Below are 55,417 nucleotides of genomic sequence, written 5' to 3' on the forward strand. Positions count from 1 at the left end.
CTGAGCGGCGGTCTTATGGCAACCTTAGTCTCCGGTCCGCCTGCTTAGGGCGAGCTACCTATCGAAAGACCTTGAGGGTGGTTCTGCAAGAGTGATGCGGTTTCCGTCAGGATCCACCAATTGGGCGATCTTTCCATAGTTGCCTTGCGATTCACCCCTGAGCTTTGCGCCAACGTCTTCGAGCGATTTGCGAGCTTCATCCATTTTCGGCACCACCATGGTTAGTCTGCCATGCCCCGCATTCTCTTTGTCGTGGAAGATTTGAATGTTCGCGCCTGCGACATTGCGCCATTGGATCAAGCCATCCATCGGACGATCGTCAGGTTCTCGCTCGAAAAGTTGAGTATAGAACGCCTCCGCCTTCTCCATGCTTGCCGTCGCGAGCGCGGCGTAAATTCCTTGGATTTGCATTCTCCGCCTCCCTGCTTAAAAGGTTTCCACCGGTAAATGAAAAGGGGGCGGTTCCGTTCCAAAATCGCGCGTGATGGCGCCAGCGGCTATGTCCACTCGGCGCGCGCGGCTACCGTGGCGCAGTACGTCTTGCGGCAATTGTACGGGGCTTCTAATCGCCGGAATCAAAAACGGCGCCGAAAGGCGCCGTCTTGAGGCAGTCTGCTCAGTCCGTTCCTATTAACGGAAAGAACGAGCAGCGATGTTGCGGATTTCGTAACGGCTGACGCCGATGTCCGAAAGGGTCTGGCTGGAGAGGTTGCCAAGTTCGTTCAGAGTGCGGCGGTAGCTGATCCAGTTCTTTGCAATGCGAATCGGGTTCATGATCTTTTCCTCAGTATCTTGTTTGCGGGCGGTACGATTACCGCCTCAGCGCTTGCACTCTATATAGGCGCGAAGAGACTGATTGTGCAGTGCAAAGAAGAGGCGTCTGCCATGCATTTGTGCAATATGACGCCCAAAAAGCAGCCGATGCTCAAAATTTGTGTGCTTTGCAAATGGGGAATAGCTCGCAGCGGAATCGATTATGCTGCGTCTGCTCAGTCGATAGGCAAAAAAGAACGCCCGCCGCGGAGGTCCGCAACGGGCGTTGAGAAGGCTTTCGCTATTGGGCGAAGCCTATCCGGCTATTAACGGCCGGTGGCTTCGCGGGCAACGCGATGGATGTCGGCGCGGTCGATGCCGAGGTCGTGCAGTTCACGCGAGCTCATGCGGCCGAGTTCGTTGACGGTCTGACGATACTTGCGCCAGTTGTTGAAAGAGCGGGTCAGGTTCATTGTAGTCCCTTTCGAGGATCAAGGATCGAGCAGTTCCGTGATTGGTTCCGTCGTCGATCTAATGGATTTAAATATATGCTGCGCCGCGAAAACTAAAAGCGCGAAAGCTTCATGCCACCTATGCGCCAAATGCAAGCCTTATGGGTGATTTGCCTAAGATGGTGGCTGCTTTGTATGCATATCGCGGCCAACCGGGTTCGCCGCTGGAACTCAATTTCGAGCAAATGTCGGGTATTCCGAAGCGTTTGCAGCCGGCGGCCCGCTTTTAGCCGTGTTTTCGCCGGCCTTGCTGTTTTGGAGGGCTCGAATCTGCTGCGAACTGCCATGCGGCCTTTCGATTGCAGTCCGCTGACCAATATGCGCATCTGCGCAGCATAAACCGATTTAGGGGAGGTAAAAAATAACGCCCACCGCGGGAGGGGATGCGGTGGGCGTCATTTATGGTGATCGACGACTGGGAGGAGGAGTGTCGTCAATCGATCGGAGCGCATTGGGAGGAGGAGTATGCAGCTCCGAATATTGTGTCGGGATATCCATCCCCAGGCTTGCTCCGATCTGCATCGGCCCGGCGCGCCACCGCCGTTTTGTTGTCTGATAAATAGTATGACTTTTCGAATTTGTGCAGCGCAATAATTTCATGGGAGGCATGAGCTGTGCGCATATCTGCAGTCGGTATCTATTTACCAGCCTCGAAGATACTGCATGATCCCTTAATTCCGTATTAATATGGCACATATTCCTGTGAGCCGATGCTTCTGCCAGAACCGCTCGGCTCGCATCGATTGTGCGGCGATTTGTGCTAACTCTGTCGCAAGCAGAATCGCAGCGAGGGGGGCCGGGCATGTACAGGGGCAGGCTGGAGCGGGATCTGAAGATCTGGACCGACAAGGGCCTGGTTGATGCGGGGACGGCGAGAGCCATCCTCGGCGAGTATGATGGCCGCCAGACGAGTTTCAGCGCCGGCCGGGTATTGACCATCATCGCCGCCGTGCTTCTCGGCCTTGCGATCTTGCTGTTCATATCTGCAAACTGGGAGACCATTCCGAGAATTGCCCGTCTGCTGGGGCTGGTCACGATGATATGGGCCTTCTATCTCGCGGCTGCATATTTGTTAGGCCAAGGTCGCTCTATCATCGCCGCTGCATTGTTGATTCTCGGCACCTTGAGTTTCGGTGGCGCCATGGCACTGGTCGGCCAGATGTACAATCTGTCCGGCGATGAACTGAGAATGATGCTCGTCTGGTTCGCTGCGGCCTGCATCGTGGCGGCCCTGTTCCGTTCCTCGGCTCAGGTCGGGCTCGCCGGTTTTCTGGCCTGGGCATTTTGCGGCGTCTATCTCTGGGGGCATTTCGACGAATGGTATGGAATCATGCCCTGGATGCCGCCTCTGATGGCTGCCGTCCTGATTGCGCTTGTCCGCTATGCCGACGCGCCCATGGCTCGGCATTTGGCTTATCTCATGCTCGTCGGCTGGCTGACATGGCTGTTTGGCCGCCATGAGGGATTGAATACCGCGATCCTGTTTGCCGCTCTCGGCATGGCAGCGTTTCTCGTCGTCAGCGTTCCCGCTTCGCCGCTCCTGCCCTTCGCCCGCACGGCCGGCGCCGCGCCGGCTTTCTACACCTTTCTGATCGCATCGATCGGCTTTCTCCTGGTTCATGCCGAAATCAGCAACGGTTCCTTTGAAAATAATGTCTGGGTCGAGGATAAATTGCCGCTTGTCATCGTGGCGGCGGCGACGTTGGCGAGCTCCGTGATCGCCATCGCGCTCAGTGGCCGCGACAATGGCGCGGTGCGTTATCTCGCTTATTTCGTCTTTGCCTGCGAAATTCTTTATCTTGCAGGCGAGACGATAGGCTCGATCATCGGCACAGCGGGGTTCTTCCTCGTTGCCGGCTTGCTTGTGGCCATTGCCGCCTGGCTGGTCATCCAGCTGGAACGGCGCTTTTCCGGCAATAGCGGTCAGGGGACACGGGCATGACCGATATCGCTGAAAAGAGCCCGACCATTAGTTCCCGCCGCCTTTGGATTGTTGCCATCGTCATTGCCGCTTTGCAGACGGCAGTTCTTGGCTACATGGTCGGCGAGCGAGCTTGGGGCCTGCGGAGCGGCGTCGAGATTCTCTTGAAGACGGCACCGGTCGATCCACGCGATCTTCTGCGCGGCGACTACGTTACCTTGAACTACGACATCTCACGGGTTCCGTTCTCGACGATGGTCGAGGGACCGCCGAAAATGAGCCGAAGTGCCGCGATATTGTCCGTTCGCCTTAAGAGACAGGATGACGGTTACTGGGGCATCATCGAATCATCCTTTGGAAAGCTCGATCCGAAACCTGATACGGTCGTGCTCAAAAGCCTGCCTGTCGACTATGTTTTCTATGGCGATGTCACCGATCCCCAGCAGGCGATTGTCGGGGTCACCTATGGCATCGAACGCTATTACGTGCCCGAGGGGCAAGGCCGCGATATCGAGAGCGCCCGCAACGACAATCGCGTCGCCATTGCGGCGCGCGTGTCTTCTGACGGTGTTGCCCATATCAGAAGCCTGCTTCTCGATGGCAAATCGGTCTATGAGGAGCCGCTTTACTGACGATATCTGCACGAAGAGCTCCGATAAGCTTTAAGCGTCGTCGCGGAACCGTCATTTTTCCTTTGCGTGGTTTGAAACGGGTGATATAGAGACGCCGCGCTCCGGAAGGCCCCATGGGCAGGCATCGCCATGCGGTTTTGGGAACGCGGGTATGGTGAAATTGGTAGACACGCCAGATTTAGGTTCTGGTGCCGCAAGGCGTGGGAGTTCAAGTCTCTCTACCCGCACCAACACTGTCTTGTGGACGGGGGGAGGCTGACCAAGCCTGTCTTCCAAATGCCGCAGGACGCGCCATCTTGCCCAAAGCATCCCGCTTTCGATGAGGAAGTGGACAAGATGTTTTGGCTCGTGACGGGATAGAGCTGCCTTTTGCGCGTTTGTTTGAATGCGCGGCGCTCTTGCAAGGTGAAATAGAATTGCATCCAAGCCACGCTCGGGATTTTCCGGCGTCGTGCTCATCGAAACGAACGGCAGGCTGGGCACGGCCGCCATGAATGAAGGTAGGACAATGCAGGTTATCGAAACGCTCGCTGAAGGGCTGAAGCGCGAAATCAAGGTGGTCATCCCGGCCAAGGACATGGAAGTGCGCATGAACGAGCGCCTGGCCGAGGTCAAGGACAAGGTCCGCATCAACGGCTTCCGTCCGGGCAAGGTTCCGGTCTCGCACCTGAAGAAGGTCTACGGCAAGTCGATCATGGCCGATCTCGTCAACGAAATCGTTCGCGACCAGCCGCCGGCGATCCTGACCGAGCGCGGCGAAAAGTCGGCCACCCAGCCGGAAATCGCGATGACGGAAGACCAGGACGAGGCAGAAAAGATCCTCTCCGCCGAGGCCGATTTCGAATTCACACTGTCTTACGAAGTCATCCCGGCGATCGAATTGAAGCCGGTCAGCGGCATCAAGGTTACCCGCGAAGTCGCCGAGATCGGCGAAGACGAAGTGACCGAGCAGATCCTCAAGATCGCCGAAAGCGCCCGCAGCTACGAGACCAAGAAGGGCAAGGCCGCCAACGGCGACCGCGTCACCATCGATTACCTCGGCAAGGTCGATGGCGTTGCCTTCGACGGCGGCAAGGACGAAGACGCGCAGCTCGTTCTCGGCTCCAACCGCTTCATCCCGGGCTTCGAAGAGCAGCTCGTCGGCCTCAAGGCTGGCGATGAGAAGGTCATCACCGTAACCTTCCCGGCCGATTATCCGGCCAAGAACCTCGCCGGCAAGGAAGCTACCTTCGACATCAATGTCAAGGAAGTTGCAGCTCCTGGCGAAGTCGAAATCAACGACGAACTCGCTTCCAAGCTCGGCCTCGAATCGGCTGACCGTCTGAAGGAGATCGTTCGCGGCCAGATCGAAAGCCAGTACGGTTCGGTTACCCGCCAGAAGGTCAAGCGTCAGATCCTCGATCAGCTCGACGAAATGTACCAGTTCGACACGCCGCAGAAGCTCGTCGACGCTGAATTCGCCAGCATCTGGCGCCAGATCGAAACCGACCTCAGCGAATCCGGCAAGACCTTCGAAGACGAAGACACCACGGAGGAAAAGGCTCGCGAAGAATACCGCAAGCTCGCTGAGCGTCGCGTTCGCCTTGGCCTCGTTCTCTCCGAAATCGGCGAGAAGGCCGGTGTCGAAGTCAGCGAAGACGAACTGCAGCGTGCTCTCTACGCACAGCTTCAGCAGTTCCCGGGCCAGGAAAAGGAAATCCTGGAATTCTTCCGCAAGACGCCGGGCGCTTCCGCTAACCTGCGCGCCCCGATCTTTGAAGAAAAGGTCATCGACCATCTGCTGACCGAGGTTAACGTCACCGACAAGACCGTTTCCAAGGAAGCGCTGCTGGCTGACGACGAAGAAGAAGACAAGCCAGCTGCCAAGAAGGCAGCTCCGAAGAAGAAGGCTGCGGCCAAGGCTGAAGCGACTGAAGCTGCGGCCGAAGGGGAAGAAGCTGCCGCTCCGAAGAAGAAGGCCGCTCCGAAGAAGAAGGCTGCTGAAGACAGCGCCGAATAATCGGTTCTCTTTCCGACTGAAATTGAAGCCCTGCCGTTCGCGGCGGGGCTTTTTTGTTGTGCCGATATCATTGAAGCTTTCTGACACCATCGGCTTAGTCGATATTGCCTAGTCCGGCTCCATATCGCCTTTGCGGTTCAGGCAGCGCTTGCAGCCTAACTCGATCGTTTGCAATGGACACTTCTCATTAGAGCCTTAGTCTCTACCCGAAGCCTAGCACGGTGAACGGCGAAGGAGGCCGAACTTGATTGAAGCGGCAATGTTTGACCTGGACGAAACCCTTATCGATCGACGCGCCGCCCTGATGGCATTCTTGCCGGATCAATTCAAACGGCTTGAAGATCAACTGAAGGGCGTCACTTTTCAGAATTTTCAGGCGACGTTCTTTGCCTTGGAGAAGGAAGGTCTCGTCGACAAACAAAAGCTTTATCCGCGGTTAGCGGCTGCTCTCGGTGTGAGCGATGATTGCGGAGTTCTCTTGCTCTCTGATTTTCAAAGGCGCTACCCACATTTCGCACGGTCCTCGATAGGCGCCTTTGAAATGCTTGCCGCGCTGCGCAGGCACGGCTTGAAGACGGCCATCATCAGCAATGGCCATAGCGACGTTCAATCCGCAAAAATTGAGATCACCGGACTGAGAGATGCCGTGGATCTCGTGGTCATTTCAGAGGATGTCGGCCTGCGGAAGCCGGACGCGAGAATTTTTCAGCTTGCCGCTGAACGGTTGGGCGTGGCCCCGGCAAGCTGCATTTTTGTTGGTGACAATCCAGAGGCCGATGTCAGGGGCGCGGAGGCGGCGGGAATACGAGGTGTATTCTACGCTGCTGGCACTTCTTGGCCAGACACGCTTCCATCCCCGAAATACAGCATCTGTTCCTTCGCCGAAGTCCTGCCCCTGATCGAAGCCCTTGCGTGAGACCTATCGGCCTCACTTAGGGTGAGGTTTCACGGACGCGCTCAAATCTCCGACTTGATGTCGCCCATGCGGTTCCAGGCGTCGAGGCCGGCGATCTTGTAGGCTTCCGCGAGCGTCGGATAGTTGAAGGTGTTTTCGACGAAATATTCGACGGTGCCTTTGAGGTTCAGCACGGCCTGGCCGATGTGCACGAGTTCGGTGGCGCCTTCGCCGACGATGTGGACGCCGAGCAGGCGGCGTGTCTTCAACGAGAAGATCATCTTCAAGAGGCCGGTATCGAGGCCCATGATATGGCCGCGCGACGTCTCGCGGAAGCGGGCGATACCGCATTCATAGGGAATGTGCCGGTCCTTGACCTCTTCCTCCGAGAGACCGCAGGTGGAAATCTCCGGCACGGCATAGATGCCGTAGGGAAAGTATTTCGGCGGCTCCTTGGCGATCGCACCGACGGCGACGCGGGCGGCGATGCGGCCCTGTTCCATCGACGTGGAGGCAAGGCTCGGGAAGCCGACGACATCGCCTGCAGCGAAGATATGCGGAACCTTGGTGGCGAAAGTCTCCGGATTGACGTTCAGGCGGCCGCGCGCATCGGCCTCGAGGCCGGCAGCGGCAAGATTGAGGGTATCCGTGGCACCCATGCGGCCGGCAGCGAAGAGAACCATGTCGGTGGTGATATGGCGGCCATTGTCGAGCGTCAGTTCGACTTTGCCGTTCGCCAGGCGCTCCACTTTCTCGGCCTTCTGGCCGAGCAGCAGCTTCATGTTGCGATCACGCAGCTGATAGATGAAATCCTCGACGATCTCCTTGTCGATGAAATCGAGCATGGTGGATTTCGGATCGATCAGCGTCACCTGCGTGTCGAGCGCGCTGAAGATTGTGGCGTATTCGATGCCGATGACGCCGGCGCCGATGACGACCATCGATCGCGGCAGATCCTGGATATCGAGGAGTTCGTCGCTGTCGAGAACCGTCTTACCGTCGAACGGCATGTAATCCGGACGGAAAGGTTTGGTGCCGACTGCAAGCAGAATGCTGGCGGCGGACACGGTGACGACTTCGCCATCATCCTTGACGATCTGCATCGTCTGCGGATCGACGAAGCTTGCCTTGCCCCGAATATGCTGGACGCGATTACGGGCGAACTGATGCTCAAGCACCTCGACCTCGTGGTCGAGAGTGATCAGCAGGCGGCGGCGCAAATCTTCGGCGCTGATTTCCTGTTTGACGCGGTAGGCGCGGCCGTAGAAGCCGCGTTCTCGCCAACCCGAAAGGTTGAGCGCCGTTTCGCGCAATGTCTTCGAAGGGATGGTGCCGGTGTGGACCGAAACGCCGCCGACCCGTTTGCCTTGCTCGACGACGAGCACCTTCTTGCCGAGTTTGGCGGCCTGGATAGCGCCTCTGCGGCCGGCAGGGCCGCTACCCACGACTAGGAGATCGAATTGGTCCATCGGGAAGCCTCGGATGACTGGACTAGGGAATCAATGTCGCAATGCAACATGCACTCCGTCAACCGGTAGCGGCTCAATGTTACAGATTATCTAACGGGAAGTTTGGCGCTCAGGACGCTGAAAGGCCAAGCCAGGGTTCCAGCTTCTCGAAGGTACGGTCCATGGCATAGGCACGGGTGAAGGAGAACGGCAGGTGACCATAGATGATCGACATCTGGCCCTCTGCGGTAGCCTCATTCGTCTTGGCAATGGCGGCGAGGTAAAGTGCCGAGGCTAGGCCGGTTCTGTCGGCCCCGGCCTGGCAATGAATGAGGATCGGCTTCGGCGCATTCCGCATGATCTCGACAAGCTGCGCCGCCTGTTCCTGTGTCAGCTCGCGGCCCGAAGACATGTGGAAATCGATATGGTCGATGTTGAGCGCTTTCGCCTGAGCAACTTCGGTATCATACCAATGGTGCCCGCTATTGTCGCCGCGCAGGTTGATAATGGTCTTGATACCGTATTGCTTCTGAAACTCGGCGATGTTGCTGGCCGATGGCTGTGAAGAGCGGTAGAGCTCGCCGGCGATGACCGGATGGAAATTCGTCGTCCAGAGCATGTGAGCATAGAAGCCGCCAGCGATTGCCGCGAAACCGATCGAGGCAACGAACGCGCCACGGCCAAAACGGCAAAGGCGAGAGGCAAGTGTCGGCGATGTCTTCTGCATGCGATCTCCGGATCGGGTCGACCACTGAGGCGGATTGGTTAAATCAAAACAGCAACTTCCGCCGGCAGGCTTGCCGTTGCGATAGCCGCGATCCTTCTGCCAGATGATCCTGACGCTGAACTGAAAAATGGTAACTGACGGGGATTGGCGAGTCACAGCCACTTCGAAAAATCGGAAGTGTCGGCTGCTTTAAAAAATATAAATATATCAAAAGTGTGAGCTGTATTTTTAACTAAAAATCTTAGGAATCGTTCGGTGATTTCAGATCAATCGCAATGCCCGGAAGCTGACGTGGCCGTTTTTTCCAATGATAACATGGTCGTGAACAGTGATTCCCAAGGGCTTGGCGGTATCGATGATGGTCTTTGTCATGTCGATATCGGCGCGGGATGGGGTTGGGTCTCCCGACGGGTGGTTGTGGACCAGAATCACCGCCGAGGCGGAGAGTTCGAGTGCGCGTTTGACGACCTCGCGCGGATAGACCGGCGTATGATCGATGGTGCCGAAGCCCTGTACCTCGTCGGCGATTAGGGCATTGCGCTTGTCGAGAAACAGTAGGCGGAATTGCTCGCGGGCTTCGTGCGCCATGGCGGCATGACAATAATCGATAAGCGCTTTCCAGGAGGAGAGCACCGGCTTGCCCGTCAATTCGCTCTTCAGCATACGCTGTGCGACGCTCGCGACCAGCTTCAGGTCGAGCGCGACCGCATCGCCGACGCCACTGACCTCGGTCAACAGGCCGACCGGCGCACCGAACACGCCTCCAAGCGTGCCAAAGCGGGTGAGCAAGGCCTTGGCGATGGGTTTCGTGTCGCGACGCGGGATCAGCCGAAAGAGCAGCAGCTCGAGGATTTCATAATCGGCCAACGCCGCGTCGCCACCGTCGCGATAGCGATTGCGCAACCGTTCGCGGTGACCATGATAATGGGCTTCGCCATTGGCTGGCGCGGATTTGGCCATCGGGGCGGATTTGGTGGTCTGCGAGGCCGGCTTGACAGTCTGTTGGGGGAAGAACAGCCGCTCGTCGAGCAGCGGAGCCTCTTCTAAAGTCTCCGGCTTCCCGCCTCTTTCGAGGGGCATGTCACCATGTCCATTGGAAGAAGCGGGACGTTTCGCCATGAATTATCCCTGCAGCGGCGGCAAGCCGGGGCGGTCGAGGCCGCCGGGCGACAGGGTGAAGATCTCACAGCCCGTCGCAGTGACGCCGACCGTATGCTCGTACTGCGCCGAGAGCGAACGGTCGCGAGTGACGGCGGTCCAGCCATCGCCGAGCACTTTCACATGCGGCTTGCCGAGATTGATCATCGGCTCGATGGTGAAGATCATGCCTTCGCGCAGTTCCGGGCCGTCATTGACGCGGCCGTAGTGCAGGATGTTCGGCGAGTCGTGGAAGAGGCTGCCGACGCCGTGGCCGCAGAAGTCACGCACGACCGAGCAGCGTTCACCCTCGGCATAGGTCTGGATCGCTTCGCCGATGGCGCCCGTGCGGGCACCCGGACGAACGGCGGCGATGCCGCGCATCAGAGATTCATAGGTGACTTCAAGAAGCCGTTCGGCCGATCGCTTGATTTCGCCAACCGGATACATGCGGCTGGAATCACCGTGCCAGCCGTCGAGCACATAGGTCACGTCGATATTGACGATATCGCCCTCGCGCAGCGGCTTGTCATTGGGAATGCCGTGACAGACGACGTGGTTGATCGACGTGCAGGAGGATTTCATGTAGCCGCGGTAGTTCAGCGTCGCCGGATAGGCGCCGTGATCCATGCCGAATTCGAAGACGAAACGGTCGATGACGTCGGTGGGCACGCCGGGCTTGGCGATCGCGGTGAGTTCATCGAGGCAGCGCGCGGTCAGCTGGCAAGCCTTGCGCATTCCGGCAAAGGCGTCCTCTCCGTAGATGCGGATAGCACCCGTATTTTTCGCCGGCGCCGTTGCGGCTTCGATGTAATTCACCATGACTAGCCTTCGATAGAGATCTTAAACTGTTCTAATGCAGCTATGCCGGGTTCGTCTATCGGGATCAACCCGGCAGGCGCGATTTCCGTCGGCGAAACCCTGCATTTCAGCGCATAGACTTCGACACCACGCGCCAATGCGCGATGGTAGGCCTTCGCGTAGACCGGATCGAGATCACCGCAGATGCGGAAGCGATGGCAATCATTGCGCTGGATCACGAACAACATAACGGCGCGGTAGCCGGCCTCGGCCATATCGCCGAGTTCTTCCAGATGCTTGGCGCCGCGTGCCGTCGCCGTATCGGGGAACTCTGCAAGACCGGGCTGCCGCATGAAATGGACGTTTTTCACCTCGACATAGGTGGTTGTCCGCAAAGGGTCGGTCAAGAGCAGGTCGATGCGGGAGTTGCGGCCGTAATTCTGCTCGCGTTTGACCATCGTGTACTCCCCGAGATCGGAGACTTGCCCGAGCGCGATCGCTTCGGCTGCAATGCGGTTCGGCATGGCGGTATTGACGCCGACGGTCGTGTCGTCGGCTTCGATCAATTCGAAGACATGGCGGTATTTTCGCTTCGCGCCCTCGTGCTCGGAAAGCCAGATGCGCGAACCGGACGTCGTCAGCCCAAGCATCGATCCGGTATTCGGGCAGGAGCCGGTGATGAAGGTGCCGTCCTCCAGCTCGGCATCGAAGAGGAAGCGCTTGTAGCGGGAAATCAGGCGGGCAGGGACGAGAGGCGAAGGAAATTGCATAATCGGCGACTGCCTACGCCCGTTCCAGGACGTAGCTGCCGGGTGCTTCTTCCAGCGCATTGAGGGCCTTGCCGCCGGGTTTGCGCGCAGCCGTCATGCGATGGTCTTGCTCGAGGATCCAGGCATGCCAATGTGGCCACCAGGAGCCAGGCGTTTCCTTTGCCTCGGCGAGCCAATCCTCATAGTCTCCGCCCAACGGGCCGCCTGTCCAGAACTGGTATTTGTGCTTGTCGGGCGGGTTGACGACACCGGCAATGTGACCGGAGCCGGTCACGACGAATTCCACCGGACCGCCGAAACATTGGCTGCCGACGAAGACCGATTTGGCCGGCGCGATATGGTCTTCGCGCGTCGCCAGATTGTAGACGGGGATGCGTACGTCCTTCAGCGACAGCGTCTTGCCGTCGAGCACCATTTTGCCCTGGCTCAATGCATTGTTGAGGTAGCAGTTGCGCAGGTAAAATGAATGGTTGGCCGCGGCCATGCGCGTCGAATCGGCATTCCAGAACAGGAGGTCGAAGGGTAGGGGTTCCTGCCCCTTCAGATAGTTATTGACGAAATAGGGCCAGATCAGTTCGGAGGCGCGCAGCATGTTGAAAGCCGTCGCCATCTTCGAGCCTTCGAGATAGCCGAGCACATTCATCTGCTCTTCGAGCGCTGCGATCTGCTCCTCGTCGACGAAAACCTTCAGATCGCCAGCAAAGGTGAAATCGACCTGCGTCGTCAGGAAGGTGACCGTTCGGATGCGCTTGTTCTTTTCCTTGGCATGGAGGGCAAGCGTGGCTGCAAGTAGCGTGCCGCCGACGCAATATCCGATAGCATTGACCTCCTGCTCGCCCGTTGCCTTTTCGACCGCCTCCAGGGCGAAATCGATGCCCTCGCGGGCATAGGAGGTCCAGTCCTTCGTCGCATGGCGATGGTCCGGGTTTACCCAGGAGATCACGAAGACCGTGTGACCCTGCTCCACGCACCATTTGATGAAGGATTTCTGTGGGTTGAGATCGAGAATGTAGAATTTGTTGATCCAGGGCGGGCAGATCAGCAGCGGCCGTTTCAAGACCTTGTCGGTCGCCGGCTCATATTGGATCACCTGGCAGACATCGCTCTGCGCAATGACCTTGCCCGGGGTGAGTGCCATGTCGCGGCCAACAGCGAATTTCGTCATGTCCGTTTGTCGCAGCCGCAGCTCGCCGTGACCGAGGCTGATATCTTCCGCCAGCATCTTCATGCCGCGCACGAGATTCTCGGCATTGGAGGCGATGGTTTCGCGGTAGACCTGCGGATTCGTCGCGATGAAATTGGTCGGCGAGAAGGCGGCAGTGATCTGCTTCGTATAAAACGCCGCCTTGTGACGCGTATGTTCGTCCAGTCCTTCCGCTTCGCCAACCAGCTTTTCCGCCCAGTTCGACGTCAGAAGATAGGTCTGCTTCAGGAAGTCGAAGAAAGGATTTTTCTGCCAGTCCTCATCGGCAAAGCGCCTGTCCTTCACAGGTTCGGCTTCGGCTGACGAATCGCCGCTGAGGCGCTGCATGGTCTTCGTCCACAGGCCGAAATAGCCGGAAAGCAGATGAGTCTGCGCCTCCAGCGTCCGGCGGGGATCGGAAAGCCAGTACTCTCCGACCTTGGAGAGTGTCTTGACCATGTCGGTGAAGGGATCGGCAACCGTATCGACCTTCTCGCCGCGCTCGCGTGGCGCAAGCCAGGCGGAGGCCGCCTTGCCGAGATTTTCCAGCGCACGGGCAAAGTTGACGGCCATCGCTTCGGGATCCTTGACGATGTAAGGCTCGACTGACTTTGGATCAAAGCCGGGAAAGCCGCCATTACCTTCATTCTTGTCCCGCTTGCTGTCGGTCACGCATCATCCTCCCGGCGGCAGCTCGTGTCTTGTTTTCCATTTGTACATCTTGCGGGAAAAGGAATACAAGTCGAATGAAACGCAACCCTGCTCTTGCTTTGCTGCTGCGACAAATTTAACAGTCGCAACCCACAGCAAGGAATAGCGCAGGAAGACAATTATGGGCGGCGGCATGGTGGCAAGACTGAACCGGTATTCCGTACTCTGCGGTGCAATGTGCGGAATTCTCGCATTGACGCTCGCGGGCTGCTCGACGCCCGAGGAAAAGGCGGCCTTCGCCAAGCGCAAGCAGCCGCCTCAGGCTGTCATCGTAAAGCCCGCCAAGGGCACGCCGGTGGTGGAAACCAGCACGCAGCAATATTACAAGGACGGCTATCCTTCCTTCAACGCGCCGCCGACCGCTGCAAACGTCCAGATCAACGATCAGCAGGCGGGCGATCTGGTCAAGCAGCTGACGGCGCTCGGATCGCAGCGCAAGGCTGGCACGATTTCGGAGGCCGAGTACCAGAAGCGCGTCGCCGAAATGCGCAAGCTCGCTGCCGAACATGGCCAGGATACGCTGCAGGAAATTCAAAAAGAGAGCGGCACGCAGCCTGCCCAAACGCAGAATTAGCCTTGCGTTTCAGGCGATTTGGACGCAAAGCGTTCGGATAGGCCGAAATTGGATGTATCTTGACGGGCGGATTGCATTTTGCGTGCATAAGCGCCCAAGATTCACCTTATCTTTCGAGATAGCATGAATACGGCGCCGCGAGTCCCAAGTTCGTATCGCGGCTGGCCGGGAGATCAACGAACTTCAGCGCGGTTTTGAGGGCCGCTGTCCCATGGGGAAAGAAATGGAAGAGTTTCATAAAGTCCGGCGTTTGCCGCCCTACGTTTTCGAACAGGTCAATCGTTTGAAAGCGAGCGCGCGAGCGGGCGGGGCGGACATTATCGACCTCGGCATGGGCAATCCAGATCTTCCCACCCCCAAGGCGATCGTCGACAAGCTGTGCGAAGTGGTTCAGGATCCGCGCACGCATCGCTATTCCTCCTCCAAGGGCATTCCTGGCCTTCGCCGCGCGCAGGCCGCCTATTATGCCCGCCGTTTCGGCGTGAAGCTCAATCCAGATACGCAGGTGGTCGCCACCCTCGGCTCAAAGGAAGGCTTTGCGAATATGGCGCAGGCGATCACTGCGCCCGGCGACGTGATCCTCTGCCCGAACCCGACCTATCCGATCCATGCCTTCGGCTTCCTGATGGCCGGCGGTGTGATCCGCTCGATCCCGGTCGAGCCGGATGACAGCTTCTTCCCGCCGCTGGAGCGGGCCGTGCGCCACTCGATCCCGAAGCCGCTCGCGCTCATCCTGAACTATCCTTCGAACCCGACAGCCTATGTGGCGACGCTGGACTTCTACAAGGAAGTCGTCGCTTTCGCTAAGAAGCACGACATTATCGTGCTTTCGGATCTGGCTTATTCGGAAATCTACTTCGACGACGCGCCGCCGCCGTCTGTGCTGGAGGTCCCGGGTGCTATCGACGTAACCGTCGAGTTCACCTCGATGTCGAAGACCTTCTCGATGCCCGGCTGGCGCATGGGCTTCGCAGTCGGCAACGAGCGGCTGATCGCGGCGCTGACACGCGTGAAGTCCTACCTCGATTACGGTGCATTCACGCCGATCCAGGTGGCGGCGACCCACGCGCTGAATGGTGACGGCTCCGACATCGCCGAAGTTCGCAACATCTACAAGCGCCGTCGCGACGTTCTGGTCGACAGCTTCGGCAAGGCCGGCTTCGACGTGCCACCGCCGGCGGCGACCATGTTCGCCTGGGCGAAGATCCCGGAAAAGTTCCGTCATCTCGGCTCGCTGGAATTCTCCAAGCTACTGGTCGAGAAAGCCGACATCGCAGTTGCTCCAGGTATCGGCTTCGGCGAGCAGGGCGACGATTACGTGCGCATAGCGCTTGTTGAAAACGAGCATCGCATCCGTCAGGCGGCGCGCAATCTGAAGCGTTTCCTCTCCACCGCGGATGAGGCCATGCACAATGTGATTTCGCTGAACGCTCATCGTTCATAATATCGTGCGGCAGCCGTTTCCGCGGCTGCCGTCCCAATACTGATCAGGAATTTTCCATGGCAGATGCCCTCAAAATCGGCATTGCGGGCTTGGGTACCGTTGGTGCCTCGCTCGTCCGCATCATCCAGAGCCGCGCTAACGAGCTTGCCGTTACCTGCGGTCGTCCCGTCAAGATCGTCGCTGTTACGGCGCGCGATCGCACGCGGGATCGCGGCATCGATCTAACAGGCATCGAATGGTTCGGCGGTCCGGTCGATCTGGCGCAGAAGGCCGATATCGACGTCTTCGTCGAGCTGATCGGCGGTTCCGAGGGCGCGGCCAATGCAGCTGTGCGCGCAGCGCTTGCACGCGGCCTGCATGTCGTCACCGCCAACAAGGCGCTGCTTGCCTATCACGGTGTCGAGCTCGCGCAGATCGCCGAAGAGAAGGGTGCCCTGCTGAATTTCGAAGCAGCCGTTGCCGGTGGCATCCCGGTCATCAAGGCCCTGCGCGAATCCCTGACGGGCAATACGATTTCCCGCGTCTATGGCATCATGAACGGCACCTGCAACTACATCCTGACCCGGATGGAGAAAGAAGGCCTGTCCTTCGCCGATTGCCTCAAGGAAGCGCAGCGTCTCGGCTATGCCGAGGCCGATCCGGCTTTCGACATCGAGGGCAATGACACGGCTCATAAGCTTGCCATCCTGACGACGCTTGCCTTCGGCAACCGCATTGCGGCCGATGATATCTACCTCGAGGGCATCACCAACGTTTCCATCGAGGATATCCGCGCTGCCGCCGATCTCGGCTACCGCATCAAGCTGCTCGGCGTCGCCCAGCGCACCGAAAGCGGCATCGAGCAGCGTGTGCACCCGACCATGGTGCCGCTCGATTCGGTCATCGCCCAGGTCGATGGCGTTACCAATGCCGTGGCGATCGAATCCGATATTCTCGGCGAACTGCTGATGGTCGGCCCCGGTGCCGGCGGCAATGCCACCGCATCTTCCGTGCTCGGCGACATCGCTGATATCGCCAAGAGCCGGCCGGGCGAGCAGCGTGTCCCGGTGCTGGGGCACCCCGCCAAGGCGCTGGAGCCCTACCGCAAGGCGCAGATGCAGAGCCATGAAGGCGGCTATTTCATCCGCCTGACCGTGCTTGACCGTACCGGCGTCTTTGCCAGCGTCGCGACCCGTATGGCGGAAAACCATATTTCGCTCGAATCGATCGTCCAGCGCTCCAAGCAGCATCTGGCGCCATCCGATCACCAGACGATCATCCTCGTCACCCACGCGACGACGGAGGATTCGGTGCGCAAGGCGGTTGCGGCAATCAAGAACGAAGGCTATCTCGTCGGCGAGCCGCAGGTCATCCGCATCGAGCGGCCGAAAGAATAGTCTCAGCAGCGGCGGCGTGCCTCAAAGGGACGCCGCTCTCAAATTCCGGGAGAGATGGTGGAGCAACCGGTCGATCCAGTTCAGCGGGCATTTCTGGGTGTCGAGCGCTCGGTATCAGGCAATCGCTGGGTATCCAGGCTCGATCAGGCCGGCCAGAACAGGGCGCTCGCCATTGCGCAGACGCATGGTCTGCCTGAACTGATTGCCCGCGTGCTTGCCGGCCGCGGCGTCGGGCAGGATGAAGCCATGGCCTTCCTCGATCCGACCATCCGCGGCTTAATGCCGGACCCGCATCTGCTGACCGATTGCGAAAAGGCCGCACGACGGCTGTTGCATGCGATCAGCAAGGGCGAGACGGTCGCGATCTTCGGCGACTACGATGTCGATGGCGCTGCCTCCTCGGCGCTGCTCTATCGCTTCCTGACCCATTTCGGCGTCCCGGCCAGCATCTATATTCCCGATCGTATCTTCGAGGGTTACGGCCCCAATCCCACGGCCATCAATCAGCTTATCGACAATGGCGCGACGCTGATCGTGACCGTCGATTGCGGCTCCACCAGCTTCGAATCGCTTGATGCGGCAAGGGCGCGTAATATCGACGTCGTCGTCATCGATCACCACCAGGTGGCGCATGAGCTGCCGCCATGCCATGCGCTGGTCAATCCGAACCGCGAAGACGATCTTTCGGGGCAGGGGCATCTCTGTGCCGCGGGGGTGGTCTTCATGGTTTTGGTCGCAGCCTTACGGCTGCTGCGCGAGGCCGGTGATTCCCGCGTGCGTTCGATCGACCTGCTTGCCTGGCTCGATATCGTCGCGCTCGCGACCGTCTGCGATGTCGTGCCGCTGAAGGGCCTCAACCGCGCCTATGTCGTCAAAGGACTGATCGCCGCCCGCCATCAGGGCAATCTCGGGCTCGCGGCGCTCTTTCGCAAAGCCGGTCTCAATGGTCCCGTCACACCCTATCACTTCGGCTTCCTGATTGGCCCGCGCATCAATGCCGGCGGCCGTATCGGCGATGCTGCTCTTGGTGCACGCCTGCTGACGCTGGCCGATGGTGGCGAAGCCGACACGATCGCCGCGAAGCTGGACGAGCTCAATCGCGAGAGACAGGCCATGGAGGCCGCCATGCTGCAGGAGGCCGAGGCCGAGGCGCTGGCGGAATATGGCAATGGCGACGGCGCTTCCGTCATCATCACGGCGCGCGAGAACTGGCATCCGGGAATCGTTGGCCTCATTGCATCGCGCCTCAAGGACAAATTCCGCCGGCCGGCCTTCGCCATCGCTTTCGATCCGTCGGGCAAGGGCACAGGCTCCGGCCGATCCATCAACGGCTTCGACATGGGTCGCATGGTGCGCGCAGCCGTCGATGCCGGTCTGCTGGCCAAGGGCGGCGGCCATGCGATGGCGGCCGGTCTGACGGTGGAGCGAAGCAACCTCGGCAAGCTGCGCGCTTTCTTCACGGAGAAGGCGGAGAAACAGGTAGCAGGGCTCGTTGCCAACGAAACGTTGAAGATCGACGGTGCGCTCGGCGCAAGCGGCGCGACTGTGGAGCTGATCGATAGGCTGGAGACAGCCGGTCCCTATGGCTCGGGCCATCCGCAGCCCGTCTTCGCCCTTCCGAGCCACAGACTGCGCGATTCCCGCCTCGTCGGTCAGTCGCATATCAAGATCACGCTTGAAGCGATGGACGGCGGCCGAGTGGATGGCATCGCCTTCCGTGCGGCCGAGACGCCCTTGGGTGAGCTGCTGATGTCGTCGCGCGGTGCACAGATCCACGTTGCTGGCACGCTCGGTGCCGATCACTGGCAGGGTAGCCGGCGTGTGCAGCTTCGCGTCACGGATGCGGCGAAGGCTCCGTAACGCAAATCACGCACGGATACGCCGATACATACCCGCGTTTTGCGAGAAAAATCATAAATTTAAGAGGAAGGTACAGTGGCACGCCCTAGGGGAGTCGAACCCCTCTTTACAGAATGAAAATCTGTCGTCCTAACCGATAGACGAAGGGCGCGTGCTGTGGCGCCCTTATAGTCAGCACCTTTCATTCCCGCAAGCGGAAAAACGAGGAAAATCGCAGAAAAATCCATGACTAGCCGAAGATTTTTCGAGGTGACTGTGGAAAACGTTGAGCCGCGCGATTGGTACGCCCTAGGGGAGTCGAACCCCTCTTTACAGAATGAGAATCTGTCGTCCTAACCGATAGACGAAGGGCGCATGCTGCGCGGTGTAAATAGGAACAGCCTATCACATCCGCAAGCGGTAGCTTAAATGAATTGTCTATGGGAAAGAACAACAGTGGCACGCCCTAGGGGAGTCGAACCCCTCTTTACAGAATGAAAATCTGTCGTCCTAACCGATAGACGAAGGGCGCGTTCAGCTGTTGTGTGGCGCGCTTATAGCGGGGCGATTTCATTCCCGCAAGCGGCAATTTTGCTTTTTTGTGGAAAAATGACAGATGGGTGAAACTACCGCCGACGCTGAATAAGCGAGCCTTAACAGGCCCTTGCCAGTGATTGTGAAGAATCCTTTGAAACGTAGGCTCTTTATTGCCCGGTCGCGCCCTGCACCGGCTGCACCAGCAGCTTCCCGTTCTGCGGCTGGTTCTTCGAGGCGATGAATTGGGCGAGGGCGGCCGCCTGTCTACCGTTCAATTCATGGACATTCGGGCTCGGCGTTGCTGCCGCTCCGGACGCCGTTACCTGGGCAATCGGCTGTGGCGAACCCGCAGCCGGCGAGGTTGCATTGCGGATGACGGGCGGCGGCAGCATCTCTGCCGAGGTGCGAGCGTTCGGCGCGGCGGTATCCGTCGCCTGCGGCGCCGTTGCCTGCATCGCCGTTGGCGGTGTGCTGTAGACACTGCGCATCATCGGCGTAATGGGTTGGGCTCCGTCGGCTCCGGCCTTGGCAAGCGTCCCATCCGGATTGACGGCAATGGGCGGCGGTGCGGAAAATATGCTGCTTCTGCTCGCATTGACGCCGGTCGGCTGCGTGACCAGCCCGGCAATACCGGTTTGCCCCTCGGGGGGAGTTTCCATAGGCGCCGGATAGAGCGCCTGATTCTGCTGCGCGACGATCTGCTGGCGCGTGCCGTTGACGCTATGTACCAGCGGGTCGCGATAGGCGAGGTCGGCGTTGCGTCGCCGGGCAGCGGCCTTGTTGTTCATATCGGCCGCGAGCTGCTCCGCTGCCGTCGGCTGCGCGGCGGGCGCAATGTCTGACGTCTCGGTCGGCTTTTGACCCTTGGTCGCGCAGCCCGCAATCATCACAAATGAGGCAAGAACGGCAATTGTGCTTGCTAGCTTCTTTCTGCCGTATAAAATCTGCTGATCGCACATAGGACGTTCCCTGCAAAAAGGCGTGCATCGGAACGGCCTCCTGCGAGGGACGCTGATATCGCACGCGCCGACTGGGAACGATGACCGCGCGATATCCGATGCATGATGCTTCGAGTCGTCCAAGCATGCCGGAGGATGGGCATGAGCGGCAAGCGCGAAACGGATGGCTCCGCGCGTGCCGTAAGCCTCGCGAAAGCTTAGGTCTTACCAGGAGCCGGTATTGGCCATGGAAGCCCAGGGCTCGGCCGAGGGAAGATTGGCGCCCTTCTGCAGGATTTCGATCGAAATGCCGTCCGGAGAACGCACGAAAGCCATGTGACCATCGCGGGGCGGGCGGTTGATCGTGATGCCGTTGTCCATCAGCTTCTGGCAGGTCGCATAGATATCGTCGACCTCGTAGGCGAGGTGGCCGAAATTGCGTCCTCCGCTATATTCTTCCGGGTCCCAGTTATAGGTCAGCTCGAGACTGGGGGCGCCGTTGCTGCGGGACGATTCGGCATCCTCGTCGGCCGCAAGGAAAACGAGCGTATAGCGACCTTTCTCGTTTTCGTAGCGGCGAGTTTCGACAAGCCCGAACAAGGTGCTATAAAAATGCAACGAGGCGTCGAGATCGGTGACGCGGACCATCGTATGGAGATAACGCATTCTATTTCCTCTCTTAATGTTGAGCTGGACGGATCTTCGATCGCGGCACCAGCTTCGCGCAAGTCTTGGAGCAATAATCTTAGGGTGGGAATAAACGAAAACTAGGACTTGCGCTTTTCCGTTACCAAGATGTTAATCTTGATATCAGGGAATCAGTTAACCGTAACAGTGTGACGCGTAATCGAGGGCTGACTAGGATGGGTGACAGAATTTCATCGAAGGGAGTTGTCGACTTCGAGGAGATGTCCGGCGATACCGTCGAGCTCATCGAAATCTCAGGCGTCGTCAAGTGGTTCGATGTCGCCAAGGGCTTCGGTTTTATCGTGCCTGACAATGGCATGCAGGACGTATTGCTGCACGTGACGTGTCTGCGCCGTGACGGTTATCAGACGATTCTCGAAGGAACCCGCATCGTCGCGCTGATCCAGCGCCGGGAGCGCGGATATCAGGCTTTCAAGATCCTCTCCATGGACCAATCGACGGCCGTACATCCGTCGCAGATGCCGCCTGTCCGCACACACGTGCAGGTGACCGCCACGAGCGGCCTTGAGCGCGCACTGGTCAAGTGGTTCAACCGCACCAAGGGCTTCGGCTTCCTGACGCGCGGAGAGGGCACGGAGGATATCTTCGTGCACATGGAAACGCTGCGCCGCTTCGGTCTCGCCGAGCTTCGGCCGGGGCAGGTGGTGCTCGTCCGTTTTGGACCGGGCGAAAAAGGCCTGATGGCCGCCGAAATCCACCCGGATGCGCCGAGCCCGGTGACACGGCCGCACTGATATGAGCAAAGCTGATTTTTCCGGAATTTTGAAAAGCGCCATTTTGGCGCTTTTTCTCGTTGGGGCCGTAATCCCCGTGTCCTTTGCGGGACAAACTGTGGGCCGGCAGTCGATGGCTTTCGATTCGGAGCCGCTTTCAATCGCATCGCCCAAGGGCCAGACGCATAAATTCACCGTGGAACTGGCCCTGACGCCGCCACAGCTCGAACTCGGCCTGATGTATCGCGATAGCATGCCGGCCGATCATGGCATGCTGTTCGATTTCGGCACGCCACGGCCTGTCATGATGTGGATGAAGAACACCAAGTTGCCGCTCGATATGCTGTTTCTGGATCAAAAAGGTGTTGTAACCCATATCCAGGAAAACGCCGTGCCCTATTCCGAAGCGATCATCAGCTCCGGTGGGCCGGTTGCCTATGTCATCGAGCTGAATGCCGGTATTGTTCGCAAACTCGGCCTTGCCGTTGGCGATACGGTGACGAGTGCCACCATTTCAGGAAAGCTCGGCAAGTAAATTTTCACCGGGGAAGATGTGCCGGCCGAGATTTTACCTGTTGCAGCGGGGAGATGAACCGTGTATCTCCCCACTCGTTCCGCAGGATCAAGCGTTCGGCGGAAATCAACTCATGATCCCGTTTGGGTCATGTGACGGTACGGAGTGTAGCGCAGTCTGGTAGCGCATCTGGTTTGGGACCAGAGGGTCGGGAGTTCGAATCTCTCCACTCCGACCATTTAATATCCCCTCATAGAAGTCGTTGAATTCGTCCCGATGGCGGCTGCCTTTTCGCTTGAAAACAAAGGGATTCGCGGCTAAGCAAAAGTCGTGTTCGCGTGACCTGCAAGGGATCGCGCCAAGGCAAGAGAAGCAAGAAGGCGGATCATTCCCGCTTGATTCGGAGGCGCTGCAGCAATGCCTGCCAAGATTTATCGTCCTGCAAAAACCGCCATGCAATCCGGCAAGGCCAAAACCAATATCTGGGTTCTGGAGTTCGATCAGGAAACGCCGCGCAAGATCGATCCGATCATGGGCTATACCTCCTCGGGCGATATGCGCCAGCAGCTCAAGCTGACCTTCGAGACGCAGGAGCAGGCGGAAGACTACGCCAAGCGCAACGGCATCGATTACCGCGTCGTCCCGCCGAAGGATCCTATCCGGCAGACGTTGTCTTATTCAGACAACTTCCGCTTCAACCGCATCCAGCCCTGGACTCACTGAAGCCAGGCACTTATTGAACGCCGCCCATTGAGTTTGGCGGCGGTTTCAGGCATGTGTTGCCCGCCGCGCGTGAGATGCGGCCAGGCCTTACGGCCCCTTAGCTCAGCTGGATAGAGCACTTGCCTTCTAAGCATGTGGTCGCAGGTTCGAATCCTGCAGGGGTCGCCATTCTCCGATCAGATAGCGTGCTGCTGATCACGCGCGATCAGCCCGCTCTTTATGCTCAGTTCGCCGTCGTTGACCAGCCGCCGGCGCCTACGGGCCTTGTAGCATCGACCGCCATCTGAATGAGATCGTGGCCGTACATTGCTCCGGCCAGTTTTATGACGATGATGGCGGCGCTTAAAAGTGCAAGTCCGCCGATGATCCTGTCGCTTCTTTTCACGGCCCGCTTCCCTCGACGTCTCGTGAATTCCGCATTATTCGCGGCTATAAAGAATATATCGCGTTTTTTGCGAAGCGCTACAGGGCTTGCTCACGCTGCCATTTGCAGGCGGCAACCAGGAGAAGACAGTCCGCGATATCCTCGCCTAACGCCGATAACCGTCACTGAACCTATGAAAAAACCCGCCGGCTGCGATGCAGCGGCGGGTTTTGTTCATTCGATCTATTCCAAATCAGTGCAGGATCTGGCTGAGGAACAGCTTTGTGCGCTCATGCTGCGGGTTGTCGAAGAATTCCTTCGGCGAATTCTGCTCGACGATCTGGCCCTGGTCCATGAAGATGACGCGGTTGGCGACCTGGCGGGCAAAGCCCATCTCGTGGGTGACGCACAGCATGGTCATGCCTTCTTCGGCAAGGCCGACCATGGTGTCGAGCACTTCCTTGATCATTTCGGGGTCGAGCGCAGATGTCGGCTCGTCGAACAGCATGATCTTCGGGTTCATGCAGAGCGAGCGGGCGATCGCCACGCGCTGCTGCTGGCCGCCGGAAAGCTGGCCGGGATATTTCTTGGCCTGCTCCGGGATCTTGACGCGGGTGAGGAAGTGCATGGCGATCTCTTCCGCCTGCTTCTTCGGCATCTTGCGCACCCAGATCGGTGCCAGCGTGCAGTTTTCCAGAATGGTCAAATGCGGGAAGAGATTGAAGTGCTGGAACACCATGCCGACTTCGCGGCGCACTTCGTCGATCTTCTTCAGGTCGTTCGTCAGCTCGACGCCGTCGACGATGATCTGGCCCTTCTGATGTTCTTCCAGGCGGTTGATGCAGCGGATCATCGTCGATTTGCCCGAGCCGGACGGGCCGGCAATGACAATGCGCTCACCGCGCATGACCTTCAGATTGATATCGCGCAGCACGTGGAAATCGCCGTACCACTTGTTCATGTTGATCATGTCGACCGCGACCTCGGTCTCGGAGACAGTCATTTTCTTCGATTGGGCTTCAGCCATTTTGTGTTTCCCTCAATTTTATCGCTTGTGGCCGGTGTCGAGATGGCGTTCCACGAAACCTGAATAGCGCGACATGCCAAAGCAGAACAGCCAAAAAACGAATCCTGCGAAAACGAGACCCGTTACGGGGGTCACCGCAGTCGCCCAGTTGGCATCCGCGAAGTTCTGACGGACGATGCCGAGCAGGTCGAACATGCCGATGATCGCAACCAGCGACGTGTCCTTGAACATACCGATATAGGTATTGACGATGCCGGGAATGACCAGCTTGATTGCCTGCGGCAGAATGATCAGCCGCATCTTCTGCCAGTAGCCGAGACCGAGTGAATCGGCGCCTTCGAACTGGCCCTTCGGTATCGCCTGCAGACCGCCGCGAATGACTTCGGCCATATAGGCCGAGGTGAAGATCGCAACACCGACGACGGCACGCAGCAGCTTATCGACAGTCCAGCCCTGCGGCATGAACAGCGGCAGCATGTAGCTCGCCATGAACAGCACCGTGATCAACGGCACGCCGCGGATCACTTCGATGAAGATCACGCACAGCATGCGCACAACGGGCATTTTCGAGCGGCGCCCCAGCGCGAGCACGATGCCGAACGGAAAGGAGACCGCGATTGCGACGAAGGCAATGACCAGCGTTACCAACAGCCCGCCCCATCTTTCCGTTTCGACGATCTCAAGACCGAAACCGCCATGAAGCAGGAAGAAAGAGATGATCGGCAGCACGAAGAATGCCAGGATTGCGTTCAATCCCTTCCTGGGAACGGACGGTATCAGCAGCGGTACAAAGCTCGCGACCATCAAGATGCAGACGAGCAGCGGCCGCCAGCGCTCGTCCGGCGGATACAGGCCGAACATGAAGATGACGAATTTTGCGCGGACGAAGGCCCAGCAGGCGGCGTTCCAGCCATCTGGCTGCGTTCCGCCCTGGACCGTAGTGGCGCAGAATGTGCGGTCCGTGCCGCTCCAGACTGCGTTTATGAATAGCCAGTCGACCAGGTGCGGTATCGTCCAGGCCAGGAAGGCGACAGCAATCAAGGTCAGGACGATGTCTTTCGGCGTGGCAAACAGGTTCTTTTTCAACCAGTGCCACGGACCTTTCTCGCTGGCGGGCGCCGGCTGCGCCACAAGCAATGTCTTGCTGACGAAGTGTTGATCTACGCTCGACATCTTATCTCTCCACCAGAGCCATCTTGGCGTTGAACCAGTTCATGAACAGCGAGGTTGCGATGCTCAAGATGAGATAGACGACCATCCATAGGATGACGATTTCGACGGCTCGGCCGGACTGGTTGAGGATCACGCCGCCGACGGCGACAATATCTGCGTAGCCGATGGCGATGGCGAGAGATGAGTTCTTGATGAGATTGAGATATTGGCTCGTCAGCGGCGGAATGATGATGCGCATTGCCTGTGGTAAGACGATCAGCCGGTTGATGGCTGAGGCTCGCAGACCGAGTGCGCCCGCTGCCTCCGACTGCCCCTTTGCCACGCCGCGAATGCCGGCGCGAACGATCTCGGCAATGTAGGATGCGGTGTAAAGGGAAAGGGCGAGGAGAAGCGCAAGGAACTCCGGACCTATCACCGTGCCGCCTGTCAGATTGAATTTGCCGGCAACCGGGTAGTCGAAGGAAAGCGGCATGCCCGTCACCAGGAAGACCAGCAACGGCAGGCCGATCAAGATGCCGATCGACACCCAGATTGTGTGGAATTGCTGACCCGTTGCCGTTTGACGCCTGTGCGCCCAGCGTGCCACGAAGAACACCGCGGCCACGGCGACGAGGAAGGCCGCGCCGACGACCCACATGCCCGCACCGAAGATCGGGCTCGGGAAGGCAAGCCCGCGGTTGCTGAGATAGCTGGAAAACGGCAGGTGCACGGCATCGCGCGCCTGCGGTAGCAGTACCAGAACGCCGCTGTACCAGAAGAAGATGACGAGCAGCGGCGGGATATTGCGGAAGATTTCGACATAGGCCTGCGATAGCTTCGCAATGAGCCAATTATGCGAAAGCCTACCGAGGCCGACTAAAAAGCCGACGATCGTTGCCGCAACGATGCCCACCAGCGAAATGAGAAGCGTGTTGAGCAGGCCAACGATGAGCGCAGTAGTATTGGTCGAATCGCTGGAGTAGGGGATCAGCGCCTGCCCCAGGTTGAAACCGGCGCGACCTTCGAGAAAGTCGAAGCCGAAAGATCTGTTCAAGGCGCGCAGATTATCCATCGTATTGGTAACGATGAACCAGCAGAAGGCCACAAGGATAATGATCGTGACGGCCTGGTAGAACACGCCCCGAACTTTGGGGTCGTACAACGCTGCCGATAAGGCTGAACGCTCGCCTTCGGGCGAGTTTGCAGTAATTGCCATGTATAAATTTTCCCCAATGTGCCCGTTTCAGGCTTGTTTTCTTGAGGGAAGAGAGGCGAAGCCGCCTCTCTCTTTAAGTTAGGCTAGGACTCTTAAGCCTCAGCGCACCGGAGGGGCGTACTGAATGCCGCCCTTGTTCCACAGAGCGTTGATGCCGCGGGCAATCTTCAGCGGGCTGCTTGCACCGATATTACGCTCGAAGATTTCGCCGTAATTGCCGACGCCCTTGATGATGTTGTAGGACCAATCGTTGGTCAGGCCCAGGTCGGTGCCGATCGTGGAGCCTTGCTCGGCGCCGAGGAAGCGCTTGATGTCCGGATTGGCCGAATTCTTCATTTCGTCGACGTTCTTCTGGGTGATGCCGAACTCTTCAGCGTTCACGAGTGCGTAGGCCGTCCAGCTGACGATATTGAACCACTGGTCGTCACCCTGACGAACGGCCGGGCCGAGAGGCTCCTTCGAGATGATCTCGGGCAGAATGACGTTATCGTCCGGGTTCTTCAATGTCAGGCGCACGGCATAGAGCTGCGACTGGTCTGTGGTGAAGACGTCGCAACGGCCGGAATCATAAGCCGTCGTGATTTCTTCGAGCTTGTCGAAGACAACGGGATTGTACTGAAGGTTGTTGGTCTTGAAATAGTCGGCGAGGTTCAGCTCGGTCGTCGTGCCGGACTGGACGCAGATGGCAGCGCCCGACAGCTCGAGCGCGGACTTCACGTTCAATTCCTTGCGGACCATGAAGCCCTGGCCGTCATAATAGGTGACGGGGCGGAACTTGAGGCCGAGCGCCGTATCGCGGTTGATGGTCCAGGTGGTGTTACGGGAAAGTACGTCGATTTCGCCCGACTGCAGCGCGGTGAAGCGGTCCTTAGCGCTGAGAGGTGTGTATTTCACCTTGCTCGGATCGCCGAATACGGCAGACGCTACAGCCTTGCAGAAGTCGATGTCGAAGCCGGCCCAGTTGCCGGCCGCATCAGGCTGTGCAAAGCCGAGAAGAGCAGGATTCACGCCGCATTGCACGAAGCCCTTGGCTTTCACGTCGCTGAGCGTCGAAGCCGACGCACCGGACGCGGTGTAAGCCAATGCTGCGGCTCCGAGGAATACGGAGAGAGCAAACTTTTTCATTTTCCCTACCTTTGTCTATTTGTTTTATAATTAAAAGAGTATCGCCTCCGAAGCAGGTCCCTGGGGAACCACGTTCCTTCCTTCTCGGAGCGAGTGGCGCTATCACAGTCGTAAAAGGTGTAGCGGTCAAGAGATTGCCCCAATTATTGCGGATTTATTCGGCATTTTCGCTCGCCCTGGCCGAAAACTGGGCATTTGGCGTCAAAATGAGCGACGTTTTGCCAAAAAACTGCACGAAAATGCGGTTTCTTCTCTCGTTTTCGTTATTTTAGCCTTCGAATAATGTGAGCGCATTGGAAGCACCGGGGTTGACCAGGCGGAGCTTGGTCGCCACAAATCCACTTTCTCGCAGCGCCAAAGGCATATCCGGACATGAAAGACAAAGACAACTTCCTGCAGAACGCCGGCATCAACACGCGTTTGTCCCATATCGGCAATTCGCCATTCGATTTCCATGGATTCGTCAATCCGCCCGTGGTGCATGCTTCGACGGTCCTGTTTCCCAATGCGCGCGTGATGGAAACGCATGACCAGAAATACACCTACGGTACGCGTGGAACTCCGACCACGGATGCGCTTTGCGAGGCGATGAATGCGCTGGAAGGCTCCGCCGGAACGGTGATCGTTCCCTCCGGGCTTGCAGCGGTGACGGTGACGTTTCTCGCTTATCTGTCTGCCGGCGATCATGCCTTGATCGTCGATTCGGTCTACGGCCCCACGCGATTCTTCTGCGATACGATGCTGAAGCGCCTCGGTATCGAGGTCGAATATTACGATCCTATGGTGGGTGCCGGCATCGAACAGCTGATCAAGCCGAACACCAGGCTGGTCCATACCGAAGCGCCGGGTTCCAACACCTTTGAAATGCAGGATATTCCGGCGATTTCGTCGGTAGCTCATCGTCACGGCTGCGTCGTCACCATGGACAATACCTGGGCGACGCCGCTCTATTTCAAGCCACTCGACCATGGCGTCGATGTTTCCATTCATGCCGTGACGAAATATCCGGCTGGCCACTCCGATATCTTGATGGGAACCGTTTCGGCCAATGAAGCGCATTGGAAGCAATTGATCGCGGCGCATGGGCAGCTCGGCCTCTGCGGCGCGCCTGACGATGCCTATCAGGTCCTGCGCGGCTTGCGTACCATGGGCGTGCGTCTGGAGCGTCATCAGGAAAGCGCGCTTGCGATCGCACAATGGCTCGAGGGCAGGGAAGAAGTTGCGCGCGTGCTGCATCCGGCCCTGCCGAGCTTTCCGGGCCACGACTTGTGGAAGCGCGATTTCAAGGGGGCGAGCGGAATCTTCTCTTTCGTTCTGGCCGTCGACGATCCGCAAAAATTCAAGGTGAAGGCGCATGCCTTCCTGGATGCTCTGCGTATTTTCGGTCTCGGCTATTCCTGGGGCGGCTTCGAGAGCCTTGCACTGCAGGTCAACCTCAGTGACCGGCGCGTGACCAAGGCTCCGACGGAGGGGCCTGTTATCCGGCTGCAAATCGGCCTGGAAGACGTCGCCGACATCAAGGCGGATATTGAAAGGGGCTTTGCTGCCGTCCGGCAGGCCTGATCAGCCGATGGCGCGATAGCCGTAGATCCAATCCATGTCCGCCGCGAGACTTTGCGGCGGGCGCAACGAGAGGACGAGATCGCGCGCGAGGCGGATGGGGCCGCGTGCGTGATAGGCAAACTGGTTGAAGGCGGCGCGCTGGCGCAGGCGGGATATCCGCGGGGCTCGATGCCTCTCGTAGAGCTCGAAAGCTTCCGCGGGCTCGCGTCCCGAAAGCATGCCGGCAAGCTCGAAGGCGTCCTCTATCGCCATGGCCGCACCCTGGGCCGCAAACGGCATCATCGCATGCGCAGCGTCCCCGATCAGAATCGTATCGCTGCCATTATGCCATCGGCCCGCCTTCATCTCGTAGAGCGGCCAGAAGCTGGCCTGCTCCTGGGCTTCGAGCATTTGCAGGATCGTTCTGTTCCAGCCGGAAAAGCCGCGCAGCATCTGCTCACGCTGCGTTCTGTTGCCGGCTACGCCCCAATCGCGGCTGGTGCCGCTGCCGGAGACGATCGCGACAATATTGAAGGCGGCATTTTCCCGAATGGGATAGCAGACGAGATGGCTCGATGGCCCGAGGAAGGCCGTAACGCTTGTCTTGCTCAGGACGGAAGGGGCGACCGCCTCAGGGACGGAGAAGCGCCAGGCAATATTGCCCGAAAAGAGGGGCGAGGGCGCGCCTGGCACCATCGCATGCGCCTTCGACCAGACGCCGTCGGCACCGATGACGAGATCGAACTTCCTTCCGGCGATCTCTTCCAGTGCCAGCTTGTTTTTGATGTCGATGTGCCGGCCGAGATGCAGCCTGCATAGGGTATTGCCCGTCACCGCATCCAGAAGCGCCTTTTGCAGGGTCGCCCGATGCGCGGTCCCATAGGGCGCACCCCATCGCTCTCTTGCAAATTTTCCACAGGGAACCAATGCAACAGGACGCAGGGATGAGCCGGACACGAGCCGGACTTCCTCCGGCTCCAGCCAGACGGATCGAAGTTTGTCGAGAACGCCGAGCGTATTGAGAATGCGGGAGGCATTTGGCGAAATCTGCAGGCCGGCGCCAACCTCGGTCAGCACCTCTGCCTGTTCGAAAATGTCGGAGGCAATGCCATGTCGCGCCAGCGCCAGCGCCGCCGTCAATCCAGCTATTCCGGCGCCGATGATTGCGGCTGCTTTGATCGGCATTTTCTTGTGTCCGATCGGACGCTATGGCGTCAGGCAGCCTTGAAATGGAAGACGCAGCCGGCCGGATTGGTCTGATCCGCCTTCAGCGACGGATTGTAGCGATAGAGCGTCGAGCAGTAGGAGCAGACCTTCTCGTTCTCGTCTCCGAGATCGATGAAGATGTGTGGATGATCATAGGGAACCGAAGCGCCGGTGCACATGAATTCCTTCACGCCGATTTCGATGACGCGATGTCCGCCGTCGTTCTGGAAATGGGGAATATTGTGGCCGGCCATGATGATCTCCGAATGCGTCTTGCCGTGAGCGGCATGAATGTTGCGCCAGACTTGGTAGCCCCTCTTTATAATCCTTCTTCCCGATTGTGTAGTGCGAAAGTCCGGCTTGATGCAGAGATTTTCGCAAGCGCAGGGTTCATTTGATATCGCCGATAAAATATGGTCCGCCGCCAACAGGACCCAACTTATAAAGACGACGCCATGAATTTGAATGCTCCCAAGATGCTCCATTTCGTCCGAGATGGATTGAAGCTCGCCTTTTTCGACGAAGGAGATCCGAACGGCCCGCCGGTGCTGCTGATCCACGGCTTCGCCTCCACGGCGATTACCAATTGGGTCAATCCCGGCTGGCTGAAGACGCTCGGCGAGGCGGGTTATCGCGTCATCGCCATCGACAATCGCGGTCACGGCTCGAGCGACAAGCCTTACGATGTCGATGTCTATCACCCTTGGATCATGGCAGAGGATGCCGTGGCACTCCTCGATCATCTGGGCATTTCAGAGGCGCACGTCATGGGTTATTCCATGGGTGCGCGCGTTTCGGCCTTCATGGCAATCGCGCATCCTGATCGTGTCCGCTCGCTGGTGCTGGGCGGTCTCGGCATTGGAATGGTTGAGGGCGTCGGCGATTGGGATCCGATTGCCGATGCGCTGGTGGCGCCGTCGCTCGATGATGTCACCTATGCCCGCGGGCGCATGTTCCGTGCTTTTGCCGAACAGACGAAAAGCGACCGTCAGGCGTTGGCCGCCTGCATCCAGGGCTCGCGCGATCTGGTATCACGGGACGATGTGGCGAAGATCGAGGCACCGACATTGATAGCCGTCGGCACCAAGGACGATATTGCCGGCTCCGGGCAGGAGTTGGCTGCACTGATGCCGAATGCCGAGGCCATAGACATTCCGAACCGCGATCATATGCTCGCCGTTGGCGACAAGATCTTCAAGGCTGCGGTTCTGGAATTCTACCAGCGCCTGGACAAGCGCTAGGTTTCAGGTCACTTGCCGGTGAAATGCGGTTTCCGCCGCTCGGCAAAGGCGGCACGGCCCTCGGCGTAATCGGCGCTGTCGAAAGTCTCGGCGCCGATTACTTCCGCCTCGCGCAACAGGTCGCCATCCTGCTCGATGACAGCCCGGATTGCGAGTTTCGAAGCATGCAGCGCGATCGGCGCATTGGCCGCAATCGCATGGGTGAGGGCGGATACTTCCTGATCGAATACGCTTTCCTCGACTTCCTCCAGAAGAAAGCCGACAGCCGCCATCTTCTCGCTCGACATGGAGGCACCGGTAAACAAGGCAACCTTCGCCATCTGCTGCCCGAGCGCGTTGACGATATCCTGCACGGCGTCGGCGGGATAGGCGATGCCGAGGCGGGTGGCGGGAACGGAAAACCGCGCGCCTTTTTCGGCGATCCGCAGATCGCAGGCGGCGGCGAGCCCGAAGCCGCCGCCATAGCAGATGCCACGGATTGCGGCGATCGTCGGCACGCGGCAGTGGCGAATCGCCTCGAAAGCCCGACTGTTCAGAGCCTCATAGGCGACTGCGGTGTCGGAATTCTTGCGAACGCTGTCGAATTCGCTGATATCGGCGCCGGCTGAAAAATCCGCGCCCGTGCCGCGTAGAACAATCACATGCGCATGGGCTTCATCGGTCAGAATGCGCACTGCTTGCGGGATCGCACGCCACATGGCGGCCGTCACCGCATTCTTTCTGTCGGGGTTGCTGATCGCGATCATGCCTATGCCATCGCTGCATGTCGCGCGAATGAGACCGCCGGCAAAGTCATGCCCGAAAATCATATGCAACCAACCCATTTGTCTTGTGTGGCTTTTATTCTATATAATGCACCCCTGACAGAAAATCGGGAGACCGCCAATGGTCGCAGCAACGGATATTCGCCAGGTAGAAGGCTTAGGCGCAGTGAAGCTCATGGACCCGATCTGGGACAGCATGCGCGAGGAAGCACGCGCCGCTGCCGAAAAGGATCCGCTCCTTGCTGCCTTCCTCTATTCGACGATCATCAACCATCGTTCGCTGGAAGAATGCGTTATCTATCGCATTTGCGAGCGGCTCGACCATCCGGACCTGCAGGCCATCCTCCTGCGGCAGACCTTCGAGGAAATGCTGGCAGACTGGCCGGAGTGGGGATCGATTCTGCGCGTCGATATCCAGGCCGTCTACGATCGCGACCCTGCCTGCCTGCGGTTCCTGGAGCCGGTGCTCTATTTCAAGGGTTTTCATGCGCTGCAGACACATCGCCTTGCGCATTGGCTCTATAATCGCGGCCGTCGCGATTTCGCGCTCTATCTGCAGAGCCGTTCCTCCAGCGTCTTCCAGACCGATATCAACCCGGCGGCGCGCATCGGCAAGGGCATCTTCCTCGATCACGCGACCGGCCTCGTCGTGGGCGAGACGGCCGTCATCGGCGACAACGTCTCTATCCTGCACGGGGTCACGCTCGGCGGCACCGGCAAGGAGGGCAGCGACCGCCATCCGAAGATCGCCCATGGCGTTTTGATCGGGGCGGGAGCAAAAATTCTCGGCAATATCCAGATCGGCCATTGCTCGCGTATCGCCGCAGGCTCGGTAGTGCTGAAGGAGGTCCCCGCCAAGACGACCGTGGCCGGCGTTCCGGCCAAGGTGGTCGGGGAAGCAGGGTGTTCCGAGCCGTCTCGCTCGATGGACCAGCTGCTTGCCGAGCAATTGGTCGTGGATCAGATCATGGGCGCGGGAATCTAGGAAGTTCCAATTCGATTTTCCGAGGCTTGCGCTGCCGCTGGATAGCTATGCGCGGTTCCGGTCTTTACACCGCCGCTTTTCCTATGCAAGAAGCGGCCAACCGAGATCCTCACGGAGAAGCATTGTGAAGCCTGAAGAAATCAAGAAGCTCGACGCCTATTTCAAGCGCACGTTCAACCCGCAGGTCGTGGTGAAGGCCCGCCCGCGCAAGAACGATTCTGCAGAAGTCTATCTCGGCGAAGAGTTTCTGGGTGTTGTCTATATCGACGATGAAGATGGCGACCGCTCCTATAACTTCTCGATGGCCATTTTGGACGTCGATCTCTGATTCCATCGATCTCGTATAGTGATCGAGTATTCGGGCCGTATTTCATTGAAATGCGGCCTTTTTCTTTGGCAGTTGCCAATTTGATCATTCCGCCGCCGTTTTGATCTCTTGCGGCTTCTTTCTGACCAGATGCCAATATTTTAATCAAAGCCTGTGGTTGCAGGCCCGATGATATATTTTAGAAAAAACAAAATGATGCGCCGCACCCGAAGCCACTGGCGGCCTGTTCTCCTCCGTAATGCAACCACAGGGAGATATTGCGGCGCACAAGACTACTTGACTAATTGTGCGTCGCATTTAAGCTTTACCCTGTAAACCGGCCGCCGGCCGGCCAATAAGGGACGGAGAAGCATGTTCAATTTCGATGAAGCAAACAAGAAGGGCAAGGAAGCCATGGACACGGCGCTGAAGAGCTATTCCGATGTCACCAAGGGCTTTCAGGCGATCGCCGCCGAAGCCGCTGAATACTCCAAGAAGTCTTTCCAGGATGGTGTTGCGCACTTCGAAACGCTCGCCGGCGTCAAGAGCTTCGAAGCTGCCTTCGAACTGCAGAGCAGCTATGTGAAGTCCTCCTACGAAAATTTCGTTGCCGAAGCCACCAAGCTCGGTGAAATGTATGCCGATCTCGCCAAGAACGCCTACAAGCCCTACGAAGCGCCCGTCGCGGCTGCAACGAAGGCTGCCAGCAAGGCAGCAGCTACGGCGACCGCCGCTTAAGCTTTCGCCGAAGGGCAAAAATTTCCGGAAAGGCCGGCTGCGCGATGCGTGGCCGGTCTTTTGCGGTTTGGTGCATCGAACCAAAGGCGAAGATATGCAGCGACTTTTTTGACCGCAGCCCGCTTTGTCAGCGAATTGTGATTGCAGTGTCCCGCAAGGGGCTTAAAATCCCGCCAATATGAACTAAGTTAGAGGTTCGGATATCCGGCCCGACCAAGTGACGAACCCAACCCCAGTGCCAAGTCGGAATGCAATAGCTTCTGCCGGATGATTTGAGGAATGAATGAAATGATCGCTGAGCCGATCCGGATGCAAAACAACAGCGAAAGGAACGGGGACAACGGAAACCGTGGGACCTCGGTGATTACGCGCACCAAGCCCAAGACCAAAAAACCGAACCTGTACCGCGTGCTGCTTCTGAATGACGACTACACGCCCATGGACTTCGTGATCCATATCCTGGAGCGTTTCTTCCAAAAGGATCTCGAAGGTGCCACCCGTATCATGCTTCATGTCCACAACCATGGCGTGGGTGAGTGCGGGATATATACATATGAAGTAGCCGAAACGAAGGTGAGCCAGGTGATGGATTTTGCCCGGCAGCACCAGCATCCGCTGCAATGTGTTATGGAAAAGAAGTGAGGATCTGAACGTGCCAACATTTTCGCCTAGTCTTGAGAAGGCGCTGCATCAGGCACTGACCTACGCGAACGAGCGGCATCACGAGTATGCCACGCTGGAACATCTGCTTTTGGCGTTGGTAGACGACGCCGATGCCGCAGCTGTCATGGGCGCGTGCAATGTTGATCTCGACGCGCTCCGTAAGACTCTGACTGAATACGTCGATAATGAACTCTCCAACCTGGTTACGGGCTATGATGAAGACTCGAAGCCGACCTCCGGCTTCCAGCGCGTCATCCAGCGCGCCGTGATCCATGTGCAATCTTCCGGCCGCGAGGAAGTGACGGGCGCCAATGTTCTCGTCGCGATTTTCGCGGAGCGGGAAAGCCATGCTGCCTTTTTCCTGCAGGAGCAGGAAATGACCCGCTATGACGCGGTCAACTATATCTCTCACGGCATCGGCAAGCGCCCGGGTTCCTCCCAGACCCGCACGCCGCGCGGCGCCGAGGAAAGCGAATCCGAGAGCAAGCCGACCTCCCGCGGCGAGCAGGAGGAGGGCAACGGCAAGAAGCAGCAGGATGCGCTGAAGGCCTACTGCGTCAACCTCAATGAGAAGGCCAAGAGCGGCAAGATCGATCCGCTGATCGGCCGCCACTCCGAGGTCAACCGCACCATCCAGGTGCTGTGCCGCCGCTCGAAGAACAACCCGCTCTATGTCGGCGACCCTGGCGTCGGTAAGACGGCGATTGCCGAAGGTCTTGCCAAGCGAATCGTAGAAGGCAAGGTTCCGGAAGCTCTGGCCGATGCCACGATCTTTTCGCTCGATATGGGCACGCTGCTTGCCGGCACCCGTTATCGCGGCGATTTTGAAGAGCGCCTGAAGCAGGTCGTCAAGGAGCTCGAAGAGTATCCGGGCGCCGTGCTGTTCATCGACGAGATCCACACCGTTATCGGTGCGGGCGCCACCTCCGGTGGCGCGATGGATGCGTCCAACCTGCTGAAGCCTGCTCTTTCCTCAGGCGCGATCCGTTGCATCGGTTCGACCACCTACAAGGAATACCGTCAGTTCTTCGAGAAGGACCGGGCTCTCGTCCGCCGCTTCCAGAAGATCGACGTCAACGAGCCGAGCATCGAGGATGCCATCGAAATCATGAAGGGTCTTAAGCCCTATTTTGAAGAGTATCACCACCTGCGCTACTCGAACGACGCCATCAAGTCGGCGGTCGAGTTGTCGGCCCGCTACATCTCCGACCGCAAGCTGCCGGACAAGGCGATCGACGTCATCGATGAAACCGGCGCCGCGCAAATGCTGTTGCCGCCCTCGAAGCGTCGCAAGCTGATCACCGAGCGGGAGATCGAGGTGACGATCGCCACCATGGCCCGCATTCCGCCGAAGACGGTTTCCAAGGATGACGAGATGGTTCTCGCCAACCTCGAGCAGGAACTGCGTTCGGTCGTCTACGGCCAGGATACGGCGATCGAAGCACTTTCGACTTCGATCAAGCTGGCACGTGCCGGCCTGCGCGAACCGAACAAGCCGATCGGCTGCTACGTCTTCTCCGGCCCCACCGGCGTCGGCAAGACGGAAGTTGCCAAGCAGCTTGCCTCGTCGCTTGGCGTCGAGCTGCTGCGCTTCGACATGTCGGAGTACATGGAGCGTCATACGGTTTCCCGTCTGCTTGGTGCACCTCCCGGCTACGTCGGCTTCGACCAGGGCGGCCTCCTGACCGATGGCGTCGACCAGCATCCGCACAGCGTGGTTCTGCTCGACGAAATCGAGAAGGCGCATCCGGATATCTTCAATATCCTGCTGCAGGTCATGGACCATGGCGCGCTGACCGACCATAACGGCAAGAAGATCGACTTCCGCAACGTCATCCTGATCATGACGACCAATGCGGGCGCTTCGGAAATGGCCAAGGCTGCGATCGGCTTCGGTTCGTCCAAGCGCACGGGCGAGGATGAAGAGGCTCTCAACCGCCTGTTCACCCCGGAATTCCGCAATCGTCTGGATGCGGTCATTCCCTTCGCGCCGTTGCCGACGACCGTTATCCACAAGGTCGTGCAGAAGTTCATCATGCAGCTGGAAGCGCAGCTTTCCGAACGGAACGTTACCTTCGACCTGCACGAAGACGCCATCGCATGGCTGTCCGAGAAGGGTTACGACGACAAGATGGGCGCCCGTCCGCTGGCGCGCGTCATCCAGGAAAACATCAAGAAGCCGCTGGCGAATGAAATCCTCTTCGGCAAGCTGAAGAAGGGCGGCGTCGTCACCGTCACGGTCGGCAAGAAGGAAGACGGCTCGACCGGCATCCTGCTCGAGGCGATCGCCGACACCGCTCCGATCCGGCCGAAGCCGGAAGCCGAAGTGGGCGATGTGCCGGCCGAGGTGGAAGAGGATGACGGCGACACGACAGTCAAGGCCAGAAGCCGCGTCGGTAAGGCTGCAACGGCAGCCGATAGCCGCCGCTCAGCTAAAGCCGCGACCTCAGGTGAAAGCGGCGAGTCCGAAGGCAAGTCACCGCGTAAGGGCGGTGGCGCGGTTCCGAAGGTTCCGCGTAAGTAGTCACCGATCGGTGATTTGAGAAAAATGAAACGGCTGCATTAGAGATAATGCAGCCGTTTTTATATGGTTATGAGAAAAATCTCAGAGAGGACTTGAGGAACTCAGCGCATCAAGGCAGCGCTTCGATGATCTTCCTCGCGTTTTCCGCCAGCACGGCGCCATCCTCCATCTTGCCCGAATGCGGCTTCAGCGCGACACCCTCGATGCGCGGAATAACGTGGAAATGCAGATGGAAGACGGTTTGTCCCGCGGGGGGCTCGTTGAACTGCGCGATATAGACGCCGTCCGCGTCGAAGGCTTCCCGAACGGCGACGGCGATCTTCTGTACCACAGTGATAGCCTGCTGCAGGGCGGCCGGATCGGCGTCGAAAATATTGCGGGAGGGCGCCTTCGGCACGACAAGCGTGTGGCCCGGCGACTGCGGCATCACATCCATGAAGGCGACTGTGTGCTCATCCTCGTAGACGCGGTAGGAAGGGATCTCGCCCTTCAGGATCTTTGCGAAGATATTGTTGTCGTCATAGGCGGGGCTGGTCATCCAGTGTCTCCTCGTCTTGCGTTTGTGTTTATGCCGAACGGTTAGATATCCTGCCGCTCGCCCTTGCGGAAGGGGCTGTGCTCGGTGAGGATTTCGCTCATCTCCTCCACTTGTTCCCGCTCATGCTTCAGATAGTCCGCAACGGCGCGTCGCAGGCCCTGATGGCCGATATAGTGCGCAGAATGCGTGATGACGGGAAGATAGCCACGCGCCAACTTGTGTTCGCCCTGCGCCCCGGCTTCCACGCGCTTCAAGCCTTTACTCAGCGCAAAATCGATCGCCTGATGATAGCAGACTTCGAAATGCAGAAAGGGATGATCCTCGATGCAGCCCCAATGGCGGCCGTAAAGCGTCTCGCCCCCGATGAAGTTGATGGCGCCGGCGATGTAACGTCCTTCGCGCTTCGCCATGACGAGCAGGATATCGTCAGGCATACGCTCGCCAATCAGCGAATAGAATTTCCGCGTGAGGTAGGGGCGGCCCCATTTGCGGCTGCCGGTATCCATATAGAAGGCGAAGAACTGGTCCCATATGCCTTCGGTCAGATCGCTGCCGGTCAGCCAGTCGATGGTGATGCCGTGCTCGACCGCCGCGCGCCGTTCCTTCTTCAACGCCTTCCGCTTGCGCGATGCCAGCGTCTCCAGAAACGCGTCGTGATTGGCATAGCCCTCATTGATGAAGTGGAATTGCTGGTCGGTGCGATGCAGATAACCGTCCGTTTCGAAAACAGAAATCTCGTCTTCCGGCAGGAAGGTGATGTGCGCCGAGGAAACGCCGAGCTGCCGGGTGACCTCTTTCAGGCTCTCGGGAAGCGCCGGCTGCAGCACGCTTCGGTCCTGTCCCTCAGCGACGAGCAGCCGCGGTCCCGTGGCGGGTGTGAAGGGAATGGAGCACTGCAGCTTCGGATAATAGCGGCCGCCGGCCCGTTCGAAGGCATCGGCCCAGCCATGGTCGAAGACATATTCGCCCTGGCTATGGCTCTTCAGGTAGCCCGCGACGGCACCAAGCAATTCGCCGCCGTCGGTTTCGAGCAGCAGATGACTGCCGAGCCATCCCGTCTTGTCAGTCGCGGAACCGGACTCCTCCAGCGATGAGAGGAAGGCGTGCGAGACAAAGGGATGGTATGGCAGGACGCTGCCGGTTCTGGACGCTCCGGCGAGCTTCGACCAGCTTTCCGGGGCGATATTCTTGAAGGATCGTTCGACTCGAATGGATAATTCGTCTGTCATCAAACTCTTGCGCTTGGAAGGAAGGGGCTCTCACCACTGCGCCATGCGCCCGATGGGCTGTTGTCGGCGCAGCGGCAATTTGGGTATGCGCAAAGCCTCTCCTTCAATCGATGCCGATTTACGAGGCCAGGCGCGGATCAAAACCTTCGAATGTCATCTGGTCTGCATTGGCAAATGTATGTTTGCGGGCCGCCTCGTCGCGCACGGTCCAGGTGATGACCGGAATACCGCGCTGGCGTTGCGCCGTAACAAAGGGGTTCGGCAAGTGGCCGTAGAAGTACGAAATGAAGTCTAGCCCAAGATGCATGGCTTCGTCATGCTGAAAAAACGTCTCAGGCTTGTTTCCTTCGGCCGTCAGTCCCACAGGGTAGGGTGCTTCCAGCGCCTTGAGGTCCTTGAGCAGCCAATGGTCGAAACTCATCAGGGCCACATGGCCTTTATAGCCTTCGAGCACTTCGAGAACGGATTCGGCAAAGCCTTCGTCATCGCCCTCGCGTCCTTTCAGCTCAAGCACGAGCGGCACCTTGCCGCCGCAGAGCTGCAGGAGTTGCTTCAGCGTCGGGATCTTGTCGTTCGTACCGCCGACAGAAAGCAGGCCGAGTTCCGCCGAGGTGCGCTCGCGCACTTCGCCCGGCAGGTTGCAGACGCGCTGGAGGTCGTCGTCGTGGAAGACCACGGGAACGCCGTCCGAGGCGTAGTGGAGATCGCACTCGATGGCAAAGCCGGCTTCGATAGCGCGGCTGAAGGCGGAAAGCGTGTTCTCCCAAACTTCTTTATTCATGTCATGATAGCCGCGGTGAGCGACGGGGCGCTCGGTCAGCCAGGCAAGCTTGCTCATCATGCAATTTCCAGAATGGCATCGATTTCAACGGCGGCATTGAGCGGCAGGGCGGCCATGCCGACGGCGGCGCGGGCATGCTTGCCGGCTTCGCCCAGTACGTTTGCCAGAAGATTGGATGCGCCGTTGATCACAAGGTGTTGTTCGACGAAATCGGGCGTTGAGGCAACGAAGCCATTGAGCTTGATCAGCCGCTTGATCCGGCCGAGATCGCCGTCGAGGGCAGCTTTCGCCTGGGCGAGAATATTGATGGCGCAGAGCTCTGCCGCACGCTGGCCGGCGGCCACGTCGACGTCCTTGCCGAGATGGCCCGTCACGCCGATCTTGCCGTTTTCCATCGGCAGCTGGCCCGAAAGATAGAGAAGATTGCCGCTGATGACATAGGGAACGTAATTGGCGGCCGGTGCTGCAGCCTGCGGCAGAACGATGCCGAGTTCCTTCAGGCGATCCTCGATAGCGTCGGACATTATTCATCTCCCGTTTTGTTGTAAAAACTTCAAAAATCCGGCATCAAGACTAAATTCGGTCACTTAGGATCGGCAGCCTCGTTTCAGCCGAAAGCGTTCTTATAACATCGCGTGCGAGTCCAACAGGAGATAATGAATGTTCCGCTCGAGTCTTGCTGCTACCGTTTTTTCGGGCCTGAGCATTCTGTCCCTAGGGGCTTCTGCAGCCCATGCGGCCGGTCTGAGCGGGCTGATCGCGCATCGTGCCGTCTACGACCTTGAACTGAAGGATGCTTCTGATCGCTCCGGCATTTCCGGCATGGTGGGCCGCATGGTCTATGAGTTCGAAGGCTCGGATTGTACCGGATTCACCACCAATTTCCGCTTCGTGACGAAGATCGATACGGGTGATTCAACGCGCGTCAGCGACCAGCAGACGACGACTTTCGAGGATCTCGGCAAGCGCTTGTTCCGCTTCGAAACCAAATCCTATACCGACAGCCAGCTCGACAAGGACGTGCGCGGTGCGGCAAGCGACGACCAGAAGGGCATCAAGGTCGACCTCACGCAGCCGCACAACAAGCAGGTCCAGATCATCGAGAGCCGTTTCCCGACGGAGCATATGCTCGACATCATCCATAACGCGAAGCTCGGCAAGAATTTCTTCGAGGCGCAGGTCTTCGATGGTTCGGATGACGGCGACAAGCCGCTGATCGCCACCACCGTCGTCGGCAAGGAGCAGACGCCGGCCACCGATGATCCCGATGCTGACAAGGCTGGCGCCTTCTCCAAGACACCTTTCTGGCCGGTGACCGTGGCTTATTTCAACGAAAAGTCCACCGGCGACGCCGTACCCGTCTACCGTATGTCCTTTAAACTCTACGAGAACGGCATCACGCGCGACCTCACCATGGATTATGGCGACTTCGTGCTGACCGGTAAGCTCACCAAGCTTGAAGTTCTCGGTACGAAGGCCTGCCAGTAGCCCGCTGCGGGACGGATTGAGATAAGAATCGGCTATTTTGAGCCTCAAGCCTTGCATTCCACGCGAATCGAATGTATGGGCACCGGCATTCCACACGTAAGGCATGGGATTGTCCGGGAGAAATCCGGATTGTTCCGCCCGGTGGCATTCTCGAAGAGGATGCTGTTCGCCTTGCGGAGGTTCAACCGGAAAAGGATACAAAGGCATGGCATTGCCCGATTTTTCTATGCGCCAGCTTCTCGAAGCAGGTGTTCACTTCGGCCACCAGACGCACCGCTGGAACCCGAAGATGAAGCCGTACATTTTCGGCGATCGTAACAACATCCACATCATCGACCTCGCCCAGACGGTTCCGTTGCTGAGCCGCGCTCTGCAGGTTGTCAGCGACACCGTTGCCCGCGGCGGCCGCGTCCTGTTCGTCGGCACCAAGCGTCAGGCGTCTGAACTGATCGCCGACAGCGCAAAGCGTTCGGCTCAGTACTACGTCAACGCCCGCTGGCTCGGCGGCATGATGACCAACTGGAAGACGATCTCCAACTCGATCCAGCGTCTGCGCAAGCTCGACGAAATCCTCTCCGGCGAAGCCCAGGGCTTCACCAAGAAGGAGCGTCTGAACCTTGAGCGCGAGCGCGAAAAGCTCGACAAGGCCCTCGGCGGTATCAAGGACATGGGCGGCACGCCGGACCTGATGTTCATCATCGACACCAACAAGGAAAAGATCGCGATCGACGAAGCCAAGCGCCTCGGCATCCCGGTTGTCGCCATCATCGACTCGAACTGCGATCCGGACCTGATCGACTATCCGATCCCGGGCAACGACGACGCCTCGCGCGCCATCGCTCTTTACTGCGACCTGATCTCGCGCGCTGCCATCGACGGTATCGCTCGCCAGCAGAGCGCATCGGGCCGTGACCTCGGCGCTTCCGAGGAAGCTCCGGTCGAGCCGACCCTGGCGGACGGCACCGAAGCCTGATCGCGCCAAGAGGCGGACAATAAACTGTCCGCCCAAGCGCAATGACATCCGGGATAAGGCCGTTTGCGACTTAACAAGTTCGAGCGGCCTTATCGCGTTTTTGGTAACTGCTCGCCTGGATGGAAAATCCAGGCATGTTCCAATCAAGAATTCCACAGTATGACGCTGCTTCATAACGCTGTCATACTTACGGGTACATTTCGTCCCTCAAATCGGTGCCGCTTTGGCTTGACGCCCTTCGCCGCACCGTATGAACCGACAAGAGGAAGCTTATGACCGAGATTACGGCTGCACTGGTGAAAGAACTGCGCGAAAAGTCTGGCGCAGGCATGATGGACTGCAAGAAGGCGCTGACCGAGACGAACGGCGATATCGAAGCCGCGATCGACTGGCTGCGCGCCAAGGGCATCTCCAAGGCCGACAAGAAGTCCGGCCGCACCGCCGCTGAAGGCCTGATCGCCATTGCCGGCGCCGGTCACAAGGCCGTTGTTGTCGAGCTCAACTCCGAAACCGACTTCGTTGCCCGCAACGATGCCTTCCAGGACCTCGCTCGCGGTATCGCCGAAGTTGCGCTGTCCACCGACGGCACGGTTGAAGCTATTTCGGCTGCGACCTATCCCGCATCCGGCAAGCCGGTCGCCGACGCCATCAAGGACGCGATCGCAACCATCGGCGAGAACATGACGCTGCGTCGTGCCGCCAAGCTGGAAGTCGAGCACGGCGTCGTGGCGACCTACATCCATAACGCTGCCGGTGACGGTATCGGCAAGCTCGGCGTTCTGGTCGCCCTGAAGTCGGTCGGTGACAAGGCCGTTCTGACGTCGATCGGCCGCCAGGTTGCCATGCACATTGCTGCTACCAACCCGCTGGCTATCCGTGCCGAAGAAGTCGACGCCGCCGTCGCCGAGCGCGAACGCAACGTCTTCATCGAACAGTCCCGCGAATCCGGCAAGCCGGAAGCCATCATCGAAAAGATGGTCGAAGGCCGCATGCGCAAGTTCTTCGAGGAAGTCGCTCTTCTCTCGCAGGCTTTCGTCATCAATCCGGACCTGACGGTCGGTGCTGCCCTCAAGGAAGCTGAAAAGACCGCCGGCGCCCCGATCGAAATCACCGGCATGGCCCGTCTGCTGCTCGGCGAAGGCGTCGAAAAGGAAGAAAGCGACTTCGCCGCAGAAGTTGCTGCTGTCGCCAAGGGCTGATCTGAGCATTTCCAGGAAAAGTGCGTAGCGGTTTTCCGTTCGGAATGCGTAAGGAAACAAAACGATCGGGCTTTTCCGCAGTTTGAAGACGTGCGGAAAAGCCCGATCGAAAAGAGACATATCCCGGTTTGGTGAAACCATATCAGGGAAAACGTATGGGCATCGCGTGACAACGCGATGCCCTTCGTGTATCCGGCTTTCACAATCATTCCCCGGTGATCACTTCAAGGAGCTACGATGTCCCAGCCGATCTACAAGCGCGTGTTGCTCAAGGCCTCCGGTGAAGCTCTGATGGGCAGTCAGGGTTTCGGTATCGATGTTACCGTCGCGGACCGGATTGCCGGCGACATTGCGCAGGCGCGCGAAATGGGTGTCGAGGTCGGCGTCGTCGTCGGCGGCGGCAACATCTTCCGCGGGGTAGCCGTGGCTTCCAAGGGCGGGGACCGCGTGACCGGCGACCACATGGGCATGCTTGGCACGGTCATCAATGCATTGGCCCTGGCGACCTCGCTGCGCAAGCTTGATATCGATACCGTCGTGCTCTCGGCCATCTCCATGCCGGAAATCTGCGAGAGCTTCTCGCAGCGCGCCACGCTTTACCACCTCTCGCTCGGCCGCGTGGTGATCTTCGCCGGCGGTACCGGCAATCCCTTCTTCACAACCGATTCTGCCGCAGCGCTGCGTGCCGCCGAAATGGGCGCCCAAGCGATCTTCAAGGGAACTCAGGTCGATGGCATCTATTCCGCCGATCCGAAGAAGTTCCCCGATGCCGAGCGCTTCGAGCATCTGACCCATAGTCAGGTGCTTGAGAAGGGGCTGGCGGTCATGGATGTCGCAGCCGTTGCGCTTGCACGTGAAAATTCCATTCCGATCGTCGTCTTCTCCATTCACGAGAAGGGCGGTTTCGCGGAAATCTTGACCGGCGGCGGCCGCAAGACCATCGTATCAGACAATTGATATTCCTGTGACGTCGGGTCAGCCCCGGTGTCGCCTCATTACAGGGGAGCATAGACATGAGTGAAGCCAGCGATCTCAAGGAACTGAAGCGCCGTATGGATGGCGCCATTGCGGCATTCAAGAGCGATATCGCCTCACTGCGCACCGGGCGGGCATCCGCCAACATTCTCGATCCTGTGACGATCGAAGCTTATGGCTCGCGCATGCCGCTGAACCAGGTGGCCAACATCACCGTGCCGGAGCCGCGCATGCTGACCGTGTCGGTATGGGACAAGTCGATGGTCAGCGCCGCCGAGCGAGCCATCCGCGAATCCAATCTCGGCCTCAATCCGATCGTCGATGGCCAGAACCTGCGCATCCCACTGCCGGAGCTCAACGAAGAGCGGCGCCGTTCGCTGGTGAAGGTCGCCCATGAATATGCCGAAAAGGCGAAGGTAGCGATTCGCCACGTACGTCGCGATGGCATGGATGGCCTCAAAAAGGCCGAAAAAGACGGCGTAATCGGTCAGGACGAGAGCCGCTCGCTGTCCGAACGTGTGCAGAAAATGACGGATGAGACGATTTCGGAAATCGACCGCTTGCTAGCGGACAAGGAAAAGGAAATCATGCACGTCTGATCGTACGCTGGGGAGTGTCGAGCTTTTCGTAATATTGAAAGCCGCGACCGCGCCCTAGATTACCAGACCATAGCATCTTTCCGCTGAACGAAACCGGACCCATATGTCAGCTCCTACGTTGTCTGCCGTACCTGAACACGTTGCCATTATTATGGATGGCAACGGTCGCTGGGCCAATGCGCGCGGCCTGCCGCGCACCATGGGTCATCGCAAGGGCGTGGAGGCGGTTCGGGAGACGGTGCGGGCGGCGGGCGACATCGGCATAAAATATCTGACGCTGTTTGCTTTCTCTTCGGAGAATTGGCGCAGGCCCGAGGCGGAGGTGAGCGATCTCCTCGGCCTTCTCAAAGCCTTCATCCGTCGAGACCTTGCCGAACTTCATCGCCAGAACGTGCGTATCCGCGTCATCGGCGATCGTACCGGTCTGCGTGGCGATATCCTGCCCCTGCTGCTCGAGGCGGAGGAGACCACCAGGAACAATACGGCCCTGACGCTGGTTATTGCCTTCAACTATGGCTCGCGCGACGAAATCACGCGTGCCTTCGTAAGTCTTGCCAAGGATGTCGAAGCCGGAAGGCTGCGCCCGCAGGACATCACTGCGGACTTGGTCGATGCCCGTCTCGACACGGCAGGTATTCCCGATCCGGATCTCATCATCCGCACGAGCGGCGAGGAGCGGCTCTCGAATTTCCTGCTCTGGCAGGCCGCTTATTCGGAATTCATGTTCGTGCCGGATTATTGGCCCGATTTCAGCCGCGAGCTCTTCTTCTCGGCGTTGGAGAAATATGCTGCGCGCGACCGGCGTTTTGGCGGCCTTTCCGCCAAGCAGGCGGCGGCCGTGGGGTCCTGATGAGCCGCGAACTCAGGCTGCGCATTATTTCTGGCATTATTCTCGCCGTCGTCGTTCTTGCTGCTACCTGGTATGGCGGCACAGGCTTTCGCCTGCTGGCCGCCGTGATCGGGCTCCTCGTCTATTATGAATGGTCGATGATATCGGATCTGCATGGCCGCGATCCTCAGGGAAACGCGCTCGGCTGGCTTGCGCTCGTATTGATCGCCGGTGCGACCGCATTGAGCGAATCCGTCTATTCCATAGAGGTTCTTGCTGCCTTCGTCGCTGTCACGGCGATCATGGTCGCCGCGCGCGGCAAGAGCTGGTGGCTGCCGGGCGGCATATTCTATTCCGGACTGACGGCGATTGCCCTTGCCGAGATTCGCGATGACGATTTTCGCGGCTTCGTGCTGATGCTGTTCATCTTTGCCGTGGTATGGGCGACAGACATCTTTGCCTATTTCGTCGGCCGCGCTATCGGCGGACCGAAGCTGGCGCCACGCATATCGCCGGGTAAAACATGGTCGGGCGCAATCGGCGGCGCCGTCGCAGCCGTCGTTGCGGGAGCCGCTGTCGTCTGGAGTTTCTTTTCAGCTGAAGATCTGTGGATTCCCGTCCTTGCCCTGGTGCTTTCGGTCTGCAGCCAGATCGGCGACCTATTCGAGTCATTCATCAAGCGCAAGTTTGGCGTGAAAGACTCCAGCCATCTGATTCCCGGACATGGCGGCGTCATGGATCGGGTCGATGGACTAATTTTTGCTTGTTTTGCAGCGTTTTTGTTGGCTATCGTAATATCGCTGACAATGGGCGGCGAGACCTTTTCATTGGGCGGCGTTCTGCTCGGGGTCTGATACCAGAGCAATTCCAGGAAAATCGCGCAGCGGTTTTCCGTCCGGAATTGCGATAAAACAGAAAGATGGAGTAGTTCGGAGCTTCTGTGAAAGCTTGAACCCCTCTAACACGAACAGGATCGTTGCATGGGTAGCGCGGCTGGCTTCATCGGTTTCTTGACGAACAACGTCATTACGTTTGTTTTTGTGCTGTCGCTGCTCGTTTTTGTGCACGAAATGGGCCATTACCTGGTGGGCCGTTGGTCGGGCATCCGCATTATGGCTTTTTCGATCGGCTTCGGGCCGGAGATTGCCGGATTTACCGACAGGCACGGCACCCGTTGGAAGCTTTCCCTCATTCCGCTCGGCGGTTATGTGCGATTCTTCGGTGATGAGGATGCCTCCAGCAAGACCGATGTGGATCAGCTCTCGGCGATGACGGAGGAGGAGCGCGCCCAATCCTTCGCCGGCGCCAAGCTCTGGAAGCGTGCTGCAACCGTCGCCGCAGGCCCGATCGCCAATTTCCTGCTCGCAATTGTAATCTTCGCCGTTCTTTTCAGCGTTTACGGCCGCACGGTCGCTGATCCTGTCGTTGCCATGGTGACGCGTGACGGCGCGGCCGCGGAGGCTGGCATTGAACCAGGCGACCGCCTGATCGCTGTCGATGGCAACAAAGTGACGACTTTCGATGAAGTGCAGCGCTATGTCGGGCTGCGTCCGGGTCGCACTATTGTACTGACGGTCGATCGGGATGGACAGAGTCGCGATTTCCGGATCGTGCCGAAACTGGTCGAGGACACGGATCAGTTCGGCAACAAGATGGAAATGGGCCGCATCGGCATTGCGCTGGTCGATCCGGTCGTCACAGCGGTGGAGCCTGCTGGACCAGCGGCAAAGGCCGGCGTGCAGGCGGGAGACCGCTTGATTGCCGTTGATGGCAATAATGCTGCCACCTATTACGATATCGGCCGCTACATCGCCGAGCACCCCGGCAAAAGCATCGTGCTGACCGTTCAGCGTAATGGCGTGACCCGCGATTTCACGATGACGACTGAAACATTGACGGACACGGATGCATCCGGCAACAAGAACGATGTCGGCAGCATCGGCATCGCACCGATCGATCCATTGATCGCGTCGATCGGTGCTGACAGTCCAGCTCAGGCGGCGGGCTTGGAGCTCAGTGACCGCATTCTTTCTGTGGATGGAAAAGCGATCGGCTCTATCGGCGAGGTGCAGCGTTACGCGGCAGCTCACGCCGACAAGCCCATCACCCTGTCGGTGAAACGCAACGACCAGACACGCGACGTGACCGTGACGCCGAAAAAGTCGGAGGAGACCGATGTCTTCGGCGCTCGGACGGAGATTGCCACGATCGGGATCGGCGACGGACAGAAGCCGATCAAGCTTCGCTACGAGGCTTATGGGCCGCTGCGGGCGCTTTCCGAAGGGGTGAAACAGACCGGCAGCATCGTTTCCGGCACCTTTGAATATCTCGGCAACGTTATCGGCGGATACATGAAGGCCGATCAGCTCGGAGGACCTATTCGGGTTGCGCAACTTTCAGGGCAGATGGCAACCCTGGGCTTTGCTGCGGTGCTCCAATTTGCCGCCATACTTTCTGTTTCAATAGGGTTATTAAATTTGATGCCCGTCCCGGTACTTGATGGCGGCCATCTGATGTTCTATGCGATTGAAGCCGTAAGGGGAAAACCTCTGGGTGCACGGGCGCAGGATATCGCTTTCCGGATTGGATTTGCGATGGTGCTCTCGCTCATGGTGTTTGCGACCTGGAACGATATTAGTTCCAGAATAGGCTAGTGGGGCGACGAGAGGAAAATTACGATTTATTTACGATGTTTCAAAGCCGTAGTGGCGAATGGGCCACGCTTTGAAATGAAGTAAACAGAAATTAACGTGCTCCCTTGCTTGTATGTCAAAAGCGGGTAAAACGACACACGTGGCCGGAATCGGGTTCGCTCGAGGCTGGGGACGATTGAAAAAAGGTAAGAAGTGAAATGAAGGCTGGTTCAAAATTTTTGAACGCAGTGTCGGCGGTAGCGCTGTCTGCAGGTGTTGTTGCGTCGGGCGCTGGTGTGATCACCCTTGCCTCTGCTTCTGTCGCTGAAGCAGCTGTTATTCAGCGGGTTGACGTTCGCGGTGCTGGGCGCGTCGGCGAGACGGCCGTCCGGGATAATATCACGATCAAGCCCGGCAAGAGCTTCTCCGCCAGTGACATTGATGCTTCGGTGAAGCAGCTCTATGCCACCGGATATTTCTCCGATGTCCACATTACCGTTTCGGGTAGCACGCTGGTCGTATCGGTCAGCGAAAACAAGCTCATCAACGCTGTTGTCTTCAACGGCAACCGCAAGATCAAGGACGACAAGCTTCAGGGCGTCGTGCAGACGCACGCTGCAGGCCCGTATAACGAGGCGACCGTTCAGGCTGACGTCAAGACCATCAAGGATGCCTATGCATCCATCGGTCGTAACGATGTGCAGGTGACGACGCAGACCGCCGAGGTCGCGCCGGGCCGTCTGAACGTGGCCTTCGTCATCAATGAAGGCGAGCGTACCAAGATCGACAAGATCAATTTCTCGGGTAACCAGGCCTATGGCAGCGGTCGCCTTGCTTCGGTCATCGGCACGAAGAAGAGCAACTTTCTCTCGTTCCTGACGCGTAAGGACGTCTACAGCCCCGAGCGCCTGCAGGGCGATCAGGATCAGCTGCGTCAGTTCTACTACAATCATGGTTATGCCGACTTCCGCGTCGTCAGTGCCGATGCGACGCTGAATGAGCAGAGCAACGAATACACGCTGAATTTCAACGTCGATGAAGGCCCGCGTTACACCTACGGCGACATCAACGTCATCTCGACCGTCGACGGCATCAATGCCGACGAGCTGAAGGGCCTTGTCATCACCCACAAGGGCGATGTCTACAGCGCCAAGGATATTCAGACTTCGATCGAGAACATTTCCAAGCGCGTCGCGGCTGCCGGCTATCCGTTCGCCCGCATCACGCCGCGCGGCAACCGTGATCTGTCCGGTCATACCATCGGCATCGAATATCTGGTCGACCAGGGCGAGCGCGCCTATGTCGAACGTATCGAAATCCGCGGCAACACCCGCACGCGCGATTACGTCATCCGTCGCGAGTTCGACCTGAACGAAGGCGATGCTTTCAACCAGGAGATGATCACGCGCGCCAAGCGTCGTCTTGATGCGCTCGGCTACTTTACCAAGGTCGATATCTCGACGGCTCAGGGCAGCGCTCCGGACCGTGTGGTTGTTATCGTCAATGTCGAAGATCAGCCGACCGGCTCCTTCGGTATCGGCGCCGGTTACGCTGTCGGCAACAATGGCGGCCTGCTTCTCGAAGCCTCGGTCGAAGAAAAGAACTTCCTCGGTCGCGGTCAGTACATCCGTCTCGCCGCAGGTGCCGGCACGGAAGGCAACCGTACCTACAATATCTCGTTCACCGAGCCTTATTTCCTCGGTTATCGTCTGGCTGCCGGTTTCGATATCTTCAAGAACCAGACGTCGAGCGACGATTACTACGACTATTCGGAAGAAGGCTTCTCGCTGCGTGTCACCGCGCCGATCACCGAGAACCTGGCAACGACGCTGCGCTACAACTACAAGCGCCTGACCTACGACGGCACGAACGATTGGCAGAACAATCTTTCGGCTCCGTATCTCAACCTCGTCGAGAATGGCCCGTGGGTGCAGTCGACGGTTTCGCAGACCTTCACCTACAATACGCTTGATGATCAGAACCTTCCGCGTGAGGGCATCATCGCCAAGTTCACGCATGAATTTGCGGGTCTCGGCGGCGACTCCGACTTCTACAAGCTGAGCGGTAAGGCTCGTTACTACCAGATGATCAGCGACGAAGCCGATATCATCGGCTCGTTGACGGTGGGTGCCGGCTACGTGATGCCGACGAATGGCAAGCTGAACGTCTTCGATCAGTTCACGCTCGGCGGCCGTGAAATCCGCGGCTTCGAGAATGCTGGTATCGGTCCGCGTTCGTCGCACGGCGATCCGCTTGGCGGCACGACTTACTTCACGGCTTCGGCTGAAGCGAGCATGCCAATGCCGGGTGTTCCTCAGGATATCGGTCTGCGTATTGCAGCCTTTGCCGACGCAGGCACGCTCTATGGCAACAAGGCGAATCTCTTCGGCGATACGCTTCACAACGACAGCTCGATTCGCGCATCGCTCGGTGCCGGTCTGATCTGGTCGTCGCCGTTCGGTGTCATCCGCGTTGACTACGCCGTGCCGGTCTTGAAGGAAGATTACGACAAGACTGAGAATTTCCGGTTTGGCATCGCCAACCAGTTCTGATATCGGCAGTCCAGAACTGCGGGCTTGAACACCGTTCTGGAGCTGGTGCTTATGGAACATACTGGTTTTTTCCCGCCCCACGGTGGTGTCAGCTTGAAACAGCTGGCTGAGCATCTTGGGGCGGAACTGGCTGATGCGACCTCTTCGGAGGTCGTCATCAGATCTATCGCTCCTGTCTACCGGGCAGGCGAAGGTGATATTTGTTATATCCTTTCCCGAAAGAATCGTGCTGAGCTGGAGACCTGCAAGGCTTCGGCGATCATTTGCCTTCCGGCGCTGAAATCTTTCGTCCCCGATCACATCCCGGTACTTCTGTCGAAGAAGCCGCATACGGATTTCGCCATTGCCGGTGCATTGCTGCATCCGCAAGCCATGCGGCCGGTTACGTTTACCGCGAATCCGGCGAGGATTTCGCCCGCCGCGACGATCGATGCGACCGCTAAGCTGGAGGCCAATGTCGGCATCGAGCCCGGTGCAATTATTGGCCCGGGTGCAGAGATCGGCGAGGGGACCTATATTGGCCCTAACGCCCTCATCGGGCCGGGTGTCAAAATCGGGCGCAATTGCAGCATCGGCGGCGGTGCGAGCGTGCTCTGCGCCTATCTCGGTAATGGCGTCATCGTCCACAATGGCACGCGCATCGGTCAGGACGGTTTTGGCTATGCGCCGGGACCGCGTGGCATGGTCAAGATCGTGCAGATCGGCCGCGTCATCATCCAGGATAATGTCGAGATCGGCGCCAATACCACGATCGATCGCGGCACCATGGATGATACCGTGATCGGCGAAGGCACGAAGATCGACAACCAGGTCCAGATCGGACATAACGTCCGCATCGGACGTCACTGCGCTATCGTCAGTCAGGTCGGTATTGCCGGCAGCACGGTGATCGGCGATGGCGTGCAGATCGGCGGTCAGGCGGGCCTCAACGGGCATATTCACATCGGCGACGGCGTGCAGATCGGTGCCAAGAGCGGCGTGATGAACAGCATCCCGGCGGGCGAGCGCTACGCGGGCCTTCCGGCGCGGCCGCTTTGGGATTTTCTAAGGGAATCGGCGGAGATCGCGAAGCGGTCAGGAGCCAGAGACAAGAAAGACGGGAGTGCGGAGCATGACTGAGGAAGCCAAGGCGTCGTTGTCATCGGCTGACGTTCTGGAAATTATGAAGCTTTTGCCGCATCGCTATCCCTTCTTGATGGTCGACAAGATCATCGAGATCGATAGCGATAATTCCGCGATCGGCATCAAGAACGTGACGGCCAATGAGCCGCAGTTCACGGGGCATTTTCCCGGTTCTCCGATCATGCCGGGCGTATTGCTCATCGAGGGTATGGCGCAGACTGCGGGTGCGATCTGCGCCCGCAAGGACGGCATCGGCGGCAACCTCGTCTACTTCATGACGATCGATAACGCTCGCTTCCGCAGGCCGGTCGTTCCGGGCGACCGCGTCGAGTTCCACGTCGTCAAGCAGAAGCAGCGTGGCACCATCTGGAAGTTCCATTGCGATGCCAAGGTCGACGGTTCTCTGGTGGCCGAGGCTGATATCGGTGCGATGATCGTACGGAAGGACCAGGAACAGGCATGAGCAGCATCGCAAAGAGCGCCCGCATTCATAAGCTGGCGGTTGTCGAAGACGGCGCGGTCGTCGGCGAGAATGTTGTTGTCGGCCCGCTCTGCTATGTCGGTCCCAAAGTTGTTCTGCACGACGATATTCAGTTGCTCAATAATGCAGTCGTGACTGGCCGCACGACGATCGGTAAGGGAACGAAGATCTTTCCGATGGCCGTTGTGGGCGGTGATCCGCAGAGCGTTCACCATCACGGCGAAGAGACGACGCTTGATGTCGGCGAGAACTGCACGATCCGTGAAGGTGTGACGATCAACACCGGTACGGCCGATTACGGCGGCAGGACGATCGTCGGCAACAACAACCTCTTCCTCGCCAATTCGCACGTCGCACATGATTGCCGCGTCGGCAACAATGTCATCATGTCGAATAACGTCATGTTGGCTGGGCATGTGACCATCGAGGACCGCGCCATTCTTGGCGGCGGCTGCGCTGTGCATCAGTTCACGCGTATCGGCAGGCAAGCCTTCATTGGGGGGCTTACGGCAGCCAGCTACGATGTCATCCCTTACGGCATGTTGAACGGCAATCCCGGCGTGTTGTCAGGATTGAATGTCGTGGGGATGAGCCGCGCAGGGATAGATCGCGCCGTCATTCACCGCGTTCGCCGCGCCTACAAGACCATCTTCGAAGGCGAAGGATCCATTCGCGACAATGCAGCGGCTATTCGCGAGGAATATGCCGATTGCAAGGAAGTGATGGAAATTCTCGATTTCATTGCTGCCGAAAGCGACCGTGCGCTTTCATCGCCGAATCGTGGCAAGAGCTGAGGGTGGTTTCGGCCAGCGAAAACGGCAAGGGCAGACTGGCGATCATCGCCGGCAGTGGGCTTTTGCCGGTTTACGTCGCCGATGCCGCCCGCCAAGCCGGAGAGAATCCTGTCATTATTGCTTTGACTGACGAAGCGGACCGCGACTGGTCTGCCTTCGATCATGCCAATCTTGGCGTCGGCAATTTTGCTGGTCTCGAGGCAATGTTCCGCCGACACGGTGTCGATCGTGTTGTCATGTCGGGCGGTGTCGCACGACGTCCTTCGTGGCGTCAGGTGCATCCGACCTGGCGCGTCATCAAGGAATTACCCTCCACCATCCGCACTCTTCTCTCGGGAGGGGACAACGCCGTTCTACAGATGGTCATTCGTCTGATCGAGGCCGGTGGTGTTCGCGTCGTGGGTGCGCATGAAATTGCGCCGGATCTTTTGGCGGCGACCGGGCCACTTGGAAAAATCTTGCCGGCGAAAGAGGATCTGCGCGATATTGCTCAGGGCGCAAGGGCCGCCGATGCGCTTGGGCTTTTGGATGTCGGACAGGGCGCCGTCAGCGTCGGAGGCCGCGTTGTCGCGCTCGAGGGCGCCGAGGGTACTGACAAGATGATCGAGCGGGTTGCCGAACTGCGTGCGGCCGGACGCATCTCGACGCGCCGTCGTGGCGTGCTCGTCAAACTCTGCAAGCCGCAGCAGGATATCCGGGCTGATCTACCGTCGATTGGCGTGTCTACGGTATCGAACGCCAAGAAGGCTGGATTGGCCGGTGTCGCCGTCGAAGCCGGCAGAGCGCTGATCCTCGACCGGCAAGCGGTAATTGCCGCTGCCGACGAGGCCGGCATTTTCGTCTGCGGCATCGATCGCGGCCTCAGCGCCGAGGGCTTCATGTGAGCGCCGCGCCTTTGAAGCTTGCCGTCGTTGCCGGAGAAGTCTCCGGCGATCTCTTGGGTGGCGATCTCGTCGCGGCCCTGAAGCGGCGTCACGGTGGTGCGGTCGAGCTGGTGGGCGTCGGTGGCGAAGCGCTGGAGGCGCAAGGTCTGCGCTCGCTCTTCGATTACTCCGAGCTTTCGATCATGGGCTTCATTCAGGTCATCAAGCGCCTGCCAAAGTTACTGGCCCGCATCCGGCAGACGGCAGATGCGATCATTGCCACAAAGCCCGATGTGCTTCTGATCATCGATAGCCCCGATTTCACCCATCGCGTTGCCAAGCGTGTACGCAAGGCACTGCCCGACCTGCCAATCATCGATTACGTCTGCCCCAGCGTCTGGGCATGGAAGGAATATCGCGCGCAGAAGATGCTCGCTTACGTCGACCATGTGTTGGCCGTATTGCCCTTCGAGCCTGCTGCAATGGAGCGCCTGGGCGGTCCGGCAACCACGTATGTCGGCCACCGCCTGACGGTCGATGCTAATCTGCTGGAAACTCGCCGTCTGCGCGCCTTGCGCGGTCTGGCAGGCCCCGATGCACAAAAGACGATCCTGCTTCTGCCCGGATCGCGTGCATCGGAGATTCGGCAGCT

General features: G+C 58.7%; 54 protein-coding genes, 6 tRNA genes and 1 pseudogene (1 of these 61 only partly in view). 35 read left to right on the top strand and 26 right to left on the bottom strand.

The window, feature by feature from the left end:
- Positions 1 to 54: 54 nt before the first annotated feature.
- From AC13QE_RS19360 to AC13QE_RS19370, 3 genes are all read right to left on the bottom strand, one after another.
- The gene (locus tag AC13QE_RS19360; protein WP_488484889.1) at positions 55 to 411 is read right to left on the bottom strand and encodes a VOC family protein; all 357 of its coding nucleotides are present in this window, start codon (positions 409 to 411) and stop codon (positions 55 to 57) included.
- Positions 412 to 630: 219 nt separating this feature from the next.
- Positions 631 to 774 carry a DUF1127 domain-containing protein gene (locus tag AC13QE_RS19365; RefSeq protein ID WP_069611985.1) on the bottom strand — a complete coding sequence of 48 codons (144 nt, stop codon included), beginning with the start codon at positions 772 to 774 and terminating at the stop codon, positions 631 to 633.
- Between the two features lie 305 nt (positions 775 to 1,079).
- Positions 1,080 to 1,226: a DUF1127 domain-containing protein gene (locus tag AC13QE_RS19370; RefSeq protein WP_015339702.1), complete on the bottom strand. Its 147-nt coding sequence runs from the start codon at positions 1,224 to 1,226 to the stop codon at positions 1,080 to 1,082.
- Positions 1,227 to 2,067: 841 nt separating this feature from the next.
- Here AC13QE_RS19370 and AC13QE_RS19375 point away from each other — a divergent pair.
- The 5 genes from AC13QE_RS19375 to AC13QE_RS19395 all read left to right on the top strand — a co-directional run bounded on the left by AC13QE_RS19375 (position 2,068) and on the right by AC13QE_RS19395 (position 6,733).
- Positions 2,068 to 3,207: a DUF2157 domain-containing protein gene (locus tag AC13QE_RS19375; RefSeq protein ID WP_488484890.1), complete on the top strand. Its 1,140-nt coding sequence runs from the start codon at positions 2,068 to 2,070 to the stop codon at positions 3,205 to 3,207.
- On the top strand, positions 3,204 to 3,818 hold the full coding sequence (locus tag AC13QE_RS19380; RefSeq protein ID WP_488484891.1) for a GDYXXLXY domain-containing protein: 615 nt from the start codon (positions 3,204 to 3,206) through the stop codon (positions 3,816 to 3,818). Before AC13QE_RS19375 ends, AC13QE_RS19380 begins: the two co-directional genes overlap by 4 nt.
- A 145-nt stretch (positions 3,819 to 3,963) precedes the next feature.
- Positions 3,964 to 4,048: transfer RNA gene (locus AC13QE_RS19385), tRNA-Leu, on the top strand.
- A 278-nt stretch (positions 4,049 to 4,326) separates the two neighbouring features.
- Positions 4,327 to 5,817 carry a trigger factor gene (tig, locus tag AC13QE_RS19390; protein ID WP_112338407.1) on the top strand — a complete coding sequence of 497 codons (1,491 nt, stop codon included), beginning with the start codon at positions 4,327 to 4,329 and terminating at the stop codon, positions 5,815 to 5,817.
- A gap of 244 nt (positions 5,818 to 6,061) precedes the next feature.
- The gene (locus AC13QE_RS19395; RefSeq protein ID WP_488484892.1) at positions 6,062 to 6,733 is read left to right on the top strand and encodes an HAD family hydrolase; all 672 of its coding nucleotides are present in this window, start codon (positions 6,062 to 6,064) and stop codon (positions 6,731 to 6,733) included.
- A gap of 41 nt (positions 6,734 to 6,774) precedes the next feature.
- Here AC13QE_RS19395 and sthA read toward each other — a convergent pair whose 3' ends face one another.
- The 6 genes from sthA to AC13QE_RS19425 all read right to left on the bottom strand — a co-directional run bounded on the left by sthA (position 6,775) and on the right by AC13QE_RS19425 (position 13,450).
- The gene (gene sthA / locus AC13QE_RS19400; protein WP_488484893.1) at positions 6,775 to 8,181 is read right to left on the bottom strand and encodes a Si-specific NAD(P)(+) transhydrogenase; all 1,407 of its coding nucleotides are present in this window, start codon (positions 8,179 to 8,181) and stop codon (positions 6,775 to 6,777) included.
- Between the two features lie 109 nt (positions 8,182 to 8,290).
- Positions 8,291 to 8,887 (bottom strand): dual specificity protein phosphatase family protein, encoded by a 597-nt coding sequence (locus AC13QE_RS19405; RefSeq protein ID WP_488484894.1) that lies wholly within the window; start codon positions 8,885 to 8,887, stop codon positions 8,291 to 8,293.
- Between the two features lie 261 nt (positions 8,888 to 9,148).
- Positions 9,149 to 10,006 carry a RadC family protein gene (gene radC, locus AC13QE_RS19410; RefSeq protein ID WP_488484895.1) on the bottom strand — a complete coding sequence of 286 codons (858 nt, stop codon included), beginning with the start codon at positions 10,004 to 10,006 and terminating at the stop codon, positions 9,149 to 9,151.
- 3 nt (positions 10,007 to 10,009) lie between these two features.
- On the bottom strand, positions 10,010 to 10,846 hold the full coding sequence (gene map / locus AC13QE_RS19415; protein WP_132716486.1) for a type I methionyl aminopeptidase: 837 nt from the start codon (positions 10,844 to 10,846) through the stop codon (positions 10,010 to 10,012).
- A 2-nt stretch (positions 10,847 to 10,848) separates the two neighbouring features.
- Entirely contained in the window at positions 10,849 to 11,595 is a 747-nt protein-coding gene (sfsA, locus tag AC13QE_RS19420; RefSeq protein WP_488484896.1) for a DNA/RNA nuclease SfsA, read from the bottom strand.
- A gap of 13 nt (positions 11,596 to 11,608) precedes the next feature.
- Positions 11,609 to 13,450: a PHA/PHB synthase family protein gene (locus tag AC13QE_RS19425; protein WP_488484897.1), complete on the bottom strand. Its 1,842-nt coding sequence runs from the start codon at positions 13,448 to 13,450 to the stop codon at positions 11,609 to 11,611.
- Positions 13,451 to 13,610: 160 nt separating this feature from the next.
- On the opposite strand from AC13QE_RS19425, the gene AC13QE_RS19430 reads away from it, so the two are divergent.
- From AC13QE_RS19430 to recJ, 4 genes are all read left to right on the top strand, one after another.
- On the top strand, positions 13,611 to 14,063 hold the full coding sequence (locus AC13QE_RS19430) for a hypothetical protein (protein WP_015339715.1): 453 nt from the start codon (positions 13,611 to 13,613) through the stop codon (positions 14,061 to 14,063).
- Positions 14,064 to 14,286: 223 nt separating this feature from the next.
- Positions 14,287 to 15,507, top strand: a complete 1,221-nt coding sequence (locus tag AC13QE_RS19435; protein ID WP_488484898.1) for an LL-diaminopimelate aminotransferase — start codon at positions 14,287 to 14,289, stop codon at positions 15,505 to 15,507.
- A gap of 56 nt (positions 15,508 to 15,563) precedes the next feature.
- A complete protein-coding gene (locus AC13QE_RS19440; protein ID WP_113233384.1) occupies positions 15,564 to 16,883 on the top strand; it encodes a homoserine dehydrogenase in 1,320 nt (439 codons plus the stop codon).
- A gap of 54 nt (positions 16,884 to 16,937) precedes the next feature.
- Positions 16,938 to 18,743 carry a single-stranded-DNA-specific exonuclease RecJ gene (gene recJ, locus AC13QE_RS19445; RefSeq protein ID WP_488484899.1) on the top strand — a complete coding sequence of 602 codons (1,806 nt, stop codon included), beginning with the start codon at positions 16,938 to 16,940 and terminating at the stop codon, positions 18,741 to 18,743.
- A 76-nt stretch (positions 18,744 to 18,819) separates the two neighbouring features.
- On the opposite strand, the gene AC13QE_RS19450 is transcribed toward recJ, so the two are convergent.
- From AC13QE_RS19450 to AC13QE_RS19470, 5 genes are all read right to left on the bottom strand, one after another.
- Positions 18,820 to 18,894, bottom strand: a tRNA-Glu gene (locus AC13QE_RS19450).
- Between the two features lie 128 nt (positions 18,895 to 19,022).
- Positions 19,023 to 19,097, bottom strand: a tRNA-Glu gene (locus AC13QE_RS19455).
- A gap of 82 nt (positions 19,098 to 19,179) precedes the next feature.
- A tRNA-Glu gene (locus AC13QE_RS19460) sits at positions 19,180 to 19,254 on the bottom strand.
- 172 nt (positions 19,255 to 19,426) lie between these two features.
- A complete protein-coding gene (locus AC13QE_RS19465) occupies positions 19,427 to 20,218 on the bottom strand; it encodes a hypothetical protein (protein ID WP_488484900.1) in 792 nt (263 codons plus the stop codon).
- Between the two features lie 204 nt (positions 20,219 to 20,422).
- The gene (locus tag AC13QE_RS19470) at positions 20,423 to 20,863 is read right to left on the bottom strand and encodes a VOC family protein (protein ID WP_015339720.1); all 441 of its coding nucleotides are present in this window, start codon (positions 20,861 to 20,863) and stop codon (positions 20,423 to 20,425) included.
- A gap of 197 nt (positions 20,864 to 21,060) precedes the next feature.
- Here AC13QE_RS19470 and AC13QE_RS19475 point away from each other — a divergent pair, with 197 nt between their 5' ends.
- From AC13QE_RS19475 to AC13QE_RS19495, 5 genes are all read left to right on the top strand, one after another.
- Positions 21,061 to 21,639: a cold-shock protein gene (locus tag AC13QE_RS19475; protein ID WP_015339721.1), complete on the top strand. Its 579-nt coding sequence runs from the start codon at positions 21,061 to 21,063 to the stop codon at positions 21,637 to 21,639.
- 1 nt (position 21,640) lies between these two features.
- A complete protein-coding gene (locus AC13QE_RS19480) occupies positions 21,641 to 22,153 on the top strand; it encodes a DUF192 domain-containing protein (RefSeq protein ID WP_488484901.1) in 513 nt (170 codons plus the stop codon).
- Between the two features lie 140 nt (positions 22,154 to 22,293).
- Positions 22,294 to 22,370: transfer RNA gene (locus AC13QE_RS19485), tRNA-Pro, on the top strand.
- Positions 22,371 to 22,549: 179 nt separating this feature from the next.
- The gene (locus AC13QE_RS19490; protein ID WP_112338303.1) at positions 22,550 to 22,855 is read left to right on the top strand and encodes an ETC complex I subunit; all 306 of its coding nucleotides are present in this window, start codon (positions 22,550 to 22,552) and stop codon (positions 22,853 to 22,855) included.
- A 91-nt stretch (positions 22,856 to 22,946) separates the two neighbouring features.
- Positions 22,947 to 23,023, top strand: a tRNA-Arg gene (locus AC13QE_RS19495).
- Between the two features lie 55 nt (positions 23,024 to 23,078).
- Here the strand turns inward: AC13QE_RS19495 and AC13QE_RS19500 are convergent.
- The 5 genes from AC13QE_RS19500 to AC13QE_RS19520 form a co-directional block, all read right to left on the bottom strand.
- Positions 23,079 to 23,240 (bottom strand): hypothetical protein, encoded by a 162-nt coding sequence (locus AC13QE_RS19500; RefSeq protein ID WP_488484902.1) that lies wholly within the window; start codon positions 23,238 to 23,240, stop codon positions 23,079 to 23,081.
- A gap of 232 nt (positions 23,241 to 23,472) precedes the next feature.
- On the bottom strand, positions 23,473 to 24,246 hold the full coding sequence (locus AC13QE_RS19505; RefSeq protein ID WP_015339774.1) for an amino acid ABC transporter ATP-binding protein: 774 nt from the start codon (positions 24,244 to 24,246) through the stop codon (positions 23,473 to 23,475).
- A gap of 18 nt (positions 24,247 to 24,264) precedes the next feature.
- Positions 24,265 to 25,419, bottom strand: coding sequence for an amino acid ABC transporter permease (locus AC13QE_RS19510; protein ID WP_488484903.1), 1,155 nt, complete (start codon positions 25,417 to 25,419; stop codon positions 24,265 to 24,267).
- A gap of 1 nt (position 25,420) precedes the next feature.
- Positions 25,421 to 26,614 carry an amino acid ABC transporter permease gene (locus AC13QE_RS19515; RefSeq protein ID WP_488484904.1) on the bottom strand — a complete coding sequence of 398 codons (1,194 nt, stop codon included), beginning with the start codon at positions 26,612 to 26,614 and terminating at the stop codon, positions 25,421 to 25,423.
- Positions 26,615 to 26,713: 99 nt separating this feature from the next.
- Positions 26,714 to 27,739, bottom strand: a complete 1,026-nt coding sequence (locus AC13QE_RS19520) for an amino acid ABC transporter substrate-binding protein (RefSeq protein ID WP_488484905.1) — start codon at positions 27,737 to 27,739, stop codon at positions 26,714 to 26,716.
- A 372-nt stretch (positions 27,740 to 28,111) separates the two neighbouring features.
- Between AC13QE_RS19520 and AC13QE_RS19525 the strand changes: the two genes are divergently transcribed.
- The gene (locus AC13QE_RS19525) at positions 28,112 to 29,302 is read left to right on the top strand and encodes a cystathionine beta-lyase (protein ID WP_488484906.1); all 1,191 of its coding nucleotides are present in this window, start codon (positions 28,112 to 28,114) and stop codon (positions 29,300 to 29,302) included.
- Here the strand turns inward: AC13QE_RS19525 and AC13QE_RS19530 are convergent, their stop codons facing one another.
- Both AC13QE_RS19530 and AC13QE_RS19535 read right to left on the bottom strand, forming a co-directional pair.
- The gene (locus tag AC13QE_RS19530; RefSeq protein WP_488484907.1) at positions 29,303 to 30,466 is read right to left on the bottom strand and encodes an FAD-dependent monooxygenase; all 1,164 of its coding nucleotides are present in this window, start codon (positions 30,464 to 30,466) and stop codon (positions 29,303 to 29,305) included.
- A gap of 29 nt (positions 30,467 to 30,495) precedes the next feature.
- Positions 30,496 to 30,741, bottom strand: coding sequence for a zinc-finger domain-containing protein (locus AC13QE_RS19535; protein ID WP_015339780.1), 246 nt, complete (start codon positions 30,739 to 30,741; stop codon positions 30,496 to 30,498).
- Between the two features lie 201 nt (positions 30,742 to 30,942).
- Between AC13QE_RS19535 and AC13QE_RS19540 the strand changes: the two genes are divergently transcribed.
- Positions 30,943 to 31,728, top strand: a complete 786-nt coding sequence (locus AC13QE_RS19540) for an alpha/beta fold hydrolase (protein ID WP_488484908.1) — start codon at positions 30,943 to 30,945, stop codon at positions 31,726 to 31,728.
- An 8-nt stretch (positions 31,729 to 31,736) separates the two neighbouring features.
- On the opposite strand, the gene AC13QE_RS19545 is transcribed toward AC13QE_RS19540, so the two are convergent.
- Positions 31,737 to 32,537: an enoyl-CoA hydratase-related protein gene (locus AC13QE_RS19545; RefSeq protein ID WP_488484909.1), complete on the bottom strand. Its 801-nt coding sequence runs from the start codon at positions 32,535 to 32,537 to the stop codon at positions 31,737 to 31,739.
- A 76-nt stretch (positions 32,538 to 32,613) separates the two neighbouring features.
- Here AC13QE_RS19545 and cysE point away from each other — a divergent pair, with 76 nt between their 5' ends.
- From cysE to clpA, 5 genes are all read left to right on the top strand, one after another.
- Positions 32,614 to 33,477 carry a serine O-acetyltransferase gene (cysE, locus tag AC13QE_RS19550; protein ID WP_015339783.1) on the top strand — a complete coding sequence of 288 codons (864 nt, stop codon included), beginning with the start codon at positions 32,614 to 32,616 and terminating at the stop codon, positions 33,475 to 33,477.
- 124 nt (positions 33,478 to 33,601) lie between these two features.
- On the top strand, positions 33,602 to 33,805 hold the full coding sequence (locus AC13QE_RS19555) for a DUF3126 family protein (RefSeq protein WP_015339784.1): 204 nt from the start codon (positions 33,602 to 33,604) through the stop codon (positions 33,803 to 33,805).
- A 351-nt stretch (positions 33,806 to 34,156) separates the two neighbouring features.
- Positions 34,157 to 34,522 (top strand): phasin family protein, encoded by a 366-nt coding sequence (locus AC13QE_RS19560; RefSeq protein WP_075852495.1) that lies wholly within the window; start codon positions 34,157 to 34,159, stop codon positions 34,520 to 34,522.
- A gap of 288 nt (positions 34,523 to 34,810) precedes the next feature.
- Positions 34,811 to 35,164: an ATP-dependent Clp protease adapter ClpS gene (gene clpS, locus AC13QE_RS19565; RefSeq protein WP_041677877.1), complete on the top strand. Its 354-nt coding sequence runs from the start codon at positions 34,811 to 34,813 to the stop codon at positions 35,162 to 35,164.
- A 10-nt stretch (positions 35,165 to 35,174) separates the two neighbouring features.
- Positions 35,175 to 37,709 (top strand): ATP-dependent Clp protease ATP-binding subunit ClpA, encoded by a 2,535-nt coding sequence (gene clpA, locus AC13QE_RS19570; RefSeq protein WP_132716500.1) that lies wholly within the window; start codon positions 35,175 to 35,177, stop codon positions 37,707 to 37,709.
- Between the two features lie 109 nt (positions 37,710 to 37,818).
- Here the strand turns inward: clpA and AC13QE_RS19575 are convergent, their stop codons facing one another.
- From AC13QE_RS19575 to AC13QE_RS19590, 4 genes are all read right to left on the bottom strand, one after another.
- The gene (locus tag AC13QE_RS19575; protein WP_488484910.1) at positions 37,819 to 38,247 is read right to left on the bottom strand and encodes an HIT family protein; all 429 of its coding nucleotides are present in this window, start codon (positions 38,245 to 38,247) and stop codon (positions 37,819 to 37,821) included.
- A gap of 41 nt (positions 38,248 to 38,288) precedes the next feature.
- Positions 38,289 to 39,476, bottom strand: coding sequence for a GNAT family N-acetyltransferase (locus AC13QE_RS19580; protein ID WP_488484911.1), 1,188 nt, complete (start codon positions 39,474 to 39,476; stop codon positions 38,289 to 38,291).
- 118 nt (positions 39,477 to 39,594) lie between these two features.
- On the bottom strand, positions 39,595 to 40,314 hold the full coding sequence (locus tag AC13QE_RS19585) for a glycerophosphodiester phosphodiesterase (protein ID WP_488485010.1): 720 nt from the start codon (positions 40,312 to 40,314) through the stop codon (positions 39,595 to 39,597).
- On the bottom strand, positions 40,314 to 40,781 hold the full coding sequence (locus tag AC13QE_RS19590) for a RidA family protein (RefSeq protein ID WP_488484912.1): 468 nt from the start codon (positions 40,779 to 40,781) through the stop codon (positions 40,314 to 40,316). Before AC13QE_RS19590 ends, AC13QE_RS19585 begins: the two co-directional genes overlap by 1 nt.
- Before the next feature lie 136 nt (positions 40,782 to 40,917).
- Between AC13QE_RS19590 and AC13QE_RS19595 the strand changes: the two genes are divergently transcribed.
- The 14 genes and pseudogenes from AC13QE_RS19595 to lpxB all read left to right on the top strand — a co-directional run.
- Complete coding sequence (locus AC13QE_RS19595; RefSeq protein ID WP_488484913.1) at positions 40,918 to 41,745, top strand: cell envelope integrity EipB family protein; 828 nt, start codon at positions 40,918 to 40,920, stop codon at positions 41,743 to 41,745.
- 205 nt (positions 41,746 to 41,950) lie between these two features.
- Entirely contained in the window at positions 41,951 to 42,718 is a 768-nt protein-coding gene (gene rpsB / locus AC13QE_RS19600; protein WP_069612086.1) for a 30S ribosomal protein S2, read from the top strand.
- 272 nt (positions 42,719 to 42,990) lie between these two features.
- Positions 42,991 to 43,917 carry a translation elongation factor Ts gene (tsf, locus tag AC13QE_RS19605; RefSeq protein ID WP_132716504.1) on the top strand — a complete coding sequence of 309 codons (927 nt, stop codon included), beginning with the start codon at positions 42,991 to 42,993 and terminating at the stop codon, positions 43,915 to 43,917.
- Between the two features lie 237 nt (positions 43,918 to 44,154).
- Positions 44,155 to 44,874: a UMP kinase gene (pyrH, locus tag AC13QE_RS19610; RefSeq protein WP_112338317.1), complete on the top strand. Its 720-nt coding sequence runs from the start codon at positions 44,155 to 44,157 to the stop codon at positions 44,872 to 44,874.
- A 56-nt stretch (positions 44,875 to 44,930) separates the two neighbouring features.
- The gene (frr, locus tag AC13QE_RS19615; protein WP_015339796.1) at positions 44,931 to 45,491 is read left to right on the top strand and encodes a ribosome recycling factor; all 561 of its coding nucleotides are present in this window, start codon (positions 44,931 to 44,933) and stop codon (positions 45,489 to 45,491) included.
- A gap of 100 nt (positions 45,492 to 45,591) precedes the next feature.
- Positions 45,592 to 46,341 (top strand): annotated as a pseudogene (locus tag AC13QE_RS19620) (isoprenyl transferase); the annotation flags it as partial.
- Complete coding sequence (locus AC13QE_RS19625; protein WP_488484914.1) at positions 46,341 to 47,174, top strand: phosphatidate cytidylyltransferase; 834 nt, start codon at positions 46,341 to 46,343, stop codon at positions 47,172 to 47,174. The pseudogene AC13QE_RS19620 and the gene AC13QE_RS19625, both read left to right, overlap by 1 nt.
- A gap of 126 nt (positions 47,175 to 47,300) precedes the next feature.
- Entirely contained in the window at positions 47,301 to 48,974 is a 1,674-nt protein-coding gene (gene rseP / locus AC13QE_RS19630) for an RIP metalloprotease RseP (protein ID WP_488484915.1), read from the top strand.
- A 197-nt stretch (positions 48,975 to 49,171) separates the two neighbouring features.
- Positions 49,172 to 51,505: an outer membrane protein assembly factor BamA gene (bamA, locus tag AC13QE_RS19635; protein ID WP_488484916.1), complete on the top strand. Its 2,334-nt coding sequence runs from the start codon at positions 49,172 to 49,174 to the stop codon at positions 51,503 to 51,505.
- Positions 51,506 to 51,556: 51 nt separating this feature from the next.
- Positions 51,557 to 52,624, top strand: coding sequence for a UDP-3-O-(3-hydroxymyristoyl)glucosamine N-acyltransferase (lpxD, locus tag AC13QE_RS19640; protein WP_488484917.1), 1,068 nt, complete (start codon positions 51,557 to 51,559; stop codon positions 52,622 to 52,624).
- Positions 52,617 to 53,090 (top strand): 3-hydroxyacyl-ACP dehydratase FabZ, encoded by a 474-nt coding sequence (gene fabZ / locus AC13QE_RS19645; protein WP_112610215.1) that lies wholly within the window; start codon positions 52,617 to 52,619, stop codon positions 53,088 to 53,090. The genes lpxD and fabZ overlap by 8 nt, the downstream gene beginning before the upstream one ends.
- Positions 53,087 to 53,902 carry an acyl-ACP--UDP-N-acetylglucosamine O-acyltransferase gene (gene lpxA / locus AC13QE_RS19650; protein WP_488484918.1) on the top strand — a complete coding sequence of 272 codons (816 nt, stop codon included), beginning with the start codon at positions 53,087 to 53,089 and terminating at the stop codon, positions 53,900 to 53,902. Before fabZ ends, lpxA begins: the two co-directional genes overlap by 4 nt.
- A 2-nt stretch (positions 53,903 to 53,904) precedes the next feature.
- Positions 53,905 to 54,786 carry an LpxI family protein gene (locus AC13QE_RS19655; RefSeq protein ID WP_488484919.1) on the top strand — a complete coding sequence of 294 codons (882 nt, stop codon included), beginning with the start codon at positions 53,905 to 53,907 and terminating at the stop codon, positions 54,784 to 54,786.
- Positions 54,783 to 55,417: the 5' portion of a lipid-A-disaccharide synthase gene (gene lpxB / locus AC13QE_RS19660; RefSeq protein WP_488484920.1), read on the top strand. Its footprint extends 547 nt past the window's final position; only the first 635 of its 1,182 coding nucleotides appear in the window; the start codon lies at positions 54,783 to 54,785; its stop codon lies off the right edge, out of view. The genes AC13QE_RS19655 and lpxB overlap by 4 nt, the downstream gene beginning before the upstream one ends.

The sequence above is a fragment of the Martinezella sp. CNPSo 3957 genome, assembly GCF_057784395.1.

What these genes read in the sequence shown, in the direction of transcription:
- AC13QE_RS19360 (WP_488484889.1), bottom strand. Translation starts at nt 411, where the DNA reads ATGCAAATCCAAGGAATTTACGCCGCGCTCGCGACGGCAAGCATGGAG.
- AC13QE_RS19365 (WP_069611985.1), bottom strand. Translation starts at nt 774, where the DNA reads ATGAACCCGATTCGCATTGCAAAGAACTGGATCAGCTACCGCCGCACT.
- AC13QE_RS19370 (WP_015339702.1), bottom strand. Translation starts at nt 1,226, where the DNA reads ATGAACCTGACCCGCTCTTTCAACAACTGGCGCAAGTATCGTCAGACC.
- AC13QE_RS19375 (WP_488484890.1), top strand. Translation starts at nt 2,068, where the DNA reads ATGTACAGGGGCAGGCTGGAGCGGGATCTGAAGATCTGGACCGACAAG.
- AC13QE_RS19380 (WP_488484891.1), top strand. Translation starts at nt 3,204, where the DNA reads ATGACCGATATCGCTGAAAAGAGCCCGACCATTAGTTCCCGCCGCCTT.
- tig (WP_112338407.1), top strand. Translation starts at nt 4,327, where the DNA reads ATGCAGGTTATCGAAACGCTCGCTGAAGGGCTGAAGCGCGAAATCAAG.
- sthA (WP_488484893.1), bottom strand. Translation starts at nt 8,181, where the DNA reads ATGGACCAATTCGATCTCCTAGTCGTGGGTAGCGGCCCTGCCGGCCGC.
- AC13QE_RS19405 (WP_488484894.1), bottom strand. Translation starts at nt 8,887, where the DNA reads ATGCAGAAGACATCGCCGACACTTGCCTCTCGCCTTTGCCGTTTTGGC.
- radC (WP_488484895.1), bottom strand. Translation starts at nt 10,006, where the DNA reads ATGGCGAAACGTCCCGCTTCTTCCAATGGACATGGTGACATGCCCCTC.
- map (WP_132716486.1), bottom strand. Translation starts at nt 10,846, where the DNA reads ATGGTGAATTACATCGAAGCCGCAACGGCGCCGGCGAAAAATACGGGT.
- sfsA (WP_488484896.1), bottom strand. Translation starts at nt 11,595, where the DNA reads ATGCAATTTCCTTCGCCTCTCGTCCCTGCCCGCCTGATTTCCCGCTAC.
- AC13QE_RS19430 (WP_015339715.1), top strand. Translation starts at nt 13,611, where the DNA reads ATGGGCGGCGGCATGGTGGCAAGACTGAACCGGTATTCCGTACTCTGC.
- AC13QE_RS19435 (WP_488484898.1), top strand. Translation starts at nt 14,287, where the DNA reads ATGGAAGAGTTTCATAAAGTCCGGCGTTTGCCGCCCTACGTTTTCGAA.
- AC13QE_RS19440 (WP_113233384.1), top strand. Translation starts at nt 15,564, where the DNA reads ATGGCAGATGCCCTCAAAATCGGCATTGCGGGCTTGGGTACCGTTGGT.
- recJ (WP_488484899.1), top strand. Translation starts at nt 16,938, where the DNA reads ATGGTGGAGCAACCGGTCGATCCAGTTCAGCGGGCATTTCTGGGTGTC.
- AC13QE_RS19465 (WP_488484900.1), bottom strand. Translation starts at nt 20,218, where the DNA reads ATGTGCGATCAGCAGATTTTATACGGCAGAAAGAAGCTAGCAAGCACA.
- AC13QE_RS19470 (WP_015339720.1), bottom strand. Translation starts at nt 20,863, where the DNA reads ATGCGTTATCTCCATACGATGGTCCGCGTCACCGATCTCGACGCCTCG.
- AC13QE_RS19475 (WP_015339721.1), top strand. Translation starts at nt 21,061, where the DNA reads ATGGGTGACAGAATTTCATCGAAGGGAGTTGTCGACTTCGAGGAGATG.
- AC13QE_RS19480 (WP_488484901.1), top strand. Translation starts at nt 21,641, where the DNA reads ATGAGCAAAGCTGATTTTTCCGGAATTTTGAAAAGCGCCATTTTGGCG.
- AC13QE_RS19490 (WP_112338303.1), top strand. Translation starts at nt 22,550, where the DNA reads ATGCCTGCCAAGATTTATCGTCCTGCAAAAACCGCCATGCAATCCGGC.
- AC13QE_RS19505 (WP_015339774.1), bottom strand. Translation starts at nt 24,246, where the DNA reads ATGGCTGAAGCCCAATCGAAGAAAATGACTGTCTCCGAGACCGAGGTC.
- AC13QE_RS19510 (WP_488484903.1), bottom strand. Translation starts at nt 25,419, where the DNA reads ATGTCGAGCGTAGATCAACACTTCGTCAGCAAGACATTGCTTGTGGCG.
- AC13QE_RS19515 (WP_488484904.1), bottom strand. Translation starts at nt 26,614, where the DNA reads ATGGCAATTACTGCAAACTCGCCCGAAGGCGAGCGTTCAGCCTTATCG.
- AC13QE_RS19520 (WP_488484905.1), bottom strand. Translation starts at nt 27,739, where the DNA reads ATGAAAAAGTTTGCTCTCTCCGTATTCCTCGGAGCCGCAGCATTGGCT.
- AC13QE_RS19525 (WP_488484906.1), top strand. Translation starts at nt 28,112, where the DNA reads ATGAAAGACAAAGACAACTTCCTGCAGAACGCCGGCATCAACACGCGT.
- AC13QE_RS19530 (WP_488484907.1), bottom strand. Translation starts at nt 30,466, where the DNA reads ATGCCGATCAAAGCAGCCGCAATCATCGGCGCCGGAATAGCTGGATTG.
- AC13QE_RS19535 (WP_015339780.1), bottom strand. Translation starts at nt 30,741, where the DNA reads ATGGCCGGCCACAATATTCCCCATTTCCAGAACGACGGCGGACATCGC.
- AC13QE_RS19540 (WP_488484908.1), top strand. Translation starts at nt 30,943, where the DNA reads ATGAATTTGAATGCTCCCAAGATGCTCCATTTCGTCCGAGATGGATTG.
- AC13QE_RS19545 (WP_488484909.1), bottom strand. Translation starts at nt 32,537, where the DNA reads ATGATTTTCGGGCATGACTTTGCCGGCGGTCTCATTCGCGCGACATGC.
- cysE (WP_015339783.1), top strand. Translation starts at nt 32,614, where the DNA reads ATGGTCGCAGCAACGGATATTCGCCAGGTAGAAGGCTTAGGCGCAGTG.
- AC13QE_RS19560 (WP_075852495.1), top strand. Translation starts at nt 34,157, where the DNA reads ATGTTCAATTTCGATGAAGCAAACAAGAAGGGCAAGGAAGCCATGGAC.
- clpS (WP_041677877.1), top strand. Translation starts at nt 34,811, where the DNA reads ATGATCGCTGAGCCGATCCGGATGCAAAACAACAGCGAAAGGAACGGG.
- AC13QE_RS19575 (WP_488484910.1), bottom strand. Translation starts at nt 38,247, where the DNA reads ATGACCAGCCCCGCCTATGACGACAACAATATCTTCGCAAAGATCCTG.
- AC13QE_RS19580 (WP_488484911.1), bottom strand. Translation starts at nt 39,476, where the DNA reads ATGACAGACGAATTATCCATTCGAGTCGAACGATCCTTCAAGAATATC.
- AC13QE_RS19585 (WP_488485010.1), bottom strand. Translation starts at nt 40,314, where the DNA reads ATGAGCAAGCTTGCCTGGCTGACCGAGCGCCCCGTCGCTCACCGCGGC.
- AC13QE_RS19590 (WP_488484912.1), bottom strand. Translation starts at nt 40,781, where the DNA reads ATGTCCGACGCTATCGAGGATCGCCTGAAGGAACTCGGCATCGTTCTG.
- AC13QE_RS19595 (WP_488484913.1), top strand. Translation starts at nt 40,918, where the DNA reads ATGTTCCGCTCGAGTCTTGCTGCTACCGTTTTTTCGGGCCTGAGCATT.
- rpsB (WP_069612086.1), top strand. Translation starts at nt 41,951, where the DNA reads ATGGCATTGCCCGATTTTTCTATGCGCCAGCTTCTCGAAGCAGGTGTT.
- tsf (WP_132716504.1), top strand. Translation starts at nt 42,991, where the DNA reads ATGACCGAGATTACGGCTGCACTGGTGAAAGAACTGCGCGAAAAGTCT.
- pyrH (WP_112338317.1), top strand. Translation starts at nt 44,155, where the DNA reads ATGTCCCAGCCGATCTACAAGCGCGTGTTGCTCAAGGCCTCCGGTGAA.
- frr (WP_015339796.1), top strand. Translation starts at nt 44,931, where the DNA reads ATGAGTGAAGCCAGCGATCTCAAGGAACTGAAGCGCCGTATGGATGGC.
- AC13QE_RS19625 (WP_488484914.1), top strand. Translation starts at nt 46,341, where the DNA reads ATGAGCCGCGAACTCAGGCTGCGCATTATTTCTGGCATTATTCTCGCC.
- rseP (WP_488484915.1), top strand. Translation starts at nt 47,301, where the DNA reads ATGGGTAGCGCGGCTGGCTTCATCGGTTTCTTGACGAACAACGTCATT.
- bamA (WP_488484916.1), top strand. Translation starts at nt 49,172, where the DNA reads ATGAAGGCTGGTTCAAAATTTTTGAACGCAGTGTCGGCGGTAGCGCTG.
- lpxD (WP_488484917.1), top strand. Translation starts at nt 51,557, where the DNA reads ATGGAACATACTGGTTTTTTCCCGCCCCACGGTGGTGTCAGCTTGAAA.
- fabZ (WP_112610215.1), top strand. Translation starts at nt 52,617, where the DNA reads ATGACTGAGGAAGCCAAGGCGTCGTTGTCATCGGCTGACGTTCTGGAA.
- lpxA (WP_488484918.1), top strand. Translation starts at nt 53,087, where the DNA reads ATGAGCAGCATCGCAAAGAGCGCCCGCATTCATAAGCTGGCGGTTGTC.